General features: G+C 58.0%; 54 protein-coding genes, 2 tRNA genes and 1 riboswitch (2 of these 57 running past the window's edge). Of the genes, 23 read left to right on the top strand and 33 right to left on the bottom strand.

The window, feature by feature from the left end:
* The 3 genes from B9Q17_RS10120 to B9Q17_RS10110 form a co-directional block, all read left to right on the top strand.
* Positions 1–908, top strand: partial view of a flavin-containing monooxygenase gene (locus tag B9Q17_RS10120; RefSeq protein ID WP_094625124.1) — the 3' portion only. The gene continues 589 nt to the left of window position 1, outside the view; the window shows 908 of its 1,497 coding nt (coding positions 590–1,497); its start codon lies beyond the left edge, outside the window; it ends in the stop codon at positions 906–908.
* 87 nt (positions 909–995) lie between these two features.
* The gene (locus B9Q17_RS10115) at positions 996–1,670 is read left to right on the top strand and encodes a FadR/GntR family transcriptional regulator (RefSeq protein WP_094625123.1); all 675 of its coding nucleotides are present in this window, start codon (positions 996–998) and stop codon (positions 1,668–1,670) included.
* 3 nt (positions 1,671–1,673) lie between these two features.
* On the top strand, positions 1,674–2,675 hold the full coding sequence (locus B9Q17_RS10110; RefSeq protein WP_094625122.1) for a bile acid:sodium symporter family protein: 1,002 nt from the start codon (positions 1,674–1,676) through the stop codon (positions 2,673–2,675).
* Here B9Q17_RS10110 and B9Q17_RS10105 read toward each other — a convergent pair.
* On the bottom strand, positions 2,649–3,314 hold the full coding sequence (locus B9Q17_RS10105) for a J domain-containing protein (protein WP_094625121.1): 666 nt from the start codon (positions 3,312–3,314) through the stop codon (positions 2,649–2,651). The genes B9Q17_RS10110 and B9Q17_RS10105 overlap by 27 nt on opposite strands.
* A 123-nt stretch (positions 3,315–3,437) precedes the next feature.
* Between B9Q17_RS10105 and B9Q17_RS10100 the strand changes: the two genes are divergently transcribed.
* Genes B9Q17_RS10100 through B9Q17_RS10090 form a run of 3 tightly spaced genes read left to right on the top strand, consistent with a single transcriptional unit; the run spans position 3,438 to position 8,170 of the window.
* Entirely contained in the window at positions 3,438–5,657 is a 2,220-nt protein-coding gene (locus tag B9Q17_RS10100; protein ID WP_094625120.1) for a TonB-dependent receptor plug domain-containing protein, read from the top strand.
* An 18-nt stretch (positions 5,658–5,675) separates the two neighbouring features.
* Entirely contained in the window at positions 5,676–6,659 is a 984-nt protein-coding gene (locus tag B9Q17_RS10095) for an ABC transporter substrate-binding protein (RefSeq protein ID WP_244177362.1), read from the top strand.
* Entirely contained in the window at positions 6,656–8,170 is a 1,515-nt protein-coding gene (locus tag B9Q17_RS10090; protein ID WP_094625119.1) for a sensor histidine kinase, read from the top strand. Before B9Q17_RS10095 ends, B9Q17_RS10090 begins: the two co-directional genes overlap by 4 nt.
* Here B9Q17_RS10090 and gorA read toward each other — a convergent pair.
* Genes gorA through gspE form a run of 10 tightly spaced genes read right to left on the bottom strand, consistent with a single transcriptional unit; the run spans position 8,167 to position 17,315 of the window.
* Positions 8,167–9,528, bottom strand: a complete 1,362-nt coding sequence (gene gorA, locus B9Q17_RS10085; RefSeq protein WP_094625118.1) for a glutathione-disulfide reductase — start codon at positions 9,526–9,528, stop codon at positions 8,167–8,169. The two genes, B9Q17_RS10090 and gorA, sit on opposite strands and share 4 nt — an antisense overlap.
* A 56-nt stretch (positions 9,529–9,584) precedes the next feature.
* Positions 9,585–10,118 (bottom strand): type II secretion system protein M, encoded by a 534-nt coding sequence (gspM, locus tag B9Q17_RS10080; protein ID WP_094625117.1) that lies wholly within the window; start codon positions 10,116–10,118, stop codon positions 9,585–9,587.
* 4 nt (positions 10,119–10,122) lie between these two features.
* Positions 10,123–11,430, bottom strand: a complete 1,308-nt coding sequence (gspL, locus tag B9Q17_RS10075) for a type II secretion system protein GspL (RefSeq protein ID WP_094625116.1) — start codon at positions 11,428–11,430, stop codon at positions 10,123–10,125.
* A gap of 2 nt (positions 11,431–11,432) precedes the next feature.
* Complete coding sequence (gene gspK / locus B9Q17_RS10070; RefSeq protein ID WP_094625115.1) at positions 11,433–12,422, bottom strand: type II secretion system minor pseudopilin GspK; 990 nt, start codon at positions 12,420–12,422, stop codon at positions 11,433–11,435.
* Positions 12,422–13,177, bottom strand: coding sequence for a type II secretion system minor pseudopilin GspJ (gspJ, locus tag B9Q17_RS10065; protein ID WP_094625114.1), 756 nt, complete (start codon positions 13,175–13,177; stop codon positions 12,422–12,424). Before gspJ ends, gspK begins: the two co-directional genes overlap by 1 nt.
* Positions 13,174–13,551, bottom strand: coding sequence for a type II secretion system minor pseudopilin GspI (gene gspI, locus B9Q17_RS10060; RefSeq protein WP_058340963.1), 378 nt, complete (start codon positions 13,549–13,551; stop codon positions 13,174–13,176). The genes gspJ and gspI overlap by 4 nt, the downstream gene beginning before the upstream one ends.
* Complete coding sequence (gene gspH / locus B9Q17_RS10055; RefSeq protein WP_094625113.1) at positions 13,545–14,075, bottom strand: type II secretion system minor pseudopilin GspH; 531 nt, start codon at positions 14,073–14,075, stop codon at positions 13,545–13,547. The genes gspI and gspH overlap by 7 nt, the downstream gene beginning before the upstream one ends.
* A gap of 6 nt (positions 14,076–14,081) precedes the next feature.
* Complete coding sequence (gspG, locus tag B9Q17_RS10050; RefSeq protein WP_058340998.1) at positions 14,082–14,534, bottom strand: type II secretion system major pseudopilin GspG; 453 nt, start codon at positions 14,532–14,534, stop codon at positions 14,082–14,084.
* Between the two features lie 57 nt (positions 14,535–14,591).
* Entirely contained in the window at positions 14,592–15,803 is a 1,212-nt protein-coding gene (gene gspF, locus B9Q17_RS10045; protein WP_022988988.1) for a type II secretion system inner membrane protein GspF, read from the bottom strand.
* A gap of 3 nt (positions 15,804–15,806) precedes the next feature.
* On the bottom strand, positions 15,807–17,315 hold the full coding sequence (gene gspE / locus B9Q17_RS10040; protein WP_022988987.1) for a type II secretion system ATPase GspE: 1,509 nt from the start codon (positions 17,313–17,315) through the stop codon (positions 15,807–15,809).
* A gap of 200 nt (positions 17,316–17,515) precedes the next feature.
* Between gspE and B9Q17_RS10035 the strand changes: the two genes are divergently transcribed.
* Entirely contained in the window at positions 17,516–18,169 is a 654-nt protein-coding gene (locus tag B9Q17_RS10035) for a type II secretion system protein N (RefSeq protein ID WP_094625112.1), read from the top strand.
* Positions 18,170–18,177: 8 nt separating this feature from the next.
* Complete coding sequence (locus tag B9Q17_RS10030; RefSeq protein WP_094625111.1) at positions 18,178–18,849, top strand: transglutaminase-like cysteine peptidase; 672 nt, start codon at positions 18,178–18,180, stop codon at positions 18,847–18,849.
* Here B9Q17_RS10030 and B9Q17_RS10025 read toward each other — a convergent pair.
* The 4 genes from B9Q17_RS10025 to B9Q17_RS10010 all read right to left on the bottom strand — a co-directional run bounded on the left by B9Q17_RS10025 (position 18,839) and on the right by B9Q17_RS10010 (position 25,757).
* Positions 18,839–20,230: an efflux transporter outer membrane subunit gene (locus B9Q17_RS10025; RefSeq protein WP_094625144.1), complete on the bottom strand. Its 1,392-nt coding sequence runs from the start codon at positions 20,228–20,230 to the stop codon at positions 18,839–18,841. The genes B9Q17_RS10030 and B9Q17_RS10025 overlap by 11 nt on opposite strands.
* A 4-nt stretch (positions 20,231–20,234) precedes the next feature.
* The gene (locus B9Q17_RS10020) at positions 20,235–22,175 is read right to left on the bottom strand and encodes a MacB family efflux pump subunit (RefSeq protein ID WP_094625110.1); all 1,941 of its coding nucleotides are present in this window, start codon (positions 22,173–22,175) and stop codon (positions 20,235–20,237) included.
* On the bottom strand, positions 22,172–23,317 hold the full coding sequence (locus tag B9Q17_RS10015; RefSeq protein WP_094625109.1) for an efflux RND transporter periplasmic adaptor subunit: 1,146 nt from the start codon (positions 23,315–23,317) through the stop codon (positions 22,172–22,174). Before B9Q17_RS10015 ends, B9Q17_RS10020 begins: the two co-directional genes overlap by 4 nt.
* A gap of 88 nt (positions 23,318–23,405) precedes the next feature.
* A complete protein-coding gene (locus tag B9Q17_RS10010; protein WP_094625108.1) occupies positions 23,406–25,757 on the bottom strand; it encodes a sensor domain-containing phosphodiesterase in 2,352 nt (783 codons plus the stop codon).
* A gap of 324 nt (positions 25,758–26,081) precedes the next feature.
* On the opposite strand from B9Q17_RS10010, the gene B9Q17_RS10005 reads away from it, so the two are divergent.
* The 3 genes from B9Q17_RS10005 (at position 26,082) to B9Q17_RS09995 (ending at position 30,797) form a co-directional block, all read left to right on the top strand.
* Entirely contained in the window at positions 26,082–26,288 is a 207-nt protein-coding gene (locus tag B9Q17_RS10005; RefSeq protein WP_022988980.1) for a cold-shock protein, read from the top strand.
* Between the two features lie 127 nt (positions 26,289–26,415).
* On the top strand, positions 26,416–29,907 hold the full coding sequence (locus B9Q17_RS10000) for an EAL domain-containing protein (RefSeq protein ID WP_094625107.1): 3,492 nt from the start codon (positions 26,416–26,418) through the stop codon (positions 29,905–29,907).
* A gap of 143 nt (positions 29,908–30,050) precedes the next feature.
* Positions 30,051–30,797: a DUF3581 family protein gene (locus B9Q17_RS09995; RefSeq protein ID WP_094625106.1), complete on the top strand. Its 747-nt coding sequence runs from the start codon at positions 30,051–30,053 to the stop codon at positions 30,795–30,797.
* Here the strand turns inward: B9Q17_RS09995 and B9Q17_RS09990 are convergent.
* The gene (locus B9Q17_RS09990; RefSeq protein WP_022988977.1) at positions 30,779–31,633 is read right to left on the bottom strand and encodes a putative RNA methyltransferase; all 855 of its coding nucleotides are present in this window, start codon (positions 31,631–31,633) and stop codon (positions 30,779–30,781) included. The genes B9Q17_RS09995 and B9Q17_RS09990 overlap by 19 nt on opposite strands.
* Positions 31,634–31,835: 202 nt before the next feature.
* Here B9Q17_RS09990 and B9Q17_RS09985 point away from each other — a divergent pair, with 202 nt between their 5' ends.
* Both B9Q17_RS09985 and B9Q17_RS09980 read left to right on the top strand, forming a co-directional pair.
* Entirely contained in the window at positions 31,836–34,106 is a 2,271-nt protein-coding gene (locus tag B9Q17_RS09985) for a putative bifunctional diguanylate cyclase/phosphodiesterase (protein ID WP_244177361.1), read from the top strand.
* 53 nt (positions 34,107–34,159) lie between these two features.
* On the top strand, positions 34,160–36,088 hold the full coding sequence (locus tag B9Q17_RS09980) for a sensor domain-containing diguanylate cyclase (RefSeq protein ID WP_244177360.1): 1,929 nt from the start codon (positions 34,160–34,162) through the stop codon (positions 36,086–36,088).
* Here B9Q17_RS09980 and B9Q17_RS09975 read toward each other — a convergent pair.
* The 4 genes from B9Q17_RS09975 to B9Q17_RS09965 form a co-directional block, all read right to left on the bottom strand.
* Complete coding sequence (locus tag B9Q17_RS09975) at positions 36,030–37,463, bottom strand: molybdopterin oxidoreductase family protein (RefSeq protein ID WP_244177359.1); 1,434 nt, start codon at positions 37,461–37,463, stop codon at positions 36,030–36,032. The genes B9Q17_RS09980 and B9Q17_RS09975 overlap by 59 nt on opposite strands.
* The gene (locus B9Q17_RS18380; RefSeq protein WP_244177358.1) at positions 37,409–37,945 is read right to left on the bottom strand and encodes a 4Fe-4S dicluster domain-containing protein; all 537 of its coding nucleotides are present in this window, start codon (positions 37,943–37,945) and stop codon (positions 37,409–37,411) included. The genes B9Q17_RS09975 and B9Q17_RS18380 overlap by 55 nt, the downstream gene beginning before the upstream one ends.
* Entirely contained in the window at positions 37,942–38,430 is a 489-nt protein-coding gene (locus tag B9Q17_RS09970; protein WP_244177357.1) for an NADH-quinone oxidoreductase subunit NuoE family protein, read from the bottom strand. The genes B9Q17_RS18380 and B9Q17_RS09970 overlap by 4 nt, the downstream gene beginning before the upstream one ends.
* Before the next feature lie 249 nt (positions 38,431–38,679).
* Complete coding sequence (locus B9Q17_RS09965; RefSeq protein WP_094625103.1) at positions 38,680–39,294, bottom strand: TetR/AcrR family transcriptional regulator; 615 nt, start codon at positions 39,292–39,294, stop codon at positions 38,680–38,682.
* Between the two features lie 3 nt (positions 39,295–39,297).
* Here B9Q17_RS09965 and B9Q17_RS18030 point away from each other — a divergent pair, with 3 nt between their 5' ends.
* The gene (locus tag B9Q17_RS18030; protein ID WP_154707627.1) at positions 39,298–39,552 is read left to right on the top strand and encodes a hypothetical protein; all 255 of its coding nucleotides are present in this window, start codon (positions 39,298–39,300) and stop codon (positions 39,550–39,552) included.
* Positions 39,553–39,570: 18 nt separating this feature from the next.
* Positions 39,571–40,428, top strand: a complete 858-nt coding sequence (locus B9Q17_RS09960) for an alpha/beta hydrolase family protein (RefSeq protein ID WP_094625102.1) — start codon at positions 39,571–39,573, stop codon at positions 40,426–40,428.
* Positions 40,429–40,545: 117 nt separating this feature from the next.
* On the opposite strand, the gene B9Q17_RS09955 is transcribed toward B9Q17_RS09960, so the two are convergent.
* From B9Q17_RS09955 to B9Q17_RS09925, 6 genes are all read right to left on the bottom strand, one after another.
* A complete protein-coding gene (locus tag B9Q17_RS09955; RefSeq protein ID WP_094625101.1) occupies positions 40,546–41,646 on the bottom strand; it encodes an ADP-ribosylglycohydrolase family protein in 1,101 nt (366 codons plus the stop codon).
* 56 nt (positions 41,647–41,702) lie between these two features.
* Positions 41,703–42,233 carry a GNAT family N-acetyltransferase gene (locus B9Q17_RS09950; protein WP_022988973.1) on the bottom strand — a complete coding sequence of 177 codons (531 nt, stop codon included), beginning with the start codon at positions 42,231–42,233 and terminating at the stop codon, positions 41,703–41,705.
* A complete protein-coding gene (locus B9Q17_RS09945) occupies positions 42,205–42,504 on the bottom strand; it encodes a type II toxin-antitoxin system TacA family antitoxin (protein WP_094625100.1) in 300 nt (99 codons plus the stop codon). Before B9Q17_RS09945 ends, B9Q17_RS09950 begins: the two co-directional genes overlap by 29 nt.
* Before the next feature lie 295 nt (positions 42,505–42,799).
* On the bottom strand, positions 42,800–43,132 hold the full coding sequence (locus B9Q17_RS09940; RefSeq protein ID WP_094625099.1) for a YnfA family protein: 333 nt from the start codon (positions 43,130–43,132) through the stop codon (positions 42,800–42,802).
* An 89-nt stretch (positions 43,133–43,221) separates the two neighbouring features.
* The gene (locus B9Q17_RS09935) at positions 43,222–43,572 is read right to left on the bottom strand and encodes a DUF3147 family protein (protein WP_094625098.1); all 351 of its coding nucleotides are present in this window, start codon (positions 43,570–43,572) and stop codon (positions 43,222–43,224) included.
* A gap of 582 nt (positions 43,573–44,154) precedes the next feature.
* Positions 44,155–44,904 carry a CLCA_X family protein gene (locus tag B9Q17_RS09925; RefSeq protein WP_094625097.1) on the bottom strand — a complete coding sequence of 250 codons (750 nt, stop codon included), beginning with the start codon at positions 44,902–44,904 and terminating at the stop codon, positions 44,155–44,157.
* A gap of 207 nt (positions 44,905–45,111) precedes the next feature.
* On the opposite strand from B9Q17_RS09925, the gene B9Q17_RS18025 reads away from it, so the two are divergent.
* Complete coding sequence (locus B9Q17_RS18025; RefSeq protein ID WP_022988967.1) at positions 45,112–45,261, top strand: hypothetical protein; 150 nt, start codon at positions 45,112–45,114, stop codon at positions 45,259–45,261.
* 36 nt (positions 45,262–45,297) lie between these two features.
* Here the strand turns inward: B9Q17_RS18025 and B9Q17_RS09920 are convergent.
* From B9Q17_RS09920 to B9Q17_RS09910, 3 genes are all read right to left on the bottom strand, one after another.
* Positions 45,298–45,371, bottom strand: a tRNA-Cys gene (locus tag B9Q17_RS09920).
* Positions 45,372–45,425: 54 nt separating this feature from the next.
* Positions 45,426–45,501, bottom strand: a tRNA-Gly gene (locus B9Q17_RS09915).
* 124 nt (positions 45,502–45,625) lie between these two features.
* Positions 45,626–46,369 (bottom strand): murein L,D-transpeptidase catalytic domain family protein, encoded by a 744-nt coding sequence (locus B9Q17_RS09910; RefSeq protein WP_058340578.1) that lies wholly within the window; start codon positions 46,367–46,369, stop codon positions 45,626–45,628.
* Positions 46,370–46,528: 159 nt separating this feature from the next.
* A riboswitch (TPP riboswitch) is annotated at positions 46,529–46,620 on the top strand.
* Between the two features lie 48 nt (positions 46,621–46,668).
* Between B9Q17_RS09910 and thiB the strand changes: the two genes are divergently transcribed.
* The 7 genes from thiB to B9Q17_RS09875 all read left to right on the top strand — a co-directional run bounded on the left by thiB (position 46,669) and on the right by B9Q17_RS09875 (position 53,517).
* Positions 46,669–47,670 (top strand): thiamine ABC transporter substrate binding subunit, encoded by a 1,002-nt coding sequence (thiB, locus tag B9Q17_RS09905; protein ID WP_094625096.1) that lies wholly within the window; start codon positions 46,669–46,671, stop codon positions 47,668–47,670.
* Between the two features lie 5 nt (positions 47,671–47,675).
* Positions 47,676–49,358, top strand: a complete 1,683-nt coding sequence (gene thiP / locus B9Q17_RS09900) for a thiamine/thiamine pyrophosphate ABC transporter permease (RefSeq protein ID WP_094625095.1) — start codon at positions 47,676–47,678, stop codon at positions 49,356–49,358.
* The gene (locus B9Q17_RS09895; protein ID WP_094625094.1) at positions 49,351–49,965 is read left to right on the top strand and encodes a thiamine ABC transporter ATP-binding protein; all 615 of its coding nucleotides are present in this window, start codon (positions 49,351–49,353) and stop codon (positions 49,963–49,965) included. Before thiP ends, B9Q17_RS09895 begins: the two co-directional genes overlap by 8 nt.
* Before the next feature lie 96 nt (positions 49,966–50,061).
* Positions 50,062–51,150 carry an MlaE family ABC transporter permease gene (locus B9Q17_RS09890; protein ID WP_244177365.1) on the top strand — a complete coding sequence of 363 codons (1,089 nt, stop codon included), beginning with the start codon at positions 50,062–50,064 and terminating at the stop codon, positions 51,148–51,150.
* A gap of 3 nt (positions 51,151–51,153) precedes the next feature.
* Entirely contained in the window at positions 51,154–51,975 is an 822-nt protein-coding gene (locus B9Q17_RS09885) for an ABC transporter ATP-binding protein (RefSeq protein WP_094625092.1), read from the top strand.
* On the top strand, positions 51,975–52,916 hold the full coding sequence (locus tag B9Q17_RS09880) for an MlaD family protein (protein ID WP_022988960.1): 942 nt from the start codon (positions 51,975–51,977) through the stop codon (positions 52,914–52,916). Before B9Q17_RS09885 ends, B9Q17_RS09880 begins: the two co-directional genes overlap by 1 nt.
* Positions 52,909–53,517, top strand: coding sequence for an ABC-type transport auxiliary lipoprotein family protein (locus tag B9Q17_RS09875; RefSeq protein ID WP_094625091.1), 609 nt, complete (start codon positions 52,909–52,911; stop codon positions 53,515–53,517). Before B9Q17_RS09880 ends, B9Q17_RS09875 begins: the two co-directional genes overlap by 8 nt.
* A gap of 5 nt (positions 53,518–53,522) precedes the next feature.
* Here the strand turns inward: B9Q17_RS09875 and pgsA are convergent, their stop codons facing one another.
* The 4 genes from pgsA to B9Q17_RS09855 all read right to left on the bottom strand — a co-directional run.
* Complete coding sequence (gene pgsA, locus B9Q17_RS09870) at positions 53,523–54,071, bottom strand: CDP-diacylglycerol--glycerol-3-phosphate 3-phosphatidyltransferase (RefSeq protein ID WP_094625090.1); 549 nt, start codon at positions 54,069–54,071, stop codon at positions 53,523–53,525.
* A 7-nt stretch (positions 54,072–54,078) separates the two neighbouring features.
* Positions 54,079–55,938 carry an excinuclease ABC subunit UvrC gene (gene uvrC, locus B9Q17_RS09865; protein ID WP_094625089.1) on the bottom strand — a complete coding sequence of 620 codons (1,860 nt, stop codon included), beginning with the start codon at positions 55,936–55,938 and terminating at the stop codon, positions 54,079–54,081.
* A complete protein-coding gene (gene uvrY / locus B9Q17_RS09860; protein WP_094625088.1) occupies positions 55,922–56,581 on the bottom strand; it encodes a UvrY/SirA/GacA family response regulator transcription factor in 660 nt (219 codons plus the stop codon). The genes uvrC and uvrY overlap by 17 nt, the downstream gene beginning before the upstream one ends.
* Before the next feature lie 92 nt (positions 56,582–56,673).
* On the bottom strand, positions 56,674–56,921 hold the 3' portion of the coding sequence (locus B9Q17_RS09855; protein ID WP_022988955.1) for a YheU family protein. The gene runs 4 nt beyond the window's last position; the window shows 248 of its 252 coding nt (coding positions 5–252); its start codon lies beyond the right edge, outside the window; its stop codon occupies positions 56,674–56,676.

Raw genomic sequence — 56,921 nt, 5'->3', positions numbered from 1 at the left:
CCGCGAAGGCGGCCCATCTGGACCTTTACCAGCGCTCTGCCGCGTGGGTGCTGCCCAAACCGGACAAAACCTTCACCCCGCTGGAACAAACACTGTTCGCCAAGTTGCCTCTGTGGGACCGGCTGTATCGCGGGATGATCTACCTGAAGAACGAAGTGCGCGCCCTGGCGTTCACCCGGTTCTCGGGATTACTCGAGTTCTTTGCCAATCGCGCCCGCAACGAAGCGCGCCGCTGGGTAACTGACCCGGATAAACTCGCCGAATTGATTCCGGAATACCGGATTGGCTGCAAGCGCATCCTGATTTCCAACGACTGGTACCGGGCCGTAAACGAGCCCCACGTGAACCTGATCACCGGTGGCATCACCCGGTTTGACGAAACGGGCGTGGTGTCGGAAACCGGTGAACACCGGCCTGCGGATGTGATCATTTTCGGCACCGGCTTCCGGGCCACCGAATTCCTTTCGCCCATCCACATCACCGGTCGCAACGGCGTGTCCCTGAACGAGGCCTGGGCCAATGGCAGCAAGGCATTCAAAGGCATCACCGTAAGCGGATTTCCGAACCTGTTCATGTTGTATGGCCCCAATACTAACCTGGCCCATAACTCTATTCTGTACATGCTGGAATCCCAGTTCCGCTACGTGCTGAGCGCGCTCAGGGCGCTGTCCCGTTATCCGGGGCAGGCAATGGATGTGCGGGAGGACCGCCAGAGCCGTTACAGCCAGGTGGTACAAAGAGGGCTGGACGGCAGCGTGTGGGAGGCCGGCTGTACCTCCTGGTATCTGGATGAGCACGGTCGCAACACTGTGAACTGGCCAGGCTTTACCTTCAGTTACCGCTTTGCCACGCGGTTTGTCGATACAGCCGACTATCAGTTCCTGAAACCCCGTTCCGAAAACGTCTGATCCCCACTCAAGCCGATGCCCTGCACGGCTTGAACTTATCACTAATTCATAGGATGATTGGTTCATCATATGGAGGGATGATCCACAATGCTCAAACCGATCCGAAAAGGCTCCCTGGTGGAAACGGCCATTGAAAGCCTTCGTCAGAATATTGAAAGCGGTGAATGGCCAGTGGGTACTCGCTTACCTGTAGAGGCAGAGCTTTCGGAGGCTCTGGGCATCAGCCGTAATACCATCCGGGAAGCGGTCCGGGTGCTTGTTCACGTTGGCATGCTGGAAACCCGTCAGGGCGACGGTACCTACGTAAGGGCCAATCGGGATGCCGGAGAGACTCTCCGGCGCATTGCCCGCAGCAAACTGGCGGAGCAGATAGAGGTTCGGATCATGCTGGAAACCGAAGCGGCCAGGCTCGCCGCCGGGCGGAGAACCGAGCAGGACCTGAAGGCCATGACCAGCGCCCTGGACGCACGGGCTGCCGCCGGAGAGCGGGTTCCCGAGCGCATACAGCACGACGAGCACTTTCACCACGCGCTGGTACGGGCGTCAGGCAATTCGGCACTGATCGAGCTCTACGACTACTTTTCCCACGCCGTCAGTCAGACTATTGAACAGACAGAAACCGACTCGGACCTTCCGGAACCCTCCCAGGAAGACCATGAACTGCTGCTGGCGGCTATCCGCCGTAAAGATGCAGCCAAGGCCGAAGCGCTGTCCCGCGCCCTGCTCACTCCAAGCCTGAAAGCCCTGACCGGGGAGGATTAAGCGGTGAAGTTCCGGATCGATACCTTCACATTGTTGTTGCTGGGCGCCATTGTCCTGGCATCTTTCCTGCCGGTAACCGGAAGCGCGGCCGATGCCCTGGCCACCACCGGCACCATTGCGGTTGCGCTGCTGTTCTTTTTTCACGGTGCGGCACTGTCACGACAACAGATTATTGACGGCGCCACCCACTGGCGGCTGCACATCCTGATCACCTCCCTCACCTTTGTGTTCTTTCCGCTGGCAGTACTTCCGGTCAACGCACTTAGCGGCATAGCACCGGACTGGATGCCGAAAGACCTGGGGCTGGGATTCCTCTATCTGGGGGTACTGCCTTCAGCGGTGTCCTCTTCCATTGCCTACACCGCTATGGCCCGGGGCAATGTGCCGGCAGCCATCTGCAGTGCGGCCGCCTCCAATGTGTTTGGCATGATGCTGACACCGTTTCTGTTGCTGTTGCTGGTTTCCACGTCTGGCACCGGCGAATTTGCGGTGCTTGAAGCACTCAAGGACATTATCCTTCAGTTGCTCTTGCCGTTTGCGGTGGGCCACGCCCTGCGGCCCTGGCTGGGCGGGTTCCTGGGCAGGAACGAGAAGCTGATGGCACGCTACGATCAGTGCGTTATCTGGATTATCGTCTATTCCGCCTTCTCTCACTCTGTGGTCAGCGGGCTCTGGCAGAACCTGCCGGTTCAGGCCATTGTACTGGCGATTGTCCTCTGCTTCGGGTTGCTGGCGCTGTTTATGCTGATTGCACGGCTGATGGTGAGAAAACTGGGCTTCAGCCTGGAAGACGAAGCCGCGGTGGTGTTCTGTGGCTCCAAGAAGAGCCTGGCGTCAGGACTGCCGATGGCCAACGTGCTGTTCTCCGGCCACCCCGGGTTTGGCATGATCGTGCTGCCCATTATGTGCTACAACCAGATTCAGGTGATTGTAGGGGCCATCCTGGCCCAGAGGTACCGGGTAAAGATCGAGCAGGCCTCAGCTGCCGCCCATACCACCGAATAACGCGGCCAGAATTGCCAGCCCGACAATCCAGCCGATCACCGCCGGCCAGAAATTCATCATCTGAGGCGGCTGTTCGGCCTGGTTATCAAAACCCTGGTCATCGGCCATTCCGGATTCCGGATAGTTTCTCTCATCCGGTTCCGGATTGGCCTCCTGCACGCTGAACCATTCAAACCAGTCCCCCAGAAAGCGGGCAACCGGTGCCGGGAAACTGCCGTTCTCTGCCATGGGCCGTACCTGGTGCTCCAGCTGGCTGGCAATCTCGCGCCGTAACGGCATCTGATCTGCTGGCGGTTCACACAGTATCGCCTTCCAGATATTTACATCCTGCTGTCGGTAGTTGTCGTTCAGCAGTGCACGAACCTGGATAATCACCTCACGGACGATCTGGGCGTCGTTACCATCCATTGGGGCTGTCGATTCCGGGGCATCTGCAGCAGCAACCCGAGGCTCAGGCCGTGATTCAGGCTCAGACGGTGCCTTTGCCGCCGACGGGGCATGGCCCGTTGCTTCCTGGTAGGCCTGCCTGAGGGCTTCGGCTTCGTGGTCAGAGGCGAACTTCATCTGTTGTTCGTAAGCCTGCCGTATCCGCTCCCGGTTATCGGTTGGCTCGATACCCAGAATGTCCCAACAATTCATAAATTCGCAACTCCGGTCATGGAAGATTTGTAATGTTTCTCGAGACAAATCGCCCGATCTACCCTACGATTAGGCAATAAACGCAACTAATCTGCCTGCTCGGCAAATTATAGAACGACACCCATGCCCATTACGAATTACCTGGCAGCAACCCTGCCCCGAAAACCGGCACTTTCAGCCCGATTTAAGCTCGGCTTGTTAGCTGTTTCCATAACCGCTGCTGTTGCGCCACAGGCCCTTGCCCAAAGCGAGCAGGAATTCAGCAATGGTTTCTATGCCGGGTTCAATGAAGACATCCCGGAAGTTCTCACCACTACCCGGTTACGCCAGCCCAAAACCCGGGTGCCCGGCAGCACCACCGTGATCGATGGCGACCTGATTCGCAACCTGGGCATTGTTAACCTGTACGAAGTGTTCCGCCTGGTGCCCGGCATGGTGGTCAATTTTGTTGGCAGCCACACACCGGTAACCACCTACCACGGTACCGTTCACTACGAGCAGCGCCGCATGCAGGTTCTGGTGGATGGCCGCACCGCTCACCGGGCTACCCTGTCGGATATGGACTGGAAAACCATGCCGGTGCCGCTGGAGATGATTGAGCGTATCGAAGTGGCCAGGGGTCCAAACTCGGCCGCCTACGGCATTAATGCGTTTCTCGGTACCATCAATATCATTACCCGGGACCCGGCTGACACCGGTGGCGCCGAGTTCAAGGTTACCCGGGGCTCGCGGGGGCACCTGAGAACCTTCGGGTCTGTCGGTCATACGGGGTCTGACTATGACTGGCGCCTGACTTACGAAAAGCGCAAGTTTGACGGCTTCGACTATCAGATCGAAGAGGGCGAAAAGGAACCGTTTGACGACGGCCACGACATCAACTCGTTTACCTACGACTCCCGCCTGCAATTGAACAGCCAGGCAAACCTGGAGCTTCGCGGTGGTGTGGTCGATGGCACCAATTACCAGGATCGCTTCAAAAGCGGCGATCTGGAGCCGCTGGAAAACCCGGATATCGAGGTCAGGGATTTCTACCTGCAAACCCGGTTTAACTATGCCACGTCAGACCGGCACTTTTTCCACATCCAGGCAGCCGTCGAGAATTTTGATCGCCGGCAGGCCTACGCCGTTTCCTTCCCTGACAATACGGCCCAGTGCCTGCGCGACGGAACTCCGCTTTACCAATATACCTACTTCGACAATGGAGATGACCGTGAACGACTGTGCTTTACCAGCAGCGGCGGAGAAATGGCCTTCGCTACGGTAAACGCCAACTCCGAAGACACCCGCCTGGAATTTGAGTTTCAGGACACCCTGCTGTTCAGCGACAACCTGAAGCTTGTTTCTGGCGCTGGCTTCCGCAAAGACACCTATCGCTCGGAAACCTACTTCAACGGCCGTGGCAACAGCTATCAGTCCCGCTACTTCGGTAACCTGGAATACACGCCGATCTCCTTTATGACCCTGAACGCCGGCGGCAACTGGGAACACACCAGCACCACCGACGAAGGTTATTTCTCACCTCGCGTTGCCGCCAACTTCACGCTGAGCAACCGCCATGCGCTGCGACTGGTCTATTCCGAAGCCGTGCGTACACCGGATGAATTCGAACAGAACCCCGACTGGGGTTACACGCTCTCGAATGTGCGGCCGGCGATCTATTCAGACCTCGAGGGCTTTCGGGTTGATACCTATGCAGCTGCGGAAGACGTAGATGTTTTAACTCTTGACAAAGACTTGCAGGAAGAGCGCATAACCTCTCGTGAAATAAGTTATTTTGGCCAGTTCCCGATGGATTCCGCATTGTTTTCACTTGAGGTCCGCGGCTTCAAGGACGAGCTCAGGGATATGATCAGCGGCGTACTGCAACTCAAAGAATGGACCATCGACAATAACGTGGCGGTCGACCAAAAGGGCTTCGAGGTAGAGGCGTCCCTGGACTTCCCCGGCACCACCCTCCGGGCCAGCTACGGCTACCTGGACCAGGACACATGGTACTCGGGCACTCCGATCATCGGGGCGGACGGCAATGTCGACACCGATACCCAGGACAAGGCAGCCGCCCTGCTCACCCGCATGTCTGTGCGCCATTCAGGCAGCCTTGCCGCCATCCAGGATTTGCCACTGGGGTTCCGGTTTGCCTCGGCGTTTTACTGGGCAGACGAGTTCAATACCCAGTTTGAACGTATAGACACCCGGGTCAGCAAGAGCTTTTTCGGCCCGCGATACAGCGCCGAGCTGGCTTTCACCGTGCAGCACTACCTGAACCGGGATCCGGAGCTGAGTTCGGACAATAATATCGAAGACCATAACCAGTTCTTTGTCGAAGCCGGTCTCCGGTTCTGATGGAAACAGAACGCACCCATGATGTATGTCGACACCAGCCAGGAAGGTATGACAATAACCGTGCATAAATCTTTGCGACATTCACTTGGCATGGCCTTCTGGCTATTGCTTTGTTTTTTATGGATGGCCTCGAAAGTTCAGGCGGCCGCAATCACACACCCGGTGGCCTACATTGAAGGCTCAGGCAATGCCGCGCTGGACCAGCATATGACCAACCTGGTCAGCAAGGAGCTGGATGGCCGGGTGGACCTGGTGCCCCTTGAAGCAAAGCATTTGCCCGTAGCTTCGGGCAGACCGGTTATAGCCATAGGGCCCGCAGCCTTTTCGGGGCTCCTGGATAAGGGAATCACGGCACCGATTATCGCCTTACTGGTGGAAAAGCGGGCGATATCGAAGTATCTGGACAAGACCGGGGAGCAGCTGACCGCGGTGTTCTACGACGTCCCGCTACTGCGTCAGGCGCTGACAGGCAAGGCTATCCTCCCCCAGGCTACCCGCGTCAGCGTGCTGGCCACCCTTGATTCAGCAGACATGTATGAGCCTTTGATCGAACAGTTGCCGGCTTACGGGCTGGAAGGCCGAATGTTTATCGTCAGCAGTGACGACCAGCTGATTCCAAGCCTTAACCGTGCCCTGACCTACGGTGACTTTGTACTGGCGGGGCTGGATGACAAGATCTACAACCCCCGGAACATCAAACATATCCTGCTGACCGCCTACCGCCGTAACCGAATCCTGATCGGCCCCAGCCAGGCCTACGTCAAGGCCGGCGCCCTGGCATCCAGCTACGCACCTTTTACGACCATGGCAAAACAGACCGCGGAGTATTTGCTGGCATTCTTTGAAACCGGAAAGCTGCCGGCACCTGCCTATCCGGATGAATATCGCGTAGAGGTCAACCAGCAGGTCGCACGCTCCCTGAACATTCCACTGCCCGACCGGGAATGGATTGCACAGGCGGTTGACCGCTTCATCCAGGAACAGCAGGAGGCTGGAGAATGAGTCGCCCGGAGCATAAGTCCGGCATGTCGCTGTCCCGCCGGTTATTGATCGGAGTCTTGCCCGCTGCCGTGATGTTTGTGGTGCTGATGGCGTTCTTTACCTCCGCCCGGCTGGAAGATTCACGCCGTGACCTGGCTGAAAGCAGCCAGCTGTTCGCGGACAGCCTGGCACCGGCCCTGGAATACGCCGTGGTTTCCGGTAACCGCGGGGCCCTGGAACAGGTTCTGCGGCAGTCGCTCAGGCGCAGCAAGGCGGAATGGCTCCAGGTAACGGATGTGGTTGGCGAAGAAATCGGGTTTGTGGGCAATAGCACCGAATCTGGTGATCGCACCGCGGGCTCACCAATGATCTATTCCGCAGAGATATTGCAGGAACCGGTCGAGCTTTCCTCAGGCGCGGACTGGCTGGCGGGCCAGTGGAACTTCAGCACCGGCTCACTGCGTGTGGGCACCCTTGAGGTGGCTGTCAGCCCCCGGATCCTGGAAGAAAGACAGCAGGAAGTGCTGTGGTCGTCGTTGTCGGTGGGCATTGCCATGCTGTTATTCACCATGCTGTTGGTGAATCATTTCCTCAGCGCCATTTTCCGTGCCATCAACCAGTTATCCGGCCGGGTGAACCTGTTGATGCAGGGGGATTACGAAGAACAGCCCATCGAAACTCACGGCGGAGGCCGCGAAATTGCCAGTATCCAGCAGCAGCTGAACCAACTGGCCCTGCATCTGGGGCAAGCCCGGGAATCCCGGGAAAAGACCCTCGCCCTCTCGGAAACGGCCAGGGAAAAGGCTGAATATGCCAGCCAGGCCAAGTCCGAGTTCCTGGCCGGCATGAGCCAGGAACTGCGAACACCCCTGAAAGGTGTGCTGGGTATGATTGACCTGGTGCACGAGGAACCGTTGAGCAAACAGCAGATGGATTATCTGGAAACTGCCCGCAAGTCTACCCAGGATTTGATGACGGTTATTTCCGACATGCTGGACTTCGCGCAGATGGAAAACGGTCACTTTGAACTGGCGCACCAGGAGTTCGACCTGCGCAACCTGATCAGTAACTGTGCGGCTTCGTACCGCCTTGCGGCCGAGCAACAAGGGCTGATGCTGGAGCTGCACTTTCAGGGAAGCTGGCCGGAAAAGGCCCTGGTTCTTGGGGATTCTGCCCGGGTTCGGCAGGTTCTGGCGGGCTTGCTGGGGAACTCACTCAAATACACCACAGACGGCTATATCAGCGTCCGGGCCAGCTGGTCATCCGCTGATGGCAAGCAAGCGGTGCTCAACTGTACAGTCAGTGATTCCGGCTCGAACAGTGCGGGCCAGAGGCTCGACAACCTGTTGCCGCACTATGAACAGTCGCTGGCAGGAACCGCAACCCGCATGCAGGCCAGCAGCGGGCTGGGTTTATCCATGGTGCAGCGGCTGGTAGAGCTGATGGGAGGCCACGTCCAGGTCGATACCGACCTTGGACAGGGAGCCTATTTCCGCTTTGACCTGCCCTTCCAGCTATCCGGTGAGGATTAAGCCACCGGCTCCCGCATGGTGACAAACTCCTCCGCCGAGGTGGGGTGAATGCCGATGGTGGAATCGAACTGGGCCTTGGTGGCTCCGGCCTTGATGGCCACCGCCAGGCCCTGGGTGATTTCACCGGCATCCGGGCCGACCATGTGGGCGCCCAGCACCTTATCAGTCTCTTTATCGACCACGAGCTTCATCAGGCAGCGCTCTTCACGGCCACTCAGGGTGTATTTCATAGGCCGGAATTCTGACCGGAAAACACTCACCTGATGGCCGGCTTCCCTCGCCTCTTCTTCAGTCAGGCCCACGGTACCAATATTCGGCTGGCAGAACACTGCCGTCGGGATAGCGCTGTAATCCATGTCGCCCTGACCATCGCCAAACAAACGGCGTGACAGCACCATGGCCTGCGCCAGGGCGACCGGGGTCAGCTGCGGCGTTCCGATCACATCACCCAGCGCATACACGGACGGTACAGCAGTCTGGAAGTGGTCATCGACCTTCACATGGCCCGACGCCGTCAGCTCCACACCGAGATCGGTCAGACCCAGCCCGTCCACCAGCGCACGACGGCCCGTTGCCGCCATAACCAGTCCGGTTTCGAGGGTGTCGCCATTACTGAGGTTGACCTGGTAGTGGTCGTCTCTGGATTCCACCGAGTTGATGGTTACGCCAAAGCGCAGATCCACGCCTTTCTTGCGCATTTCCGTTTCGGTAAAGCGGCGAACGTCGCCATCGAAACCGCGCAGGAACAGGTCACCCCGGTACAGCAAGGTGGTTTCCACACCCAGGCCCGCCAGAATGCCGGCGAATTCAACGGCAATGTAGCCGCCACCCCAGATCACCGCGTGACGTGGCAACTGAGGCAGGTAGAACATGTCATTGGAGGTGAGCAGGCATTCCTTGCCGGGGATATCCGGCACTACCGGCCAGCTACCGGTGGCTACGGTAATGTGTTTTGCGCTGTAGGTCTTGTCACCGACGGCAACGGTGTTGGGGCCCTGAAGGCTGGCCGTGCCGTTGATAATTTCAACACCGGCGTTTTCCAGCAGTCGGCCATAGATGCCGTTCAGGCGATCGATTTCGGCATTCTTGTTGGCCACCAGCGTGGGCCAGTCGAAGCTTACGTCGTCTGTGGGGATGTTCCAGCCATAGCCGGCGGCGTCTTCCAGCTCTTCCCTGACGTGCGCCCCGTAAACAAACAGTTTTTTCGGAACACAACCAATATTCACACAGGTACCGCCCAGGTGGCGGGATTCCACAACCGCTACCCGCGCGCCCCGCTGGGCAGACATTCTTGCCAGCCGCACTCCACCGGAGCCGGCGCCAATCACTATCAGGTCAAAATCGTGGCTGTCAGACACTGTATCTCCCGCTCTACATGATGAACCTGTATCGGATACTATCAGTTACCAGCCAATCATATCGCAAGAGTCAGTCGTACGGACACCGTTCCCGGTTCATTACCACGATCCATGGAAGCCTGGTCAATAATCACGCCATGATTTCCGTTCATTCTCTCGAGCCAGGCAGCGACTTCGGCAAACGGTACGCCTTCCAGCCACACTCGGATTGCACTATCGCCACTGGGCTCAAAGCGCTGAAGCGCCAGCCCTGCTTCACCGGCAGACCGGGTAACCAGGGCCATCAGCTCACGGCCGCTTTCAGGCTTGTCTGCGTTAGCCGAGCCACTCGCCGGTGCCCCGGTGGAGCCCAGCCGTTTGATTGTGGCTTCATTCGCCTGCATCCAGGCCAACAATTCGCCGGCATTCTCACGGCTTGCCTGGGCTTTTTCGTTGAACGCAGACGCCGGAGCCCAAACTGCGAAATACAGCACGGCCAGCAGCAAAGCCACCACTAGCACGACCAGTGCCTGCCGGTCCCGGGAAGGCAGCTGGTCATACTTTGCAATCAGTTTGCCGACCGCCGGCTGATCCTTGATTCTTGCCCACATGTTCTTAACCTCCGGAAACAGTCAGCCGGCCACGGGCGCCTGTTGCTTCATTCACCACCGAGCCAATCTGGGCCTGCAGCCCCTGATTGGCCAGGCCGTTACGCAAACGGCTCAGGCGGTCGTAGTTGTCGGCCCGCACATCCACCACCAACTCGCCACGGGTTCGGCTGTAGTTGATGGAGTTAAAGGTGATGGCGCTGGCATTCGGTACACGGCTGTACTGGTCACCGGTAAATTTCATCAGCGTGATGAAATCAACATCCTGGCTACCCGACCCCGCAACCCGCAACTGGCCTTCAATCACCCGGCGCACATTGCCGGCATGGGTTCGCCGGTCGCCAGGAAAGGCTTCCCGGTAGACCGCCATGGCCTGACCCTGCAGTTCCTCAGCCTTTTGCTGGTGATAGAAGCCCATACCCACCTCCAGTGCGACCTGAACCACAAACCAGACGGCGGCAACCGCAATCAGCGGCTTCCAGGGCTTGAGCGGGCTGGCACCGGAGGTCTTTACAGAAAACGCACCCTGGCAAAGGTTGACCGGCTGGGACAGGTGTTGATGGTGAGCCCAGGCCAGCAGTTCCAGCACCGAGAATTCCAATGGTTTGGTTTGTACCTGCAACCGGCCACTGCTGCCGGAGAATTCACTGATTGCGCCCTGCCAGCTGTCCAGGTCTGTTTCAGTGCCAAACACCTGTACCGGAATTTCCGCCACTACCTCGTCTTCCGACGGCGTCGCCATGGTCATGGCAAACAGTGGAAGGTTGTCGGCCTGCATGCGCAGCCATTCGCCACGCTGGCTCAGCAGCATCACAGACTCGCCATCCAGGCACAGGCTCCAGCCTCCCTCGGTGGCTGGCAGCAGTGCCGCATCCGGATAGATGGCATCCAGGCGGACGTGTTGCCAACCGCTGAACAGTTGCTGCCAGCGCGCCATTTGCAGATTGTCGATAGCCGCTACCTGGTAGCCGTCCGGCGTGTGGCGGCCGAGGGCCAGGTGCACCGTTTCGATGTCCTGCGCCACCTGTTCTTCTACCGCAAACGGCAGAGCCTGCTGTATAAAACGGCTCTGCCTGGCGGGGATATCCGCCACACAGAAGGTGGTCTCATCACCGGGAATCAGCCCGATGAGAATGACTTTTTCCAGCGCGTTCTGCGCCAGGGTCTGCTCGATGTGTGCGCGGGTGCTGGCCTCGCCATGGGCCTGGGTATCACCACTGGCATCCTGCAGAACCCAGTCAAACAGCTGGGCGTCCGGATTCTGCTCCGGATCCGCAAACGGCGGCAACGGCCGTGCATACAGGCGGTAAGACATGGTTATCCTTCTGAGAACGTAAAGGGTTCTTTTGTGATCCGGTTTTTCTGTCCGGTATCCCTGTGAACTGTCCGGACTTCACCCTCGGGATTGCGAAACACCGTACTGACCATATTAACGACACGATTATCGTAGGTAATCCGTGATACAACTTCAAAAAACCGCGTTTGCAGCGTAAGGCCGGCGGGCTTCAGGCCGAGGCCGGAAAACTCGGATAGTGCGAGAAAATCCTGGACATCCTCGAATCGCTCCTCTTCGCGCTGGGCCACGATAGACTGCGCTTGGGCCTCGTTCAGCTCATTATGCAGCGACATCAGCACCGGCACCGTAGCCGAGTTTACATTGATACCAATTCCACTGACCGGAACCGCTGTCACATGGGGCCTTAATGCCACATAGATTTCTTCGGTCATGCCCTCGATCAGCCGCAATTCGGTGATAGAGACAAAGGGCTGGTTTGCGGTTCGGAACGGTTGATCGGCCATCAGGTACTGGCCATCTTCGGCACCGTAGGCGCTCACGGTCTGGTCGTCCGAATCAATCCAGTCAATCAGCGCATCAACGTTCAGCCCGGTAATCCCCAGGGCTACGAACAGCCGGGTCAGGCGGTCTTTGGTGAGTGTATCCACCTGCCCGTTGGTGGTCACCAGGTCGTTCAGGTTTATGCGCCCACCCAGGTCGTCAATCTGAACTTCAGCCACACCGTTTTCATCCAGCGGCAGTATGGCAGCGTTCATGGCCCAGAACTCGTCGGGGCTGTCGACCATCAGGCTGTTTTCCCGGTCTTCCTCGAAATCCCTCACCAGGATCCGGCGGGCGAATTCCTCGGCGCCGAGGGCAATGTTGTAACCTTGCTGCTGGGCCAGGTAGTGGCCGGCCTTGAAGACCCGAAGGCTTTGCTGACGGGTCATACCGGAGGCCAGCATGACCACCAGGGCCATGGCCAGCAGCACCATGATCAGCGCCACGCCTTTCTGGTTCCGGGCCGACATCAACTACCTACTCCTGGTTGGGCAGTGGCCTGCTCTTCCGCTTCCTCTTCATCCGTGTCGGACTCTGCGGCTTCAAGTTGCTGGTTGATCACGCCCTGGGCTTGCTGGGGATCAAAATCCGGCAGGGTAAAAGTTCTCACCAGTTCACCAAAGCGCTCGTGCTCCAGGGTAACTTCCATGCCCCGGGGCAAGGCAATATCGGGCCGGGCACCCGGAGACAAACCCGCCAGGGCTTCGTCATCCGGCCATTGTTCATGGCGGTTACCGTCGGCATCGATAAAACGGATTTCGAATTCGGTCACGTTCTCAAGCAGCAGCAGGTCCCGGCTGGAATCCTCCTGGCCTTCATCCACCACCGGCCAGTAACGCCGGCGCAGTTCGCTACCGGTAAACTCCCAGGCAGACCGCTGCAGACCACTGCGCCGCAGCCCCAGGGGATTGCGCCAGCCCTGCCGGGTAATCATCAGGGCAAAGGCGTCGTCCCGGGTGGTGAGAGCGGGTGAAAAGTCGCCGTACACATCCCGTACCGGCCGGTTAACAACCTGGGTGATATCCCGTTCCAGCAGCAACATGGCCTTCTGCAAGCCATCGAACTGCTCGGCAAGCTCGTTCACCCGGTCCCGGGAATTGACTACGCCGTTCACCACCTGCCACACGCCAAGGCCAATGACCGCCGTAATGGTGACGGCAATCAGCACTTCCATCAGGGTGAAGCCCTGCTGGTGCGGCAGCACCGGTTCTTTAAGCGGCGTCATTTCTCCCCCAGAAAGGCAGAGAGTGTATGCACAGAAAACGGCTCGCTCTGGCCATCCGGGTACTTGGCCACGGTCACTTCCACCCGGCGCATGGTCGGCTCGGCGGTACCCAGCACCACGGTAGTTACCCGCCAGCGGTAGTTGCCGTAGTCGGTATCCTCAGAGTTATCCGAGATATCCGGTAGCTGTTCCTGCAGGCGCAGTTCATTCACGCGGTTCTCGGCCAGCCAGCCGGCCAGGGTTTTGTCCCGCACCCGCTCGAAGCTGGAAATATAATTGCTACCCACCTCCGCTGCGGCCGTGGCAATCAGGCCGAACACCAGCAGCGCCACCAGCACTTCCAGCAAGGTAAAGCCACGATTCCGGTTTACCATTCGTCTTCCCCGGCACCCGGCTGTCGCCATTCCATAGGCGAAATGCCGTCAGAGGCAAGCACATGCATGCTGTCGGTCTCACGGCCCATGGTAAATTCGATTTCGAACGGCGTGGTTTCGCCACTGGAGAAGAACACAAGGTCTGGCCGGAGTTCATCTTCGGCACTGGTCAGGCGCGGGGCGTCGTTCTCGACGTATTGGGTAACCGTCAGCCATTCCGGCAGGGTTCGTTTGCGGTACATGCGCTCGGCAGGTGGTTTCCATTCCCCGGATTCGTCCTGGAAGGCGACAAAGCGGTAGCCGTCTTCCTCAAACAACAAGCCCAGCTCCAGATTGTTCAGAACCGCCTGCTCCGAGGCGGTCTGCATCAACAGGTAAAGGTCCCTTACCTGGCTTTCCAGTTCGCGCTGCTGGGAGCTGCCGGCCATATTGAACACGGCAAGGGCTGCCAGCAGCCCGACAATAATCAGGACAACCAGTATTTCGATCAGCGTAAAGCCGGCTTGGTTCGCCCTGTTGCGCACAATCGCTTACTTCCCGGTGTTCCAGGCGCTGATATCGGCCGCATCGCCCTCACCGCCTTCGTTGCCGTCAGAACCGTAGGAGTACAGATCATAGGGGCCTTCCCGGCCCGGGCTCACGTACTGGTACTGGTTGCCCCAGGGATCTTCCGGCACGCCCTTCAGGTAACCGTCGGCATTCCAGTTCTTCGGTTCCGGGCTGCCACTGGGCTTGCTCACCAGTGCTTCCAGGCCCTGCTGGGTAGACGGGTAATGGCTGTTATCCAGACGGTACAGGTCGAGTGCATTGGCAATGTTGCTCAACTGGGTTTCGGCAACGGTTACCTTGGCCTGGTCACTGCGGCCCATGATGTTCGGCGCCACGATGGCCACCAGCAAGCCCAGGATGACCATAACCACCATGATTTCAATCAGGGTGAAGCCCCGGCTGCGTGCAATGTTGGCGTTGTCGATGTTTTTCATAGTTTCACTCATGTCAGACCTGTGTTTTCCCTGTTTTACTTCTGTGCGGTGGGGCTGTCAGCCCACCAGGTTACTCATGTTAAGAATCGGCAGCATGATGGCCAGTACGATAATCAGTACCACCACGCCCATCACCAGCAGCATCAGTGGCTCGAATAACCCGACAATCGCGGCAATCTTGGACTGCAGCGTGTTCTCCTGCATCCGCGCGGTGCGCTCGAGCATGCTGTCGAGCTCACCACTGGCCTCGCCACTGGCAATCATGTGCAACATCATGGGCGGGAAATAGCCGGTCTGGTCCAGCGAGCGGTGTAGCGAGCCACCTTCACTGACCTTTCGTGCTGCTTCCCGCAGTTCCCGGCGCAGGTAATCGTTGGATAACACCTCGCCGGCGATTTTCATGGCTTCGACCAGGGGCACGCCACTGGTCGTCAGAATGCTGAGTGTGCTGGCATAGCGCGCCGTATTAACGCCCCGAACCATGCCGGCAAACAGCGGCAAGTGCAGCAGCTGCTTGTGGAATTTCATCCGGAATGCCGGCTTGGTGAGCGCCACCCGGAAGCCGATGATGGCAATCACCAGCAGTATCAGAAGATAGACACCGTAAGAGCCGAGAAATTCCGAAACCGACAGCATCGCTACCGTCAGCCCCGGCAGGTCCTGGCCCTGCTTGAGGAATACTTCGATGATATCCGGCACCACGTAGGTGAGCAGAAACACCACAATGGCGATGGCCACCACACTCAGAATGATCGGATAGATGGCTGCCAGCTGGATTTTCTGTCGCGCTTCCTGGCGGCTTTCGGTGTAGTCCGCAAGCCGGTTCAGTACCAGGTCCAGGTGCCCGGCATGTTCACCGGCAGCTACTGTTGAACGGTACAAACGGGGAAAGGCTTTGGGGAACTCCCCGAAACTGTCCGCCAGTGTGTAGCCTTCCATGACCTTGGCCCGGATGGCGATGAGCATACTGCGAATGCGAGGCTTGTTGGACTGCTGGGCGGCAGCACTCAAGGCCTGTTCGATGGGGATACCCGACTGAATCAGCGTTGCCAGCTGCCGGGTTACCAGGGCAAGGTCTGCCGCGCTCAGGGAACCACGACTGCTCAGCGGGTTGTTGCGGGCCTGTTTTTCGACCGCCGGCGTTACCGCCAGTGGCGTAAAGCCTTTTTCGCGAAGTTGCTGGCGTACCGCCCGGGGCGCGTCCGCTTCCAATACCCCTTGCTTCTGCTTGCCCCGAGGGTCCAGTGCCTTGTATTCGTACGCTGGCATGGATTACTGGCTCCGGTGGGTTACGCGCAGAACTTCTTCCACGGTGGTTACGCCATTCAGGATTTTCTGAACGCCGTCGGAATGAATGCTGGGGCTGTGCAGCCGGGCTTCCCGCTCCAGGTCGAGCTCCCCTGCCCGTTTGTGGATCAGGCTGCTGATCTCTTCCGTTATTTCCACCACTTCATAGATACCGATACGCCCCCGGTAGCCCAGTTGGTTGCAATGCTCGCAACCCTTGGCGCGGAAAATCGTTGGCGGATTGGCGGGGTCCTGCTGCAGGAACTGGCAATGCTCTTCAGTCGGGATATAGGGCTCCCGGCAGTGGGTACACAGCACTCGCACCAGCCGCTGGGCGACAATGCCCACCAGGCTGGAGGAAATCAGGAACGGCTCGATGCCCATGTCCATCAAACGGGTGATGGCGCCTACAGCGGTGTTGGTGTGCAGGGTGGACAGCACCAGGTGGCCGGTCAAACTCGCCTGCACGGCGATCTCGGCGGTTTCCAGGTCCCGGATTTCACCAATCATCACCACATCCGGATCTTGCCGGAGAATGGCACGCAGGCCACGGGCAAAGGTCATATCAACCTTGGGGTTTACCTGGGTCTGGCCAATGCCCGGCAAATTGTATTCGATGGGGTCTTCAACGGTCAGAATATTGCGGGTGCGGTCGTTAATTTCCTGCAGCGAGGCGTACAGCGTAGTGGATTTACCGGAACCCGTCGGGCCGGTGACCAGCATGATGCCGTAAGGCCGGTGAATCAGCTTGCGCAGAACCTTGAGATCCTGCCCGGCCATGCCGAGGGATTCAAGGCGAATGGTGCCTGCCTGCTTGTCGAGCAGACGCAGCACAACCCGCTCGCCACTGGACGACGGCATGGTAGATACCCGGATATCCACTTCCCGGCCCGCTACCCGAAGGGCAATACGGCCATCCTGGGGCACCCGCTTTTCGGCAATATCCAGCTTCGCCATAACCTTGATACGAGACACCAGCAACGGCGCCAGGGCCCGCTTGGGCTGCACCACTTCCCGTAACACGCCATCGATACGGAACCGCACAACCAGCTGCTTTTCGTAGGTTTCGATGTGCACGTCCGAGGCATTGGTTTTCACCGCCTCGGTGAGGATCGCGTTGATCAGCCGGATAATCGGCGCGTCGTCTTCCTGCTCCAGCAGGTCTTCGGTTTCCGGCACGGAATCGGCCAGCGAGGCCAGGTCCATATCATCGCCGATGCCTTCGACCATCTGCATGGCTTCGGCGGAATCATTCTGGTAGGCCGCGTTCAGCGCTTGGTCAAAGCGGTCAGCTTCAATAGTGGTAAAGCGGGCCCGGCCACCACTGATCCGGTTGGCCTCGGCCAGCGCAGTGTGGGAAGCCCCCGGTTTTACCAGAATGACCGCCTCGCCATCGTCGTTGCGGGTAAGGATCACCCCGTTGCGCTTGGCAAAGGTAAAGGGAAGTCGGCCCAGCGGAGCATCCTGCGGCTGAATTTCGGTCTCGGTGGTCAAGCTCTTCCTCGTTTAAATCCGTCAGGTCACGATTGTTGTTATAGGCCAGGTTCCTGGCGCTGGCAGCAATGCCCGAAAAGGTACCACAGGAATGGGAACCACTGAACAACTCTGTACACTATACTGCCACTAATTCATTGCAGTCTGATAACCTGTGGGCTTTTTAGGATTTTCGACTTTTATCGCAATCAGGAACGCCGATGTTTGCACTTGACCGAAGGATTCCACTGTTACTTGCGCTGGCAGCCGCACTGGCCATGGTCGCCCTCACCGGCTGGCAAGGCTACCGGTTCTGGCAGTCTGAAACCCGCCAGGCTGCGCCGGTAGCAACGGCCGCAAATGGCCCCGAAAGCAGTGGTCCGGAAGTGCCAGCCGTTGACCTGGCAAGCCTTTCGCTGTTTGGCACCCGCACCAGTGGCGATGGCCCGGCGGTAACCGATACTGAAAACCTGCCGGAAACCAACCTGCGGCTGTCTCTGCGCGGTGTGCTGGCCGCAGACGGTGATTTCCCGGGCAGCGCCCTGATTGAAGACGACAAAAACGACACCGAAGCCTACCTGGTGGGTGACGAATTACCCGGCAACGCCAGGCTCCGTACCGTATTCGCCAACCGGGTTGTTATCGAACGGGCCGGCAAGCTGGAAAACCTCTACTTCCCGGAAAACGAAGACCGCACCCGCTTTGAAGTCGCCAGTTCCAACCAACCGGAGCCCGCCATGGAGACCCAGCCGGTTCGCCAGGCAGCTCCCCGCCCCGCCGCCAATAACAGCAGCTCCGCCAGTGACCAGCAGCGCCGTGAGGAAATCCGCCAGCGGCTGGAGCAATTACGACAACGCCTGCAGAACAACAACTGAGGCCGGCCATGGCAGCGGTCATCGTTCAACGTGTTCGCCGCTCCTTTCTGGTCCCATTACTGTTGCCGGTGATTCTCGGCATTTCCCTCGCAAGCGCCATTAATCTGAGCGATCGCTTGATGGACTACGTGCTTCAGGAATTTGGCCTGGAAGCGCAGCAACGGTTACAAAACTGGCAACGGCTGCATGGCCTGGCTATCAACGCCCCCATCGATCGCAAGCTGCACCTGGTCAACTCCTTTTTCAACCGGGCGGAGTTTGTCAGTGACCAAAGCCACTGGGGCGAGGAAGACTACTGGGCGACCCCGGTGGAACTGCTGACCACCAACGGCGGCGACTGCGAGGATTTCTCCATCGCCAAGTACCTGACCCTGCGTGCCATGGGGGTGCCCGACGAACAGCTGCGCATTGTCTATGTTAAAGCCCTGGAACTTAACCAGGCCCACATGGTGCTGGCCTGGTACAAGACGCCTGATGCCGAGCCGCTGGTTCTCGACAACCTGATAAATCACATTAAGCCTGCGTCGCAACGCCCTGATCTGGAACCGGTTTACAGTTTTAACGGTGAAGGCTTATGGCTGAACCAGCAGTCCGGGGTGCGCAAACGGGTCGGTGATGCGGAAAAGCTTGAACACTGGCGCAAACTGAACGAAAGGCTCGAGCAGCAACTCAGGCCTTAGGGCCGGATGCCTCAGGCTCCCAACCGCCACCCAGCGCCTTGTACAGATCCACTGCGGCAATCAGCCGGTTCAGCCGAACCTGGCTCAGTTGCTGGCGGGCATCGAATACGCTGCGCTGGCTCTCGAGCAGGGTGAGCAAGTCATCCGCTCCTTCCCGGTAGCGGATTTCCGTTAACCGCAACGTTTCTTCCGCCTGCTCCAGAATGCTTTGCAGCCGGGTTTCCTGCCCTTTGTACAGTGCTTCCCGATCCAGGGCATCGCCCACTTCCTGGAAAGCCGTCAATAAACTGGCCCGGTAGGTTTCCAGCAAGGCAACCCGGCGGGATTCGGAAATCTCCACGGTATTGCGGCGCTGTCCGCCATCAAACAGGGTCTGGCTTAACCCCAGCACGGCGCTTGCCGTTCGCAGCGGGTCCGACAGGCTGAAAAAGCTGTCGGTCGACGCACGCACTGCACCACTCAGGGATAGGGAGGGCAGCAGTGCGGCCCTGGCCTGCTCGATGTTGGCGCTGGCGGCGGCTAAACGCGCTTCCCCGGCAGCCAGGTCCGGCCGGCGGGTAACGATACTGGCGGGGGTTTGAGGGTCGATCGCCGGCACAGACACATCCAGAAGTGCGGCCCGAGGCCCAGCCTCGGTGAACGGATAGTCACCGGTCAACAGGCGAAGTGCCGCCAGGCGCTGCCGGGCCTGGTATTCCAGCGGAGGCACGGCATTTTTGAGGTTCAGCACGGCCGTTTGCTGCCGTGACAGCTCGGAACGGTCCGCCACACCGTTTCGGTAGCGTGCCTCAACCAGTTTCAGCGTCCGCTCGCCCAGTTCCAGGTTCTTTCGGGCTACCTCAACCCGCTGCTGTAACTCCTGCCATTCGAACCAGGTGCTGGCCACAGACGCGGCGAGGGTTATCCTGGCAGCATCGTAGTCGTAACGGGTAGCCTCAAAATCGGCCAGGGCCGCGGATTGTGCGGCCGACAAGCGGCCCCAAAGATCCACTTCATAATCTACAGACACACCCAGGCTGGTTGAGCCCCCGGTTACCCTGTCCTGCCCCGACGCCTGACTGGCCTGCTTGCCGGCGCTGCCGGATGCGCCGACTGTTGGCAACAGTGCTGCCCCGGCATTACGCAGCTGAAGGTCCGCCTGGATAACGGCCTGTGCCGTTGCGGCAAGGCCCGGATTGTTGGCATAGGCACGGTTGACCAACCGGTTCAGCTGTTCGTCACCAAAGGCCTGCCACCAGTCAGCATTCACCGTTTCTCCCGCATTTTTTTCCTGGTGCCATTGAGCGGGTGGCGTTAGCGGCTGCTCAACAGGCTGGGGCTGGAAACCGGCGCAGCCTGCCAGCAATAAAACGGACCACAAGGGACTAGTGCGAAAGATCATGGCATTACTCCGAAGCCAGCGCATGAACAGGGTCGAGCCGTGCAGCCTTTCTGGCTGGCAGAAAACCGAAAATCAGGCCGGTGGCGAAGGCACAACTGAACGCCAGCACCATGGGCAGAACCGTCATATGCACCGGCGTACCGAATGAGGCGATCAGCTGGGTAGCGGCAATGCCCAGCCCCACGCCGATCAGCCCGCCAATGGCTGACACCAGCCAGGCTTCCGTCAGAAACTGCTGCAGGATGTTCCAGGCCCGGGCACCGGTTGCCATGCGGATCCCGATTTCCCGGGTGCGTTCGGTCACGCTCACCAGCATGATGTTCATCACGCCAATGCCGCCCACCAGCAGCGAGATGGCGGCAATAGAACCCAACAGCCAGGTCAGCGTGTTCTGGGTTTCAGAAATGGTGTCAATCAGCGACGCCATGTTGCGGATGGTGAAGTCTTCAACACCGCCATGGCGGGCCAGCAAGGTATCGTGGATGATGGCCTCAATCTCCGCCATGCGGTCGATATCCGCCACCGCTACGGTAATATTCCGGAGATGGGTTTGCCCGAAAATCCGCAAGCTCCCGGTGGTATAGGGCACAAACACCACTTCGTCCTGGTCCTGGCCCATGGGGGATGCTCCTTTCTCCTCCATCACGCCAATCACCTGGAACAACACGTTGTTCACCATCAGGTGCTTGCCCAACGGACTTTCATCCGGAAACAACACCTGTGCGGTGGATGTCCCCAGCACCGCAACGGCGGCATAGTTGGCTTCATCCTGTGCGCTGAAGAAGGTGCCTTCCGCCACCGGCCACTGCCGTGCCACCGGGAACTGGAACGAGGTGGCGTTGATTTCCGCCTGGTGATCCCGGTTTGAGTAGCGTAAGGTCTGGCCGCCCGTCAGTTCAGGTATTGCGGCAAGAACACCTTCTATCTCGTTGATTGCACGATAGTCATCTGCCACCAGCGTGGTAACAGACCAGCGCCCTCCCCGCTGGTCCGGGCCGCCGGGGCGAACCAGCAACAGATCGCTGCCCATGGTACTGATTCGATCGACCACATCTTTCTTGGCACCTTCACCGATGGCCAGCATGGTGATGACCGACGCCACGCCAATAACAATGCCAAGCAAGGTGAGCGCAGTACGGAACAGGTTGCTGCGAAGCGACCGCAGGGCGCTTTTCAGGGCTTCCTGCCAATCGCTCAGTACAGCGCCGTTGCGAATATTAGCGGCCATAACCGGCGCCGTTCTGGTCGTGGTTTCCACGCCGGTATCCCGCACCACCTCGCCGTCGGCAATGTGGATCTGGCGCCGGGCCACATCCGCTACGTCCTGGTCATGGGTAATCAGGATAACCGTGTGCCCCTGGGCGGACAGGTCAGTCAGCAACCGGATCACTTCCTGGCTGCTTTTGCTGTCCAGGGCGCCGGTGGGTTCATCGGCAAAGATTATCTGGCCGCCGTTCATCAACGCCCGGGCAATGGATACCCGCTGTTGCTGGCCCCCGGACAACTCAGACGGCCGATGGGTCAGCCGTTCGCCCAGCCCCAACCCGGTCAGCAGTTCATCCGCCCGCTGGTGGCGCCTGGCGGGAGCCATGCCCGCGTAGATGGCCGGAATTTCCACGTTTTCCCGGGCCGTTATACCCGGCAACAGGTTGTAACTCTGGAACACAAAGCCAAAGGCTTCCCGTCGCAGCAACGCCAGTTCATCCCGGCTGAGGGCCGAAACATCCCGGCCGTCAAACCAGTATTCACCAGAACTGGGCTGGTCTAGGCATCCGAGAATGTTCATCAGGGTCGACTTGCCGGAACCGGACGGGCCCATGATGGCCACGAATTCGCCCGGCCAGATCTTCAGGTCGATCCCCTTCAGCACAGGCACCGCCAGATCCCCTTGCCCGAACGAGCGGGTGATGCCTTTCAGTTCGATCAGCGGGGTATTGCCGGTCATCTCAGCATGCCCCGGAAAGACGGATTACCGCCGGCACCGCTGCGGGGATCGCGGGATACCAGAACCACTTCCTGGCCCTCTTCCAGCCCGCTCAGAATTTCCGTTTGCACCCGGTTAGAGATGCCGGTGGTGACTGTCTGTGCTTGCGGATTGCCGGCAGCATCAAGAACCTGCACCGTGTTGCCCTGCACCGCACTGGCAGGCACCCGCAATACATTCAGGGCCTCTTTCTGGATAAAGAACACCTGGGCAGTCATGTTGGGCAATAACTTGCCCTGCGGGTTCTCTGCCTCAAACAGGGCGTTGTAAAGCACCACGTTATTGGTGACTTCCGGTGTCGGTTCGATGTAGTCGAGTTCGCCGTATAACCTGGAATCCGGGTCTCCCAGGGTGGTGAAGTACACCCGCATGCCCGGTTCCAGTTTGCCAATATCCGCTTCCGAAACCTGGGCCCGCACCCGCATGGTGGCCAGGTTGGCGATGCGCATGAGTACAGGCGCGGTCTGGCTGGCGTTCAGGGTCTGGCCCTGGCGGGCTTCGATGGATACCACGGTGCCGTCCATGGGGGCATAGATTCGGGCGTAGCCAAGATTGGCTTCTTCGGCACGCAGGGTTGAGGAGGTCTGTTCAATCTGGGCTTCCAGCATTGCCAGCTGGGCCTTTGCAGAGGCCAGGGTTGCCTCGGCGGTTTGCAGGGATTCCCGGGTAGTTGCTTCCTCCCGGTAGAGGTTCTGCTGGCGCTGGAACTGGATTTCGGCAAGCCGTAACTGGGCCTTGCGGTCGGCAATCTGGGCCTGCTGATTCTTCAGCTGTGCCCGGGTGGCGTCTACCTTCGCGGTGTAGACCGTAGGGTCAATCTCCGCCAGCAAGTCCCCTTCCTTGACGTTCTGGCCGACACGAACATGGATGGTTTCCAGCTGGCCCGAGACCTGTGCACCCACATCCACATAGTTACTGGGCTCCAGCACCCCGGTGGCGCTGACCAGCAGCTGGATGTCACCGCGGGTGACTTCAACCGTATTCAGGGGCTCGGGGGCTTTACGGGCATCGCCGGTAAACCACCAGGCAGCAAACCCGGCAGCGGCAACCACCAGCAATACTGCAAACCATTTGACTCCGCGCTTAGGGGAACCAGACGCCATTGACCTTCTCCGTGGATGAACAACCAGAGGCAACCATAGAGAAGCCGCGCATCGAAAAAAAGAGCGAAGTCAGGCTTTTGCCAAACCTTTACATTGCCGGCCAGCTGAAATTCCGGGCCCATTCCAACGCGTTGTCAAAAGGCATAGGCTCGGCATAGAAATAGCCCTGCCCGAGATCGCAGCCGAGCCGCACCAGCCGTTCGTGAACTTCGCGGGTTTCCACCCCTTCAGCGATCACCCGGCGGCCAAAGCTTTTCGACAGGCCCAGAATGGCTTTAACCACCATTTCATCTTCCCGGTCGCTCACCATATCGCCAACGAACGTGCGGTCGATCTTGATTTCCTGCACCGGCAACCGGCGGAAATAATCGAGCGACGAATACCCGGTGCCGAAATCATCCATGGAAACCTCAACGCCCATGGCCTGGCAGACTTTCAGGATATCGATCACTTTGCGGGTATCATCCAGCGCCGTGGTTTCCAGCACTTCCAGTATGAGCCGGTGCCGGATGCCGTCCGGCAATTGCCCCAGCCCCGCTTTCAGGTCAGGCAGGAAGGCTTGCCCCAGAAAATAGGACGGGCTCAGGTTTACGCTGATTGAATACGGCAAACCCTGCTCATCAAAATACAACAACCGCTTGATGGCCTCTCCGAGTACAAACCGACCAACCTGGCTGGCGTATTCCGTGTACTCGATGTGGTCCAGAAAACGACAAGGCAGCAGCAGGCCGTCGTCCGGATGGTTCCAGCGGATCAGTGCCTCGAACCCCTCAACCGTGCAGCGATTGAAGTCCACCTTGGGCTGGAAATAGAGCTCCAGCTCGTCCCGGGCCAGCGCTGGCCCGATCTGTTCGAGCACCCTCACCCGCTCCTTGCGGGTAAAGTGTGACTCAAGGTCAAACATCTTGAAGGCATTCTTACCGGCCTCCTTGGCAGCATACATAGCCTGGTCTGCGTGGCGGAGCAGCATGTCCGGTTCCACATCGTCATCCGGGTATACGGTAATGCCCATACTGCAGGACAACTGCAGCACGTAATGGCGGTAATTCACCGGCTGGCGGATGGCTTCCAGAATCCGGGAATAGACGCGGCTGTCATTCACATCCCGCAAAATGGCCACAAACTCGTCGCCACCGAGCCGGGCAATCACATCGTGGCTGCGAACAATGGTTTTCAGGCGTTCGGCTACCGCCCGCAGCACGGCATCGCCCACGGAGTGACCGTGCTCGTCGTTGATTTCCTTGAACCCGTCCAGGTCCAGGAAACAAACCGACACCGTGCCTTTACGCTGGTCCGCCTCGTACAGTTCCTGGGTAAACAGCTCTGTCAGCCTGCGGCGGTTCGGCAGCCCGGTCAGTGCGTCGTAGTTGGCGGCTTTCTCAAGGCTGGTCTGATGTTCCTGGCGCTCGCGGTACAGGCGCTTGCGCTCCAGCAAGGTGCCCACGGTCTGCAACAAGGGTGCAAGCCGGTCAGACATTTCTTCGGTATAACCGGCATCGCGGTTGGCCAGGCCCACCAGGCCAATCATCTCACTCTTGGAATACACCGGCATGCCAATGTAGCAACGGATCGGGGGGTGCCCCGGAGGCAGGCCGCCTTTGCGGGGATCGCTGCTGTAATCGTGAGCCACCACCACGGCACCGGACACCATGGGCGCACCCAACAGGTTGTCGAGCCGCTCAAACAACATGCCCCTGCGCTCCACCTGCTGGAATAGCCCCTGGGTTTCCGGGCTCCAGGCAATATTGGTGATGGCTTCAACCTTCAGGTAGGGCGTGTCGTCTTCCTTTCGCAACACCTCACCAATAAAGCCGAACTGGCTGCCGGTGATGGCCAGCAAATCCGACAGCATCAATTCAAAGGCAGCCCGGTCGCTGTCATTGGTCAGGAAGGCATTCTGCGCCCGCTGGATAGCCCGGGTAATGTGGGTAAAACGCACCTCGTCGTCACCACTAACTGCCGCATAGGCCCGTTCCAGTTCATCTTCAATCAGGCTGGCCAGTGTTCGAAGCACATCCAGGTCAACTTCCCGGATGTCCCTGGGTTTGTCGTCAATAATGCAGACAGTGCCAAGCTTGTAGCCCCCGGGCTCCCTGACCGGAATACCGGCATAGAAGCGGATTTGCGGCCCTCCTGTTACCAGCGGGTTATTGCGAAAACGCGGATCTTTGCTGGCATCTTCAACAATAAAGGGCTTTTCCTGCCTGATGGCGTGGTCACAAAAGGCAAAAGAACGGTGGGTTTCCCGGGGTTCCAGCCCGTCTTTCGCCTTAAACCACTGGCGCTCCTCGTCCACAATCGAGAACAGGGCAATTTTTACGTTGTATACCTTCCGGGCAATACGCACCAGGCGGTCAAACCGCTCCTCGGGTGGCGTATCCAGGATGCCCAGCCTGGTCAGGGCGGCAAGGCGGCGTTCTTCGTTTGGGTCCATCGGCATCAGCGTTGGGCTCCGGATTGAAAGGCTTACAGTATTGTACGTGTTCCTGGCCTTGGCGATGAGTACAATTCCCGAAACCGTTACTTTTTCTAATGAGTGCTATTGCTTATAAAAAATAGCTTTGCATTCCGGGCTGGCAAGAGTAAAGTGGCGGGCGTTGGAAAGATTTAGCAAAGCATTCATCAATAAGACGTACCGCTGTTGTAGCAAGTAGTTCTCGTCCTGTTTTTGATCACGCCAGTTTTTTGTTTCCGCACACCGCTGATCCCGCCTCACAACGATGTTGGACAGCACATAAAATGATTGAATTCAGGATAGTAAAATATGTCTACTGTTACCGGTACTGTTAAGTTCTTCAACGAAGCTAAAGGTTTTGGTTTTATCACTCGTGAAGGCGGCCCGGACGTTTTTGTTCACTACAGCTCCATTCAGGGCGGCGGCTTCAAGACTCTGGCAGAAGGCCAGCAGGTTGAATTTACCGTATCTCAGGGCCAGAAAGGTCCTCAGGCGGAAAACGTAGTTGGTCTGTAAATAACAGCCCATTACGATATGAAAAAGGCAGCTTCGGCTGCCTTTTTTGCGTTCTGGCCCCTACTCACAAAGCATTCAGGCAGGCTATGATTACCGGTTGCATCGACAACCAATAGCAGGAACCTGAATGCCCTCACCGCGCCTTCTATCCAGGATACCGGCCACTGGTTGGGTTATTCTGGTTATCACGCTCGCCGCCACGACTCTCAGCGGGCTCTGGATGCGGGATTTCCTGATCCAGCGCGACCAGCAACAGCTGGAATTTGCCGCCTCCCAGCTCACCGAAAAAATCAATGAACGGCTGAAAGCCTATGCCCTGGTGCTGCGTGCCGGTGCAGGCCTGTTCGCCGGTACAAACCGAGTCAACCGGGAAGACTGGTACAGCTTTGTCGACAAACTCGGTGTTGCGGAGTCGGTAAGCGGAGTACGAGGATTCGGTTTCGCGGTTATTGTTCCGCCAGAATCACTTCGCGAGCACGAACAACGCCTCAAAGAAGAGGGCCTTCCTGATTACCGGATCTATCCTTCCGGCCCCCGCGACCTCTATACCGGCATTGTTTTCCTTGAGCCCATGGATCCACAGAACCGACTGGTACTGGGCTACGATATGTTTTCCGAACCGACCAGGCAGGCCGCTATGGTACAGGCCAGGGATAGCGGACAGGCCACGCTCACCGGAAAACTGATCCTGGTTCAGGAAACCGGAAATCAGGGGGCACCCGGCATTATTGTCTATGTGCCGGTATACAAGAATGATATGCACATTGATTCCGTGGAGCAGCGACGCGAGGCGATTGCAGGCTGGGTTTACGGAGCATTCCGGGTAACCGAGCTGCTTGAAGGCATCCTGGAAGACTGGGCAGCGCCGGCCGGCGTACGGCGAGCCATCGGCGTGAGCATCTACGACGAACAGAGCAGCCCGGACAACCTGCTGTTCAGCAACCTCCCAGCCGCGATTGAAACCAACAAATCCTTACAACACGAGATCAGATTCAACGACAGAACCTGGGTTTTGCAGTTTGCGCCGATCGATTACCTGGCTGCACCCTACCTTCTGACCGTCATACTCGTAGCTTTGGGCGTACTTGCCCTGGGCCTTCTGGTGTTCTTCCTGTATCTCAGCCTGGTTCGTACCCAGCATAAAGCCAACACTATTGCCGAACGGCTGACCAAAGACCTCCGGGAGCTGGCAAACCAGTTCGATACCATTGCCGGCCGGGTGCCGGGGATGGTGTACACCTATCAGCTGTTTCCGGATGGCCGCTCCTGCTTCCCCTACGCCAGCCGCGCCATGCAGGACGTTTACGGGCTGGATCCGGCAACAGTCAAGCACGATGGTGAGCCGGTTTTAAGAACCCTGCACCCGGACGATGCAGAAAGCGTGCGTGACAGCATCATGGAGTCGGCAACCAATCTGACCGTATGGCAAGACGAATACCGGGTTATCCACCCCGATGGATCCGTGCACTGGGTACTGGGTAACGCCCTGCCTCATAAAGCCGAGGACGGCTCGGTGATCTGGTACGGCAGCCTGACCCGCATCACTGAAAGAAAGGAAGCCGAGCTGAGGCTCAGGCAAGCGCTCACTGAAGCCAGCCGCTTCCGGGATGCGCTGGACCGGATGAACACCCTTGTATTCATGAAGGATATGGACCTTCGCTACACCTACGCCAACAGCGCAACTTTAACGCGCTTCGGGTTGTCCCGTAACGAGCTTTTGGGCACCCACGGCGAGCCAGTGTTCGACAACATGAGCATCGAACGCATCAGGGCACTCGATGAAAGGGTGTTAAGAGGCGCCAAGGTTACCGAAGAAGTTGAAATCAACATCCGGGGAGAGCGCGCTGTACTCCTGCAGATCAAAACCCCGATCTACGAAGACGGCGGCAGCGAACACATTGTCGGCCTGATGGGCATCAGCACCGATATCACCAAGGCCAAGCAGCAGGCGCAGGAAATCGAACGCCTTGCCCATTACGATGCGCTGACCGGGTTGCCCAACCGCACCCTGCTGGCCGACCGGCTAAACCAGGCTATGGCCATGGTGGATAGACGGCAAAGCTCCCTGGCAGTGGTGTACCTCGACCTGGACGGCTTCAAGGCCGTGAATGACAGCCATGGCCACTCCGCCGGCGACCAGGTGCTGATCACCGTGGCCAGCCGGATGCGTCACGAACTCCGGGAGGAAGACACTCTGTCACGGCTGGGTGGCGACGAGTTCGTGGCCGTGTTGATGGACATGTCTGCGGATTCAGACTTCGAAACCCACCTGGAACGACTCCTGAAAGCCGTTTCCAGGCCAATCCTGCTTAAAGACAAGGCGGTTACGGTCGGCGCCAGCCTGGGGGTCACGTTCTATCCCCAACCCGATATCTCCGGTGGCGACCAGCTGATCCGCCAGGCTGACCAGGCCATGTACCAGGCCAAGTTGTCCGGCAAAAGCCGGTTCCACCTGTTCGATACCGAGCAGGACCGGAGCCTGCGCAGCCAGCACGAAACCATCGAGCGCATGCACCAGGCCCTCAAAAACAATGAGCTATGCCTGTATTACCAGCCCAAGGTAAACATGCGTACCAGCGAAGTGATTGGTGCTGAAGCACTGCTTCGCTGGCAACATCCGGAGCGCGGGTTACTGGCACCGGGAGCCTTTATCGGGCTGGTCGAAAACACCCCGCTGATGCTCGACATCGGCCGCTGGGTAATGGACAGCGCCCTGGCGAAAATGAACGAATGGCTTGAGCAAGGGGTGCGGGTACCCCTGAGCATTAACATCAGCGCCATCGAACTGCGTGACCCGAACTTCCCGGAGCACCTCGCTGCTGCGCTGAAATCATGGCCGGACCTGGACCCGGCCATGCTGGAGCTGGAGGTTCTGGAAACGGCAGCACTGGGTGACCTGGGCCAGATTGCCCGGGTTCTGGACAGCTGCCGCCAACTGGGTGTGAGTATCGCCATCGATGATTTCGGCACCGGCTACTCTTCCCTGACCTACTTCAAACGCTTGCCCGCCAAAGTGGTCAAGATCGACCAGAGCTTTGTCATGGGCATACTGCGCGACCCTGCAGACCTGGCCATTCTGGACGGCATCGTGCGCCTGGCCGACGCCCTGGACCGCCAGTTGATTGCCGAAGGCGTGGAAACCTTCGAACACGCAGAGATGCTGCTTCGCATAGGCTGTGACCTGGCCCAGGGTTACGGCGTGGCCCGCCCAATGCCTGCAGATGACTTCCTGCCCTGGCGCGCGCAATGGCGTGCACCAGCCAACTGGCGTAACCTGCGCACGGTTTCACGCCGGGCCTTGCCGAGCCTGTATGCCGGGGTCGACCATCGGGCCTGGGTCGAGCGTTTCCGCAGCTATCTTGAAGGCAACGACAAAAGTGTGGAGCTCGATCATAATCATTGCGGCTTTGCCGGCTGGCTGGACAAGCAGTCCGCCGAACTTCCCGGGCTGAAGGGCATCCGGAAACTGCATCAGGAAGTTCACGAGATTGCCGTGGAAATCGACAAACTGCACCGGGCCAACCAGCGCGACCAGATCCCTACCCTGATGAACGCACTGGATGTACTGAGCGACCAGCTGTCCCATGAAATGGAAACACTGATGGAGCACATTGCCTGACGCCGATTCCCGAGGTTCGTGCCCTCGGTTCCTGCGTAGTACCATGGTCGGGCTACCGGTCTGGCCATGCGAGGCATAGAATGGCCGCGGATTGTACTATCGGCCAGATTCCCCCGGCTGCTGCAAATCAGAAAAGGCAAAGCATGTTTTCAGAACAGTTCTTTTCCGTCCAGGACGGACGCATCGTTATTACCGCACCCCAGGCCAGTTTCTTTGCCAAGGAAGTGGCCGGCGACTTCAACCCCATCCACGATCCGGATGCCCGGCGTTTCTGTGTGCCCGGAGACCTCCTGTTCGCGCTTGTGGTGTCCCGCTTCGGGCTGTCTGAAAACATGACCTTCCGGTTTCGCAACCTCCTGGGCGCCGAGGTTCCACTGGAATTCCGCGAGAGCGACAACGGCGGCACCATCGAAGTGGTCGATGAGGGTGGCAAGGTGTACCTGGAGGTAACCCGCAGCGGCGACATTACCCGCGATGAACGGGTCATCGAGGAATTTACCCGCTGCTACGTGGCGGCTTCCGGCAAAAACTTTCCTCACACCCTCAAGCCGTTGATGGAATCCCACGGGGTGATGTTTAACCCGGATCGCCCGATGGTGATGTACGAAAGCATGAGCCTGGCCCTGAACCAGCTGGAACTCCAGCAACCGGACCTGGAAGTAAGCAAGGCCGACCTGGAAGTGGCGGGCAAACGGGGCAACGTAACCCTGGACTATCAGCTGATATCATCCGGCAAAACCGCCGGCGAAGTATCCAAGCGCCTGATGCTGGGCGGCCTGCGGGAATACTGCCCGGAAGCCATGGCCGGCATTGTTGAAGAGTTTTACCGGCTGAAAGCCCGTGGCACCCGTGTGGGAATGGACGGCGCCAATCAGCCTGCCGGGGCGTAACGCTCGAAGGTTTGCAGGCACACATCGACCGTCAGGGAGATGCTGTCCAGTTGTGCCGCCCGCGCCCTGCCCTCGGCACTGGCGCGGTACAGGTGGGGAGTCATGGCCAGCAGGTCAGCAATCGGCTCCGCACCTTCCAGATGAAGGGTGAAGCGCAAATCCTGCGTTTCCACTCGACGGAAACCTTCCGGCACTTCATCCACCTTTTTCGACTCTGCACGCACCTGCGGATAAATTATCTCCCGCAGCTCCCGCAAATGATCCTGCCCGGCATCCACCTGAATCAGCTTGCCGCCCGGTTTCAGCACCCGCGCAAACTCGGAATACACCGGAAAGCCGAACGTGCAAAGCACCCGGTCCAGGGACGCAGGCTGCACCGGCAGATTGGCATTGCTGCCAACCACCCAGCTCGGCGCGCGATCCTTCCTGGCCGCAGCCAGAACCGCCCACTTGGAAATATCCAGCCCAAGCACCGCCAGTGACACCCGGCCACCCGCTGCAGACGCCAGCTGGCGCAGGTAATAACCTTCACCGCAGCCAGCATCCAGGCAATCAAGGTGACTGCCTTCCGATACATCCTTCAAAACCGCTGCTGAAACCGCCTCGGCTATCGGCTGGTAATAACCGGCCCCAAGAAAACGCTGGCGGGCCGCAACCATCTCCTTGCTGTCACCGGGGTCTTTCGAGCGCTTCTTCTGTACCGGTAACAAATGCACATACCCCTGCCGTGCCACATCAAAGTTATGGCCATTGGCGCAACGCCAGGAAGAAGATTCTCGATATAGCGGCTCGCCGTCTAACGGGCAGGCCAGGGCTTCGAAGGCTTTGGTTGTCATGGGGTTACACTCTGATGATGCGGTTCCGGTGGCGCCAATACTAACAGTTAGAGGCCTGGATTGCCTTGTTGGAACCTGCCTCTCTATCCTGATTACAAATCGATATATCCCTTTTGCAAGTTTTCACAAGAACGACACACGACACCTATTGATGAAAACCATGATCGTCTACAGAATGTGAGTCACATCACACCCCGAGCTTGTGGTGGCGACACTGCCCTTTCTAGTTCCCAGAGTAACCCTCGGTATGCAGTCTCACGATTTTTCTCTGCTGGAAATGCAGCAAAACATCCATGAATTGATCGCTCAGCAGCACCCGCTTGAGGAAACACTGGCAGCGATCACAGACTGGGTCTCGCTGATGATGCCCGGCGCCCTGGTTTCTATTATGCGGTGTGACCCCGACACGCAAACCCTGAGCATGGTGCCGAGTAATCAGTTCTCTCCGGACTACGTGGATCAAATGCAGAACATCCCAATTGGGCCAGATCAGGGAACCTGTGGTTCGGCGGCTTATTTACGGGATCCCGTGGTTACGGATAATATCCAGAATGATCCGAAATGGGATGGGTACCACCATCTTGCAGAAGCTGAAGGGCTCCGCGCCTGCTGGTCCGTGCCCATTCTGACTGCCGACGGCGCGCTGTTGGGCACCTTTGCATCCTACTATCGCTCGGCGGTCTCCCCCACTAACGGTGCACAAAGGAACCTGAGCCGTGGTGCAGCACTGGCAGCGCTGACTATTCTCCGGCACCGGGATCTCACGGCTCGCAAAGCACAAGAAGCAGAACTGCACCAGTTGCAGCGAGGCATTGAAGCCAGTCCCCACGGGATTTTGATGGCGGATGCCCAACAACCAGATCATCCCGTGGTTTACGTGAATCCAGCGTTCTGTGAGATCACCGGTTACCCCCGAGAAGAGGTTTTAGGCCAGAACTCCCGTTTTCTTCAAGGCTCAGACACGGATCCGAAGGCCATCAAGGCTGTTCGTCTCGGCCTGGAGCAGAAGACGGATGTTGATGTCACCCTGCTCAACTATCGGAAAGATGGAACTCCATTCTGGAACCACCTGATCATCCGGCCTGTCCTGGATACGACTGGAGAATGCACACATTTTATAGGCATCCAGCAGGACATCTCGCAGCAAAAAGAGCAGGAAGCCAAGATACGGTTCCAGGCCACCCACGACCTCCTGACCGGCCTGCCCAATCAGGCGGCTTTTACCGAAACCCTTGAAGAACTTCTCGGGCATACATCCGGGACAGACATGCTCGCTATGTTCTATCTGGACCTGGATGGATTCAAACCAATCAATGAGGGGCTGGGACACCGGATCGGCAACCGGATTTTGCAGGCTGTAGCCCAACGCCTTAAGGCCGTGATGCCCGAACGGGCCACGATTGCCCGATTGGTTGGGGACGAATTTGGTATTGTTCTTCCTGACTGCCCTGGCCGCAACGCTATCATTCAACTGGCAGAGAAGGTTTTGCAATCCCTTGGCGAACCTATTGAAGTGGATCAGCAAATGATTCACATCAGTGCCAGTATCGGCATTGCAAGCAACAGTGATAAGGCCGTACAGCCCCACCAACTGCTGCAGTTTGCCGACCTGGCACTGGACCGGGCCAAGCGACAGGGCCGCAATACCTGGCAATGGTATGGCGCGGATAAAGCCGAACACTCCCGACACAGCGTCACCCTGCGACATGAACTACACACAGCTTTGAAAGAAAACCAGTTCGAGCTGTATTACCAACCCTTAGTAGATGCTGTGACCGGCCGCATGCGAAGTGTCGAAGCCCTGGTGCGCTGGCACCATCCAGTCCGGGGCATGGTGTCGCCTGCCGAATTTATCCCGCTGGCAGAGCAGACCGGGCAGATTGTACCGCTAGGGCTCTGGGTTCTTCGGCAAGCCTGTCAGGAAATGGCCGAGTTCAATGGGCGGCGGGAGCGCAGCCTGCGTGTGGCCGTCAACATTTCATCGTTGCAGTTTATTCGCGATGGATTTCTGGACGACGTCTTCCGGATTCTGGAAGAGACCGGCCTTTCGCCCCAGTTACTGGAACTGGAAGTCACTGAAAGTGTATTGATCGACGGTGTCGAGCACGTCATCAAGTTGATGGAAGCTCTTAAAGACCGGGGCATCCGCGTGGCTTTGGATGACTTCGGAACCGGGTTTTCCAGCCTGAGCTATTTGCGGGACCTGCCGACACACAAAGTGAAACTGGATCGAAGCTTCGTACAGAATACGGCTACAGACCGACGCATTGCTGCGATTGTTCAAGGGGTGATCACTATGGCTCACCACATGGATATGATGGTTGTGGCTGAAGGCATCGAAACGCGGGAGCAGCAAGAAGACCTGGCCCGACGGCACTGTGACATTCTGCAGGGTTACCTGTTTGCCCGACCAATGCCCCTTGCCGAATTATGCTTACTACCTGAAATTTTGCCGGCCAACTCCAACGAATGAGGATACCTAGATCCCTCACCCACCGCCTTGTAATAGCAAGTGTTCTAGCCATTGTGCTGGTCACCCTTGTGCTCATCCCGATTACCTGGTCGAACACCACAACCCGGTTTGAGAGCTCGCGCCTCACGGCTAAGACACTGCTTGAAGCCGAATACGATGCATTGCTTCAAGGCATGAATGAAAGCCTCAACCATGCCCTTGCGATTGCAGAGTTCCCCAGTGTCCGGCAGCACCTCGATCGGATACGGCAGACACAGAACCCTTATCAGGATGTTTGGTCTGACCAGAACGAAGACCAGATACGGGGCATGCTCAGTACCCTGCTGACTCACTTTGGCCGCTACACCCGTCTGGTGGTCATTGATACGGACGGGCGCCAACGGCTGTCTACCGAAGACCCTCCGGAATCTGAGATCCTGCATCGGAATCACTTGTATTTCCGTGAGGCCATGGCGATGAACCCACGCAGCCTCTATCTCTCGGCGCCCTATCCGGATCCTTCCCGGAGCGGGCAGGAGGTTTACGTTATAGATATTTCGACGCCGATTGTAAGCTCAGAGGGCGAGCAGCTGGGTGTCTTGTTGCTGACCCTGAACTGGAACTACCTGTTGCGCACCCTTCCCCATGGGATGGGTGCCAACGCCCAGGCGTCTGCCGTGCTTGTTGATGGACAAGGGAATTCCCTGCTGCCGGTCAGCCATGGCCCAGTCGCCTTCGGTGACTCCATGAAGGATCATAAGCGCGTGATCTGGCTCGAAATGGAGACCCGTAACCGGGGTGAGTTACTACTGGATGACGAACTTGTGGTTTTCCAGACCCATGACCTTCGTACCCATCATTTCCGTACTGCGGCCATGCAGGTTCTCAGTGTACCGGGCAGCCAGCCCTGGCGCATCGCGATTAGCGTACCCCGCCCGGACGTGGCGTTCCTGATAGCAGAAAGTCCATGGAAAACGAGCCTGGTGGTTCTGACCTACGGATTAGCCATCGGGTTCAGTGTGTTCTGGGTACTGAGCAACCACCACCAGCGCTCTTTGAAAGAAAAGGCGCAGAACCTGTCTCAAAACGCGAGATCCTACGCCCGTGAACTGACGGACCTCTACGAGAACGCACCCTGTGGCTACCACTCCCTGGATGAACAGGGCGTCATACAGAAGATCAACCGCAAGGAACTTCAGTGGCTGGGTTATTCCCGGGACGAGTTGGTTGGAAAGCGCTACTACCGGGACCTGGTCAGCCCGGAAACCCGGGACGCTTTCGACGAGGCCTTCAAGGCGGTGCTGGCTGACGGCCATGAAGGCTCCGCCGAGATTGAACTGATGTGCAAAAACGGCGAGAAACTCCCCGTCGCCATCGAAGCCACGGCTCAGACAAACGCCAGCGGTTTCCAGTACAGCCGGGCCATGGTGTTCGATCTTACCGATCGTAAACAACTGGAAGACCTGCTCACCACGCAGGCCATGACAGATCCCCTGACAGGTCTGGGGAACCGGAGATTCCTGGAAACCCAGGCGGAACTGGAAATACCCCGGTCCCGCCGGAGCGGCGAGCCTCTTACCCTGATTGCCGCAGACCTGGACCGGTTCAAGCGAATCAACGATGACTACGGCCACGATGTGGGTGACCGGGTACTCCAGGAGTTCGCAAAGACGGCTCAGACCGAATTACGTGATGGCGATATCCTTTGCCGTATGGGCGGTGAGGAATTCACCGTTCTACTGCCCAACACCAGTAAAGAACATGCCTTGATGGTGGCAGAGCGGCTTCGGGCAGCCGTCGAGACGAACCCGGCAGAGGTTGGCATTGACACGACGGAGGATGGCTATCTGTCCTATACGGCATCGTTGGGGGTGACCCTGGTGCTGCAAGATGAAGACTCACTGAAACCGGCCATCAAGCGCGCGGATGAGGCGCTTTATGCCGCTAAAGAGGCTGGCCGGAATCGGGTGCAATGGCGCTCAGCCGACATGCAGCATACTTGAACTCCGGAATCTTACCATCCGGGTCCAGGGCCGGGTTGGTGAGCAGGTTGGCGGCTGCCTCAACAAACGCGAAGGGCACGAACACCATGCCCTCGGGCATAGCCTGATCGGCCCGCGCCGTCAGGGTGATGCTGCCACGCCGGGTGGCAATCTTGATTGCATCACCCGGTGTTACGCCCAAGCGATCCAACTCTGCTGATGCCAGAAAAGCAGCTGCTTCGGGCTCCCGCTCATCTAGTACCCGGCTGCGACGGGTCATGGCACCGGTGTGCCAGTGTTCAAGCAATCGCCCGGTAGTCAACACAATGGGATAGGCTTCATCCACCGGCTCGTCCGGCGGCAGTGGCCAGGCCGGCGAAAACCTGCCCCGGCCCCCGGCCCGCGGGAAGGCATCCGAGAAGACAACGTCCTGCCCTGGCGCATCATCGGCGGAACAGGGATAGGTCACAGAACCTTCGCGTTCCAGTCGGGACCAGGAGATGTGATCCAATGAATGCATGCCCTGCTTCATCTCAGCGAACACCTGCTCAGGGCCGTGATAGTCCCAATCCAGCCCGAATCGCCGGGCCATTTCCTGAATAATCCACCAGTCAGGTTTCGCCTCCCCTGGCGGCGACAGCGCGGCACGGCCCATTTGCACCTGCCGGTTGGTGTTGGTAACGGTACCTGATTTTTCCGACCAGGCGGCCGCAGGCAGAATAACGTCGGCGAACTGGGCGGTCTCGGTGACGAACAGATCCTGTACCACCAGATGCTCAAGCGCAGCCAGTGCGGCCCTGGCGTGGGTCAGATCCGGATCTGACATGGCGGGGTTCTCGCCGAGGATGTACATGCCCTTTATGGTGCCTGCCGTGATGGCATCCATAATCTCTACCACCGTGAGCCCGGGCTCCGGGTCAAGTTCAGTGTCCCAGAGTTCTTCGAAAGCGGCCCGTAGCTGGGCATCTCCTACCGGTTGGTAGTCGGGCAATACCATGGGGATCAGCCCGGCATCGGAGGCACCCTGCACGTTGTTCTGGCCACGCAACGGATGCAGGCCCGTACCCGGCCGGCCCGTATGGCCGCAAGCCAGGGCCATTGAGATCAGGCAGCGAGCGTTATCAGTGCCATGCACGTGCTGGGAAATGCCCATGCCCCAGAAGATCATCGCTCTGTCGGCCCCCGCGTAGGCGCGGGCCACTTCGCGAATAACCTCTGGTTCAACACCGCAGAGCGGGCTCATCACCTCCGGTGTCATATCGGCAACACTTGACGCCAGTGCCCCGAAGCCCTCGGTGTGGGCATCAATGTAGGCCTGGTCAAAGAGTGCCTCGTGGATGATCACGTGGAGCATGGCGTTGAACAACGCCACGTCGCCTCCGGGTGAAAACCGCACGCTGCGCCAGGCATAGGCATCCAGGGCCTGCCCTCGGGGATCGATGATGAGCCGAAACGCCCCTTAACACAGAGCCGGCCCTGGTTTGACGGCCCATCTTTGCCTTCCACAAAAAGGATGCGGGCACGATGCTCGCATATTTCTGTTTCGGCAGGCGCAGATTCGTCCTTCACGTGATAGGTCAGTTGGCAGCCCACACCGCAATAGGGGCAAACGGAATCCACAGTGCGGTCGGCGGTGGCAGAGTCTCCGCGGCCCTCGGCATCAATCAGGGTGGCGGGCATCAGGGCCCCGGTCGGACAGGCCTGCACACATTCGCCGCAGGCAACGCAGGTGCTGTCGCCCATGGGGTCATCAAAATCAAACACCACTTTGGACGCAGCACCACGGTGCGCCAGGCCTATGACGTCGTTGCCCTGCACTTCGCGGCAGGCACGCTCGCACAAGCCGCAGGTGATGCAGGCGTCCAGATTGACGTTCATGGCAGAATGAGTGGTGTCATGGCCCCGGGCGTGGGCCAGCGACGCCGGGCGCGGCGCCCCATGCAGGGCGCTCGCTGTACCCTCACCGTGGCGGGATCAGCTCCATCAGATAGCGCTCGATGCAATGCCTCCGCTCCTGCCAAACGACAGGAAAGCGAGTCACACACCCGCAGAGTTATCTCGGGCGGTGGTGTTTGTTCGTCGTGAATGACATCAAAATGGGCATAGAAAGTGGCCGTTTCATAAATGGCGGCCATGGGCAGATTCATGAAGGTCGCAAGGGCCCGGAGACGGGGCATGGACAGGTAACCGTAGGTGTCCTGCAGTGCATGAAGGTGCTCGATCAGGCGATCGCGGTGTCGCAATGACGGATCGACACCTTCGTCACCGAGCAGGTCCCGCAGCTCCGACAATACGGCCGGTTCCAGTTGACGGCCACGAGGGGCTGAGCGCCGGCGCTTGAGCTTTTGTTCGTTTGAACTCATTGTTGTTTTACCAGGCCCGGGGTATAGAAAGTGGCTTCTTGGATCTGCGGTGTTCGCCTTTGAATAGATTACGCTTATCGAGGCAAACTTCTCAAGGATCCAGCCATCGCTGCGGAAGGGTTCTGACTTCCGGTGAGTCGGTTTCGTTGTAACGTTCGCACTTCAGAACCCGGAGCGTTTAACCATATCGCTTGAGTATCAGAATAAAACGATACCGCACTAACGCTTGGTTAGATATGACCAGGCCGATCACCTCTTTAGCGAGCGCCATGCGGATTCCGCAAATTCTTTTCGGTACTCCTGAGGCGATGTCTTTACCCGGCCAGACAGCCAAGCTCTGCAATAGTTTTCCGACGGACCTATGATGAGAGAGAAGAGCATCTCGAAGGGCTGGACAATTTTGATATCGCCCTTGCCCAAACCAATTAACTGCTCTTTCAGCTTCTGGTAATTCTGGATATTTCGATCCTTCAGTTCCTGCTGAAATGGTCCCTTAGCCAATGGGGAACGTGCCTGATAAAGGAATCTGGCCCATTCGCGGTTGGCCGCCACCCAGTCCAGATAGCTCTCGATAATGCAAAACACCGCCTCGCGCAGATTGTTTGCCCCGGCCAACTCTCGCTCCAGTTGCTGTCGTTGATCATCCATGGCCGCAAAAAAGAGCGCACTCAGGATGCCCTCTTTGTTCCCGAAGTGATGGTAAATCGCCCCCACACTGGTGTCGCATCGGGCTTTGATGGCATCGATAGTTGTCGCTTCCACCCCCAGATCGTTAAAGCAAAGCAGCGCCTGTTCCAGAATCTCTCTTTTCAGCGCAGCTCTGCGGCCCGGAAACCGATTCTCTAAAATATTGGATTGGTTCATTAAATGGATATTCGCCTGATTGAACTCGCCATGGCCTGCATTCTACCGTTTGACAGCTTTGTCCGAAACAGAATATCCTTCTTTTTAAGAATATTGTTCTGTTGTTTTTTGCGCCACACCTTCACGAAAAGAAATCACCATGAACGTGAAACTGAACGGATACCTCAGGATTCCGGGCTGAGGGTTAATCCAGATGCCCGGCATCTTGGCCAATACGGCCTGTTTGCCGCAATTTCTGCGCTATCTATTTTTAGCTGATGATTAAATGGATCGACAATGGAAAAAACCCTAATAACCTGTGAAGACGGCTATAGGCTCACCGGGCACTTTTTCAGGCCAGCCACAGAGTCACCTCGCGGTGCCGTCCTGCTCTCCCCGGCCACTGGGTTTCGGCACCAGGTCTATTTCAATTTTGCCACCAGTTTGAGCGAACAGGGCTTTGCCGTGCTGGCGTTTTCCAACAGGGGCATCGGGGACTCCCGCAACAATACCCCCCTCGCGGAACTCTCTGCCGACCTGGTGGACTGGGGGACCCTGGATTTGCCGGCAGCGCTGGACCTGCTGATCGCCCTGGCTCCGAACCTGCCGGTGACCCTGGTGGGCCACAGTGCCGGTGCGCAGTTGATCGGTTTGATGCCCAATTTCGCCCAAATTGACCGCTATGTTCTGATTGCCGCATCGTCGGGGCATTTCAACAACCTGAAACCCAAAACCAGGCTGGCAGCCAAGCTGCTGTTCCATGGCTGGCAACCCGTTTCCGTTGCGGTGAAAGGCTACTGGCCCACCAAACTCATCGGTTTTGGCGAAGACCTGCCCGCTGGCGTCGCCAGGCAGTGGCGACGGTGGTGCAGCTCACCCGGATATGTAGAAAACAGTTTTGGAAGGGAAATACAGCGGCATCACTATTCGGATATAAAAGCGCCCGTGCTGTCACTAACCGCGACAGATGACCACATCGCCGTGCCTGCAAACGTGGAAGATTTTCTGCGCCTTCTGCCCAACGCCAGGATAGACAAACAGTTTCTGGAACCATCCAGTTTTGGACTGAAAGAAATTGGCCACAGTGACCTGCTGCGCAGCCGCTGCAAGGCTTGTTGGCCGCAGGTTCTAAAAGGCCTGGCGTCTACAGACTGAACCTGAATGTCATCCTGATATCTAAGTTAAGATGTTCTCGGATATAAATATCTTGCGCTTCGGCGGCGATATTGGTGCTGCGATGAGACTGATGACTCCACTTGCTAAGTGGCTGGCTCAATACCCCGGATACCGCTCCCAAAGCCCATCGTCATCCATAAAAGAATGCCACTCCTGGCACGTCCACAAATCGGACGCGACGGCCCCAATCACGTCCCGAAGCTCCAACGGCTTCAGCCACCGCTGCGGAATCACCCCGGTGCCAAGCATGGCGCCAAGAATGTTTCCGGTAATGGCTCCGGTAGAGTCTGAATCCCCATCATGATTCACTGCCAGCACAATACCCTGCTCGAAACTTTCAGCCACCAGGGCGCAATAAACAGAAATCGCCAGTGCTTCCTCTGCGACCCAGCCTTCGCCGAGTTCCTGGATAGCGATATGGTGGGGCTTGCCGGACTGGCTCAGTTCTACCGCCTTATCCAGGGCCGCCAACGTCTCCTCGTGACCGCGCTCTGCAACCAGTAATATCTTGGCGGCACCCAGGGCATCCAGCAGAGTTTTGTCGTTCAATAACTCAAAGATCAAAACGGCCAGTACGCCACCGGTCAGATAACCGCTGGGATGGCCGTGGGTGAGGCCGGCGCACATACACCCATCTTCAAATACCCTTTCCAGGCCGGAGTTACCGTTGAAGGTACGCCAGTAAAGCCCTACCGGAGCCACCCGCATTACCCCGCCACAACCCTTACTGTCATTGCCGGCGGTCTCTGGAACGCCCGGGTAATCCCGCAGAGCACTCAAACACGTCATGCCCGGTGCTCGCTGGCTGTGCAACTCTGGCTGCTGAAACAACCAGCCGTCTTTCTCTGCGGTTACCGCACGACACTCGTGGCCCTGTGTTGCCAGCCAGCGCAGATAAGCATTGGCAACTGTGTGGTCGAAACCTGCAATGCCTTTACTGACTCCCCGCATTCGCCCCCGCAACAGGCCTTCGGCGGTGAACAGGGTCATTTGGGTGTCGTCGGTTATCTTGCCTTTGCCACCGTAGGCCGGGGCGTAGTCGGTTATGCCGGCAGGGCCAAAGCGGCTCAGGATTTCAGCGCGGGACATGAACTCCACGGCGGCACCGAGGGCATCGCCTATGGCTCCGCCGAGGAGGCAGGCGGTGTATCGCTCCTGGATATCGTTTTCCGGCCGAGACTCATGTGGTTGATCCATTATCATTTCCCTATGCTAGTTTTTAGAAAGATCCGTAGTAACTCGGCGGAACCCGACTACCGTCCACTTGCCTCTGACAGTTCGACTGCTTCCAGACATTGTTCAAAAGGCAGCCAAAGAGCTAAAGCGTCACCCTCGACGCCATCAATAGCAACAAACCCAAACCTTTCGTAGAATCTTTTTGAGTCGTCGTCTTTGGCATCTACCGCACAGCCGATACCGCCAACTGAAATCGACGCATCAACAACCCGCCTCAGGCACTCGATCAGCAGGTACGCTCCTAATCCATACCCTTTCAGAGAGTTATCAACCGCAAGCCGTGCCAGCCGGTAAACCGGCGGATCCGACGGAAACCGCTTTTGTAGGGGGTGTCCCTGGGGGAAGACAATGGTGCTGGGAAGAAGAGTGTAATAGCCGAGGATCTCCGTCGGGTCGACCTCATCTTCAACCAGTACATAAGTCCGTGTCGCCATCTTCTGGCTGCTTTGCCGGGCAATTTTCTTCAAGAACTCGTTGAGCGCAGGCTTACCGCAGTCAAATTTTCGCCGATTGTGTTTTTTACTGATTTCTTCGGTTCTTAAAGTCACCAGCCAACTTCCTGTGGTTGAGTGCAGCTTCCCGAAGCTTTGGATTAATCGGCTCAGGGTTATCCAGCAGCTCCAGCATACGGTCAGCACTCTGCCGGGAAACCTGGATTTGTAGCGCCTGACGCTCGGCCTCTTGTGCTTCTTTCATTGCAGCGTAGATCAGGAACTGACTCAAGCTGCGGCCCGTTAACTCTGCTGCATGAGCAATAAGTCTCTGCGTTTCTTCATCGACACGGGCCACCAGGCGAGTGTCTTTACCTTGTGTGTTCATAATATTCTTCACCGATGGCGGGATAAGCTCGACTGAAACCTGAGAAAACCCTCTTCCTTGATAGAAAGTGATTCATGGGCTCAATCTATGTATGCCATGCTGGCACACATAATGACCCCAATCAACTTAGTGTGCCAATTTGGCACATGTGATTTATAAGACTCCCAGCTGCACAAGGTCGCAAAGCGGTCATTCGGGTAGGACGATTAGCACTGGTATAGTGGCGCCCACGTACCGCAGCGAAATGGGCATCAGGGCGCAGGACCGGACGCCCGGAACGAACTACAACAGTTGGTTATGTGGCGCGAGGCGCAAACATGATGATCGCCATTCCCACCAACGCAACAGCTGAACCAACTAAATCCCAAACTGTTGGTCGAACCCCATCGACCGCCCAAAGCCACACAATTGCCATAAAAATATACACACCACCATACGCGGCATAGACCCTGCCAGCAGCGGTGGGGTGCAGTGAAAGCAACCACGCAAATGCTGCGAGGCTCAACGCACCTGGCACCAGGAGCCAGATGGTTTTACCCTCTCGAAGCCAGAGATAAGGCAAATAACAACCCACGATCTCTGCCAAAGCGGTGACGATAAAAAGACCAACCGTTTTCAATTCAGACAATGAAATTGACCTCTTGGCAGTTACCTGACTTTGCGGCGTGCCAGCGCCAGCGTAGATGCGTCCAACAACAGCCCCTTGTTCTACGATATTTAAAGCCCCACGCAATAGTACCGAAGGACAACCACCATTACCCAGTAGCAGATTGCTGTAATGCCGATTGACGCTGTCAGGCTAAGGTAGAAATTGAGCCCCTGTGCCAACAGAACCGGTAACGCAATAAACAAAGCAAGTGATGGCAAAACCAGCCAAAACACACTACTTGCAAGTTCGCTAACCTTTTCTGCATCCCTGGTATCTAAATAAAGCCAAAGCATTGCCAAGACTGACGTCAGCGGCACCGACGCAAGCACAGCGCCTATGAACGAGCTGCGCTTCGACACTTCCGATATGAGGACAACCAGAATAGCGGTCACTGCGACTTTGACAATGTAATAAGTCAACTGGATCTACCTCCTGGCGGCAACCGTATCACGGCTTATTAGTTTGCATTCTTATTAAACCCCAACGCCATCTCCCCCGTCCAAATCTGATTCCAAGCCCTGATAACAATGATTTTTCATGGTTTTATCTGTAGTTCCGCAGCCGCCATTACGCTGCCGGCTCTGTGAAAAGTTTACACTCAAATTATCAGTGCACGCTTGTACCAGTTAAATCCAGAGAACGGGGAATGTCCGCTTTTGTTTAGGGTTTCGCGTGGGCTGTGGAACGGTCACCCGCTGGCTATACTCACCGTTATTAACCTGCCCTAGTGTTTCAGTCGCCGGACCAGGTAATAACCGGCAGCAATTGAGAACAGAGCTGCTGCCAATACTTCCAGAGCGGCAATCATCAGGCTTCTGCGCTTGACCTGCTCAATGCTCCGCAGCTGTTCCCTCAGGTCCAGGCCTATTTCCACCGTGCCGTAATTCAGTCCTGCCTTCCCTTTCTTCCGCCCGCCAGAACTTTGTTTACACTAATTTCACTTTATTTACACTTATGTTGATCATACTAAGATTTTTTACAGACAAGGATGGAGCCCCCTTTTATCCGGCCTTAGCCTGTTCCCGGTAAAGCGCAGCGCCCAGAGCGGCAAAGTAGCGCTGGTATGCGTCATTGATCCGCTGGCGATGATCGCCCTGCGGATACAGACCCGCCTTGGCTTCATCAGAGTGAACGGTTCCGTTTACCAGAAATCGGTTACGCGGCTGGCTGTCTTCAATGAAGGCTTCAAAGGCGCGAGCGCACAGCTCCTCCGGTTTGGCGTAATAAACCGTTTTCAAGTGCTGATCAGCCACCTGGGAGGCCCGGAACAAAGTGCTGGGTGCTGTGCCGTCCTCCGTCAGCATGATGGCCTGGAAGCAAGCGCCTAGCCGTTCATTCAGTGGATGCGGTTTACTGCTTACGCTGTTCAGCCAGGCACTTGAAGCGAAGCCGCACGGTCCGGCATTCCGGTAAGCTTTGCCTCCCATGTAGTGATCAAAGGCGTGAAACCATTCATGCGCCAGGCTACCCGCACCAGCGTTCTTGGCCAGCGCCAGTTGCCGGGTGGCGGGAATGTAGTGCGCGGCCACGCCCAGCCGGCCGCCGATGCCATACTGCAGGCCCAGCGTGCTCCTCAGGGAGATCAATGGCTCCGGTCCTCGCAGGATCGTCATCAAATCACACAGCGCCTGATCGAACCGGCCGGCTGCCCGGTCCCGCTCCTGGGGCGTCACCCAGCGTCCGACTTCAATGCTGCGAAAATCAAACCGTCGTCTCACCGTTACAAAGGATGCTGCAGATTCAGACGTCACTCCCAGCCTCCCATCTCCAGAAACATCAGGATGCTCAGGCTTGAGACGGATTCGTAGTTACCAAGCAGAATGCAGGACATGCTTTACACCTAGTACTGTTTACATATACAGTATTTTGACGAGGCTACACGGGTGGGTCAACCACAGTCAGGCACAATCTCCTATACTCGGACCAATGCAGTTGCCAGGAAGGCAGGAGGAGTCTGTATGAAAAGCGTGGTACTGATGTTTGTTGGTGGACTGGTAGGCGGCTTCATCGGGCCGGTTTCAGCACTGGTCGGCGTGGCAGCAGGGTATGTAGTTGGCCGCATGCTAACGCAGTCAGACGTACCTGAGCGAAAGGCAGTCAGCCAATAAAGCTCGGATAAACCGATGATTTTCGTAAGGAAAAAATGGAGGCGCGGGTCGGAATCGAACCGGCGTACACGGAGTTGCAGTCCGCTGCATAACCACTCTGCCACCGCGCCGGGTAAGCCTGGAATCTGGCTTTTGCTCTCAGGGGGCGTGAGAGACTTGGAAAATGGAGCGGGAAACGAGATTCGAACTCGCGACCCCAACCTTGGCAAGGTTGTGCTCTACCAACTGAGCTATTCCCGCTCTTCGTTCAGAGGCGTTGCCTCCTCAACGGCTGCGTATTCTACGGATTACGCTTCGCGCGTCAACACCTTTTTTTCAAGTTTCTGTTTTTATTGCTAATGTGCACAAAATTCAGCCAAACCGGTCAGGACCGGCTGGCGTCATCCGCGTTCGCCTGAAGGGAGCCGGCAAGCTGGTTGCCGCTGTCGCAGTTCAGGTAGCTGGAAGCCTGCAGCCATTCTTCATCCGGGTAGTATTTGAAAACCAGCTGGCCGCCTTTCAGGTTGTCTACTACCTTTGCGATCACATCCCGGTCTACCGCCGGGCAGCCGTGGCTGCGGCCAATGCGACCGTATTTGTTCACCCAGCTCTTCTCTACGTAGTCTGCCCCGTGAATGACAATAGCGCGCTGGCGGGCCAGGTCATTGAAGCCCGGCTCCAGTCCGTCCAGCCGCAAGGAGTAGCCGTGGGCACCGCTGTAGGATTCCGCCGCCTTGAACAGTCCAATGCTGGACTGGTGGCTGCCCTCAATGTTGGAGAAAGCACTGGCTTCGCGGTCGCCGGAGTTTTTACCATGGGCAACCAGCTCCCTAAGAACCAGGCTGCCATCGGCCAGGTCAAACAGCCAGAGGCGTTCTTCGCTGGATGGCAGGGAAAAATCAATAACAGCAAGCCTCTCTGGCATCGCGGTGCCATTGCTGATGGCGCACTGGGTTGCCTTGAAAGCCGCTTCAAGAACCGATGGGTTCAGTTTTGGGGCTGCACTGGAAAGGCGATCAAAAAGCTGGTTATTCAGGGACTGGGCCTGGGTGCTGGTGGCGAAAAGCACTGAAAAAAGAAGGCCGGACATTGCTGTACAAAATTTGAGCAGATTGCGATGCTTGGGCATGCACCTTACCTCTATAGGTGAAGAATACGGTCTATCCGATTGAAATTTGCACTATTCTAACAGCAAATAATGAGAACCCGGACACCTTTGTACGGTTTTTAAACAGACCGTAATCAAAGTTACAAATTACAGACCGTCACGCAGGCGTGGTAGAATCGCCAAGACTCAACGGGGTGCCCGACAGGGCTGAGACCATACCCGCGGAACCTGACCCGGCTAATACCGGCGTAGGGATTGAGCCGCCACTTTTCCAGTGGTTACCGCGGCATGGCCCCCTCCATAGCCAAGGTGTAATCACTATGCGTTTCCGCTTGCCTCTACTCTTCGCTGCCCTGCTCCCGGCTTTTGCTACTGCCGAACCTGCGCAGGTTTTGAACGTTTATACTCACCCGTCGTTTGCGGCGGAATGGGGCCCCGGGCCCGCGGTCAAGCAGGCTTTTGAAGAGCAGTGTGAATGCGAACTGAACTATACAGTGCTGGAAAGCGGCGGCGATATACTTCAGCGACTGCGCCTGGAGGGCAGTTCAACCAGTGCCGATGTGGTGTTGGGGCTGGATACCGCCACCATGGAAGCCGCCCGGCAAACCGGATTACTGGCTCCGCACACGCTGACACTGAACAACCTGGCGCTGCCTGTCGACTGGCAGGACGACACCTTCGTGCCCTACGACTGGGGCTACTTCGCCTTTGTATACGATACCGAGCTGCTGCCGGAACCTCCGGCAAGCCTGGAAGAGCTGGTCAATGCACCGGATGACCTGAAAATCATCATTCAGGACCCCCGCACCAGCACTCCCGGCCTCGGCCTGCTGCTCTGGATGCACGCGGTTTATGGCGATGACGCCCACGCCAAATGGCAGCAACTCAGTGGCAAGGTACTGGCGACGACCCAGAGCTGGAGTGACGGGTATTTTTCACTGTTCATGAACGGCGAAGCCCCGATGATTCTTTCCTACAGTACCTCTCCGGCCTATCACATGGCGGTCGATAACACAGACCGTTACCAGGCAGCTCGTTTTGAAGAAGGCCATTACCTTCAGGTGGAGGTTGCCGCACTGGTGAATAGCTCCAAAAATCAGGCCCTCGGCCGGGAATTCATGGAGTTCATGTTATCGCCGGCCTTCCAGCGCCATATTCCGTTGAAGAATGTGATGTATCCGGCTATCGACCTTGGTGACGAGTTGCCGGAGGTATTTGACCGGCTGATCCGCCCGTCCAAAGCCCTCTTCCTGGAACCGGCAGAGGTCGCCCGTGAACGCCGCTCACTGGTGAATGCCTGGCTGGACGCCATGACCCGCTGAACCCAATGGCCGCTAACCAATCACAACCCCTGCGCCCTGCTCCATTCAGCGCCCCTGCGTGGCAACTGGCTCCGGGCCTGATCATTGCGCTGGCCTTGATCGGGCTGGTGCTGTTGGGCCTGGGGGCACTGCTTCACACAGCTGGCACGCTGGAATTCGAAGAGCTGTGGCAAAGCCGCTATTTAAGAGGCGTTGTCTGGTTTACGGTTTGGCAGGCTGTGTTATCGGTCATTCTAAGCCTGCTCATTGCGCTGCCGGTGGCCATGACACTGGCACGGCTCAGCCATTTTCCCGGCCGTAGCCTGCTGCTACGGTTGATGGAGCTGAGCCTGGTGCTTCCCACCATAGTGGCGGTTTCAGGCATCATCGGGGTGTACGGTCGCCAGGGCTGGCTGACCAGTCTTCTGAACGATTGGCTGCCTGATCATGGCTGGAGCCTTTACGGCCTGAATGGAATCTTACTGGCCCACGTGTTTTTTAATGCACCGCTGGCCGCACGAATTCTTCTGCAAGCACTGGAATCGGTTCCGGCACCGAGATTGCGGGTTGCTTCCCAGCTCGGGTTGAGCGGCTGGTGGCTCTGGCGTGCGGTTCGATGGCCCGCATTGCGGCCGGTCCTGCCAGGGGTGTCAGCATTGGTCTTTACCCTGTGTTTTACCAGCTTCGCCATCATCATGACCCTGGGTGGCGGGCCTCGCGCCACAACCCTTGAAGTGGCTATTTACCAGGCGTTGCGGTTCGAATTCGATTTTGGCCAGGCTGCCATCCTGGCCACTATTCAGCTGGTTATTTGCGGCAGCCTGTGGTGGCTGGTGTTCCGGAACCGGCTGGAGTCCTCACTGCTTCCGGATCGGCGGTTTGCTGAAACTGTCTCTTTAAAAGACAGCCCCGGGCAGGGTCTGGGGCGCGTGTTGCTGCTGGGCATCTTTTCCGTTTTCCTGACGCTGCCCCTGCTGGCCATCGCGTTACGCGGTTTGCCGGCACTCTGGCCGGCCTCACCCATGCCATCTATCTACGGACAACTGCTCCCCGCTACAGGGCGAAGTTTGTTGATTGCTGTTCCTGCCGGGCTGGGGGCGGTTGTCGCCAGCCTGTTCACACTGGCGGCCGCCAACAAACCCGGAAACCGGATACTGGCAGCCATTCCGGTTACCACGGGCTACCTGCCGCTGATTGTACCGCCCCTGGTGCTAGGTACCGGCCTGTTCCTGTTGTTGCGGCCCCAGCTCGGGAATAGCGCCCAAGGCTGGGTGCTGGTGTCTTTGATTAACGGATTGATGGCCATTCCATTTGTGCTGCAGGTGCTGCGTGGGCCACTGAATGCCATCGACAAGAACACCCTGAACCAGGCGAGTCAGCTCGGTATCCTGGGCTGGTATCGCTGGCGCTGGTTGCACTGGCCAAGGCTGCGCCGGCCAATCGCCCTGGGCCTGGCCTATGGCATTGCCCTGTCGCTGGGAGATTTCGGGGTAATTGCCCTGTTCGGCAGCCCCGGGCAGCCCACGTTGCCGGTTCTGCTTTACCAGCAGCTGGGCAGTTACCGAATCAGCGAAGCGGCTGGCACCGGGCTGTGGCTGCTTTTGTTACTCGTGACTCTCTTCGCCCTGCTGTCCCGGGTTGCCCGGCGGGCCCCGGGCACAAACACAGAGCCTGCCCCCGCCGCTGCTCCGGAGCCTCGCCATGCTTGAGCTAAGAAACCTGTGTTTCCAGTACCCGGATCAGTCGGAGGAGTGGCGCTTCCACTTCTCGGTCGCCGCCGGGCATTGCCTCGCGGTACGCGGTGCCAGTGGAACCGGTAAATCCACCTTGCTGAACCTGGTTGCCGGCTTTCTGGCACCCAAAAGCGGAGAAATTCTCTGGAACAACCAAGCTATCCATAACCTGCCCGCCTGGGAGCGGCCGGTAACAAGCGTGTTCCAGGAGCACAACCTGTTCGAGCACCTGGATGTCTTCACCAATATCGGTCTTGGCCTTCACCCCGGCATGAAGCTGTCCTGCGAACAGAAACTGGCCATTGAGCAGGGTCTTGAACAAACCGGGCTCGGCGGTTTTGGTGCGCGCCTGCCCGGCGAACTATCCGGTGGCCAGCGGCAGCGAGTTGCCCTGCTGCGCGCCATTCTGCGGCGCAAACCGGTACTGCTGCTGGACGAGCCCATGACCGGGCTGGACCCGGACGCCAGGGCCATCATCCGCGACTTGTTACTGCAGGAAAAGGCCAGCGGCATTACCCTGATCCTGGCAAGCCATGATGAAGAAGACCGAAAGATACTGGCAGACAGCAACTGGAATCTTTAAGCTTGCTAAGACTTCTGGCAGGGATTTTTTCATTCTGTGGCGATAACTTCGGGCCTTACTACAGCCAAAGCCGGCGAGCCTGCCGGCACCCTTGAGTTGTCCGGCAATACGGTGGCCTTTGCCGGAGACTGGACCCTTGCCCATTACCCGGCACTGAACCGGCAGGTATCGCAATTCAAGGCAGAGAACACTTCACTGAAGCCGGAATTTACCCGCCTTGGACGACTGGATACCGCGGGCGCGTCCCTGATGGTGAAAATGCTGGGTGCCGAACCGGTGCTTGCCGCGCTGGAGCAACCGTCCCTGCCCGAAGCCCAGCAAGCACTCCTTAAAGCCGTGGCGGAATCCATGTGTGAATCCGCACCGGCACCAGCCACGGTTAATCCACTGCTGAACATGCTGGCAATCACCGGAGAGAAGGTCACCCGGCTAACCCGCCTGTTATGGCTGCTGTCCGGTTTTATTGGCCAGACCCTGACCACCCTGTTCTACATACTCCCACGGCCAAAACGCTGGCGCTTTACGCCGTTCGTGGCCGCTGTGCACGACACCGGCCTGAACGCCCTTCCGATTGTTGCCTTGCTCACGTTTCTTGTGGGTGCTGTCGTCGCATTTCTGGGTGCTACGGTGCTGGAGGACTTTGGCGCGACCATTTATACCGTGGACCTGGTCGCTTTCTCATTCCTGCGGGAATTCGGCGTACTGTTAGCGGCCATTTTGCTGGCCGGCCGAACCGCCAGTGCCTTCACAGCCCAGATCGGGGCCATGAAGGTCAACGAAGAACTGGATGCCATTCGTACCCTCGGCCTCAACCCCGTGGAGCTGCTTGTAGTCCCCAGGGTACTGGCCATGATGGTGAGCCTGCCAGTGCTTACCTTTGTCGGCATGATGGCGGGCATGGTTGGTGGTGCTGTGGTGTGCGCACTGGCACTGGATATTCCGCCCAGCCAGTTTATGGCCATCGTGGAGCGGGATATTGCCCTTAAACATTTCCTGGTGGGCATCGGTAAAGCACCCGTGTTTGCCTTCCTGATTGCCGTGATCGGCTGCCTGGAAGGTTTCAAGGTGTCGGGCAGCGCACAGTCCGTGGGCGAGCACACCACCTCCAGCGTGGTGCAATCTATCTTTATGGTCATACTGCTGGATTCCGTAGCCGCGCTATTCTTTATGGAAATGGGTTGGTAAGGCATGGCCATGGGCACGCGGGATAACCACACGCACCAAACGCCGATCATTCAGGTTCGGGGCCTGAGCAACCGCTTTGGCAGCCATTCAGTACATGAAGACCTGGACCTGAACCTCTACCCGGGCGAAATCCTCGGCGTGGTTGGCGGATCCGGCACAGGAAAATCCGTGCTGCTTCGCAGCATTGTCGGCTTGAACACGCCGACGGCGGGCCACATCACGGTATTCGGGCAGGATCTAACAGAGCTGTCAGCACCGGAACGTTCGCTTTATGAGCAGCGGTTTGGCGTGCTGTTTCAGGGCGGCGCTCTATTTACCTCCCTGAATCTGGAACAGAATATTGCCCTGCCCCTGATCGAGCACGCGGGGCTGAAGCGGGCCGAAGCGGAAGAACTGGCCCGCATGAAGCTGGCCCTGACCGGCTTGCAGCCCGAGGCGGCCCGCAAATACCCGGCGGAGTTATCCGGCGGCATGGTGAAACGTGCGGCGCTGGCCCGGGCGCTGGCCCTGGACCCTGAAATATTGTTTCTGGACGAGCCCACAGCGGGGCTGGACCCGATCGGCGCTGCCGCGTTTGACGAACTGATTGTCACCCTGCGCAATGCCCTGGGGTTAACGGTATTCCTGGTCACCCACGATCTGGATACCCTGTACACCACCTGCGACCGGGTGGCAGTGTTGTCCCGGCGCAAGGTGCTGGTGGCAGATACCCTGGATAACGTATCCCGCACAGATGACAGCTGGATACAGGACTACTTCCACGGCCCCCGCGGGCGGGCCGCGATTGATGCACACAACAGGCTGACCGAACAGGAGCCCGGTTAATGGAGCCAAAAGCCCATCACGTCATTATCGGATTATTTACGCTGCTGGCTGTTACCGCCGCCTTGCTGTTCGCCCTGTGGTTAGGCAAGTCCTCGGCAGACCAGGAGTGGAGTTATTACCAGATCGGTTTCGACCACCCGGTAGGCGGCCTGTCCAAGGGTAATGCGGTGCTATACAGCGGCGTGCCGGTAGGTGATGTACTGGAGCTGACCCTGGCACCCGACAACCCGGCCCATGTTCGTGTGCTGGTTCGGGTTCGCAGTGACATTCCTGTGCGTGAAAACACCCGTGCCGAACTGGTGCTGGCCAATATCACCGGCAGTATGAGCGTGCAGTTTACCGGCGGCAGCCCGGACAGTCCGGTGCTTGAAGGTGGCCGTGAGAATCCACCGCTGATCAGTGCCGAGCCCTCTGCATTTTCCAACCTGCTCAATAACGGCGAAGCCATGTTGTCGAAGGCCGAACGCCTGCTGACCAGCATGAACCAGCTGTTGAACGAGGAAAACCTGGGCAACGTAGCCACCATTCTGGACAACACCCGGCTGGCAACCGAATCGCTGCTGGCAAGCCGGGATGACATGATGGCACTGATGGAGCAGTTCGATGCGGCAGCGATTCGGGCAGAAGAAGCTGCCGTAAAGGTATCCGCCACCTCTGACCATGCGCGCGTGGTGTTGGGCGAGCAGATTACGCCAGTATTGGAGTCGATGGATAAGGCCATCTCAACCCTGCAGCCCACCCTGGACCGGCTGAACCGTGTGACCGGTAATAACGAAGGTGCACTGGACTCCGGGCTTCAGGGCCTGGGCGAGCTCACACCGGCCTTACGGGAGCTGCGCAGCACCCTCCGCAACCTGAACTCGTTTACCCGCAGGCTTGAGCAAGACCCGAGAGGCACCATCTGGGGCGGCGGCCGAATCCAGGAGTACAGCAATGACTAAGCCAAGCAGAGGCATTTTCGCACTGGCCGGGGCCCTTGCCCTGTCTGCCTGCACCGTGTTCCCGATTCCTGAAGCACCGCGCCTGATGGAACTGGCACCCCCTGCTGACCGGAACGTGTTCGATACGCCCCGGTCTGCTGCGCTCCGGGTGGACACTCCGCTGGCATCCGATCCGCTGGACAGTACCCGGGTTCTGGTAAAGCCCACGCCCTACGAGTTCCAGGCACTGGCCGGCGCCCGCTGGCGCGACAGCATTCCCGTGGTTTTGAGGGATTACCTGATTCAGGAATTTCGCCAGAGCGGCGGCTTCACCAGCGTGATGACTGACACCAGTCCGGCTACGGCAGGGTTAACACTGGTCACCGAACTGACCGGCTTTCACGCCGAGACCCGCGCAGACGGCACCACGGTGGTCATGCACCTGCACACAGAACTGATGGAAAACCGCTCCCGGAAAAGCCTGTGCGTATTGGATCAGCGCGAGGAGGCACTGGCTGCCAGCGCAACGCTGGACGACCTGATGTCTGCCTTCTCTGTCGCAGCATCCGCGCTCTCGACAGACATAACCCGATGGAGCCGGGATTGCCTGGCAGACGCCTGAGCCTGTTATTTTGAAGGGAACAAATCCGGCCAGGCCGCTTTCAGGTACAGGAACATAGACCAGAGTGTGAGCCCGGCTGCGATGTAAAGCAGGCCGATCGCAACGTACGACAGGATTTGACCGGGAGGAAACGCCAGCAAACCGACAATGGCCGCCATCTGGGCCGTGGTCTTGATCTTACCGATGTACGACACCGCGACACTGGCGCGGCTACCCACCTCTGCCATCCATTCCCGCAAGGCGGAAATCACAATTTCCCGGCCGATAATCACTGTGGCGGGAATTGTCAGCAGCACTGCCGAGTATTCTTCAATCAGCACCGCCAGGGCCACGGCCACCATCAGTTTGTCCGCCACCGGGTCCAGGAACGCACCGAAAGGCGTACTCTGGTTCAGTTTGCGGGCCAGGTAGCCGTCCAGCCAGTCGGTCACACCAGCCAGGGCAAAGATGATGGCGCTGACCAGGTAACTCCACTGCACCGGCAGGTAGAAAATCACCACAAACACCGGGATCATCACGATGCGGGACATGGTCAGCAGGTTCGGTAAATTCATGGTGTTCCTATTCGTCGTGCAATGCTGCGTATATGGATTCTGCCAGTGACTTGCTGATGCCCTGAACCTTGGCCATCTCATCCACACTGGCTTTACGTAATTCCTGTATACCGCCGAAGTAGCGAATCAGCTCCCGGCGGCGCTTCGGCCCCACCCCTTCGATGCCTTCCAGGGTAGATTGCCGGCGTTTCTTGTCCCGGCGCGCCCGGTGGCCGGTAATGGCAAACCGGTGGGATTCGTCCCGAATATGCTGAATCAGGTGCAAGGCCGGTGAGTCTGCCGGCACCCGGAACACGGTGTCTGTCATGGCGTCAATCAGTTGTTCCATGCCGGCCCGGCGGGTGACACCCTTGGCCACACCAATCAGCGGAATATCGGAAATCCCAAGCTCTTCAAAGACTTCCCGGGCAATGTTCAACTGGCCTTTACCACCGTCGATGAAAACGAGGTCTGGCCGCTTGCCGTCGCCACTCACCAGCCGGCGGTAGCGGCGCGTCAGCACCTGGCGCATGGCGGCATAGTCGTCACCGGCCTTTACGCCTTCAATGTTATATAGCCGGTAATCGCTTTTCAGTGGCCCATTCTCGTCGAAAACCACACAGGATGCGACGGTATTTTCCCCATGGCTGTGGCTTATGTCGAAACATTCCATCCGGGACGGGGTTTCAGCCAGCTCCAGCAGGTCCCGCAGCGCCAGCAAACGGCGATACACGGTTTCCTTGCTGGCCAGGTGGGTAAGCAAGGTTTGCCGGGCGTTGGTCATGGCCAGTTCCAGCCAGCGCTTGCGTTCGCCGCGCACATTACCCCGAATGCGGGTTTCCCGGTTGGCAGCCTCGCTGAGGGCCTCTGCCAGCAGTTCCTGCCCTTCCACAGCCACCGGCACGAGGATGTCCCGGGGAATTTCCCGGCGGGTATCACCGCCAAAGTAGTACTGGCCCAGAAACGCCGAAAGCAGTTCCCCTTCGGACTGCTCGAGTGAAAACCTCGGGAAGTAGTCCTTGGTGCCCAGCACCCGACCACCACGAACGATGATCACCACAATGCACACCACGCCGGCATCCTGGGCAATGGCAATCACATCCGCATCGCCGCCCTCACCTTCAATGGATTGCTGCTCCTGAACATGGCGAAGATGGTTGACCTGGTCCCGGTAGGCGGCCGCCTTTTCGAACTCCAGGTTCTTAGCTGCCTGCTCCATGGCATTCATCAGGTCGTGGATGATGGCCGGGTTCTTGCCTTCCAGGAACATGGTGGCATGGCGGATATCCTGCTGGTACCCCTCCGGTGTTACATAACCCACACATGGCGCCGTGCACCGGTTAATCTGATACTGCAGGCAAGGCCGGTTACGGTTCCTGAAATAGTTTTCACTACAAGACCTTATACGAAAAACCTTCTGCAGGATATTAAGACTTTCCTTGACGGCACCAGAGCTTGGAAACGGCCCGAACCAGGTGCCGCCACCCTTTTTGGTGCGGCCACGGCGGAAGGTCAGCGAGGGATAGTCGCTGTGAGAAGACAGGTAGATATAGGGGTAGGATTTGTCATCCCGCAGCAGGATGTTGTAAGGCGGCCGCAGCGACTTGATCAGGTTTTGTTCCAGCAGCAAGGCTTCGGTTTCGCTGCCGGTAATCGTCACCTCGATGGACTCGATCTTGCCCACCAGTGCTTCGGTTTTCGGGGCCAGGCCGGTCTTGCGGAAATAACTGCTCACCCGCTTTTTCAGGTTGCGGGCTTTTCCCACGTACAGAATATTCCCGGCGCCATCGTACATACGATACACGCCGGGGCGTTCAGTAAGCTGTTTCAGGAAGTCTTTGCTGTCGAACTCCCCGGATCCTTGCTGGGGGTCAGACCTTGTCGGCATCCAGCAATCCAAGCCGTACGGCCATCAGCGCCAGCTCTACATCACTGGAAATCTCCAGCTTCTCGAAAATCCGGTAGCGGTAGCTGTTCACGGTTTTGGGGCTGAGGCAGAGTTTATCGGAGATGTCCTGCACCTTCTGGCAATCCACCACCATCATGGCAATCTGCATTTCCCGTTCAGACAAACGATCGAACTTTGCCAGTTCGCCATCGTCGTCCTTTTCACCCGCCAGCTGCTTCAGCGCCATCTTCTGGGCAATTTCAGGGCTGATGTAACGCTGTCCGGAATGGGCCTTGCGAATGGCACGCACCATTTCCTGGATGTCCGCACCCTTGGTGATGTACGCCTGGGCGCCACTTTGCATCACTCGGGAGGGGTAAGGATCATCCGCGCAGGCGGTTACCACAATCACTCGAATAGAGTCGTCCAGGCGCAGGATACGACGGGTGGCTTCCAGGCCACCGATTCCTGGCATGCGAATGTCCATCAGAACGATATCCGGTCGGTTCTCTCGCACAAACTCGATGGCGTCCTCTCCGGATGAAGCCTGGCCAATCACGTCGAGATCGGGATTGTCGGCTAACATGCGGGTTATACCGGAGCGCACCAGCTCGTGGTCATCTACAACCAGTACCCTGATCAAAGCTCACCTCGCAGTCAGGTAGACGAAAAATCACGGTGATTGTACCGTTTACACCGCCCATCGGGTAGGTAGGGGCCTGAAAACGATGGAAATCAGGCGGGAGCGCCCAGCCCCGCGGTGTTTTCCACCGGGTCAAACCACACGACCAGCTCTCCCCGTTTTACGGCAGCAAGTACCCGGCTTCGTTCCGCCAGCGGGTTCTCGGTATCGTTCAGGCCGTGGTAACGGGTGCAATATTCTTCCGCCAGCCCTTCCAGCTGGTCCTGGGTTAGCAGGTCTGCGTCTACTACGAACTTTTCCTGGCGCGGATCTTCATCGGGCACATAAGCGGTATCGTCGG

This window comes from Marinobacter vinifirmus, assembly GCF_002258215.1.
GTDB lineage: Bacteria > Pseudomonadota > Gammaproteobacteria > Pseudomonadales > Oleiphilaceae > Marinobacter > Marinobacter vinifirmus.
This window is presented reverse-complemented; position numbering and strand designations above follow the sequence as displayed.

What these genes read in the sequence shown, in the direction of transcription:
- B9Q17_RS10030 (WP_094625111.1), top strand. Translation starts at nt 18,178, where the DNA reads ATGGCAGCGGTCATCGTTCAACGTGTTCGCCGCTCCTTTCTGGTCCCA.
- gspM (WP_094625117.1), bottom strand. Translation starts at nt 10,118, where the DNA reads ATGTGGGCAAGAATCAAGGATCAGCCGGCGGTCGGCAAACTGATTGCA.
- B9Q17_RS09995 (WP_094625106.1), top strand. Translation starts at nt 30,051, where the DNA reads ATGTTTTCAGAACAGTTCTTTTCCGTCCAGGACGGACGCATCGTTATT.
- B9Q17_RS09960 (WP_094625102.1), top strand. Translation starts at nt 39,571, where the DNA reads ATGGAAAAAACCCTAATAACCTGTGAAGACGGCTATAGGCTCACCGGG.
- B9Q17_RS10115 (WP_094625123.1), top strand. Translation starts at nt 996, where the DNA reads ATGCTCAAACCGATCCGAAAAGGCTCCCTGGTGGAAACGGCCATTGAA.
- B9Q17_RS09965 (WP_094625103.1), bottom strand. Translation starts at nt 39,294, where the DNA reads ATGAACCAATCCAATATTTTAGAGAATCGGTTTCCGGGCCGCAGAGCT.
- B9Q17_RS09885 (WP_094625092.1), top strand. Translation starts at nt 51,154, where the DNA reads ATGGCCATGGGCACGCGGGATAACCACACGCACCAAACGCCGATCATT.
- gspJ (WP_094625114.1), bottom strand. Translation starts at nt 13,177, where the DNA reads ATGACGCCGCTTAAAGAACCGGTGCTGCCGCACCAGCAGGGCTTCACC.
- B9Q17_RS18380 (WP_244177358.1), bottom strand. Translation starts at nt 37,945, where the DNA reads ATGAACGTCAATCTGGACGCCTGCATCACCTGCGGCTTGTGCGAGCGT.
- gspL (WP_094625116.1), bottom strand. Translation starts at nt 11,430, where the DNA reads ATGTCTTACCGCCTGTATGCACGGCCGTTGCCGCCGTTTGCGGATCCG.
- B9Q17_RS18025 (WP_022988967.1), top strand. Translation starts at nt 45,112, where the DNA reads ATGAAAAGCGTGGTACTGATGTTTGTTGGTGGACTGGTAGGCGGCTTC.
- thiP (WP_094625095.1), top strand. Translation starts at nt 47,676, where the DNA reads ATGGCCGCTAACCAATCACAACCCCTGCGCCCTGCTCCATTCAGCGCC.
- gspF (WP_022988988.1), bottom strand. Translation starts at nt 15,803, where the DNA reads ATGCCAGCGTACGAATACAAGGCACTGGACCCTCGGGGCAAGCAGAAG.
- B9Q17_RS09955 (WP_094625101.1), bottom strand. Translation starts at nt 41,646, where the DNA reads ATGGATCAACCACATGAGTCTCGGCCGGAAAACGATATCCAGGAGCGA.
- B9Q17_RS09990 (WP_022988977.1), bottom strand. Translation starts at nt 31,633, where the DNA reads ATGACAACCAAAGCCTTCGAAGCCCTGGCCTGCCCGTTAGACGGCGAG.
- B9Q17_RS10000 (WP_094625107.1), top strand. Translation starts at nt 26,416, where the DNA reads ATGCCCTCACCGCGCCTTCTATCCAGGATACCGGCCACTGGTTGGGTT.
- B9Q17_RS10020 (WP_094625110.1), bottom strand. Translation starts at nt 22,175, where the DNA reads ATGACCGGCAATACCCCGCTGATCGAACTGAAAGGCATCACCCGCTCG.
- B9Q17_RS10090 (WP_094625119.1), top strand. Translation starts at nt 6,656, where the DNA reads ATGAGTCGCCCGGAGCATAAGTCCGGCATGTCGCTGTCCCGCCGGTTA.
- B9Q17_RS09880 (WP_022988960.1), top strand. Translation starts at nt 51,975, where the DNA reads ATGGAGCCAAAAGCCCATCACGTCATTATCGGATTATTTACGCTGCTG.
- B9Q17_RS10005 (WP_022988980.1), top strand. Translation starts at nt 26,082, where the DNA reads ATGTCTACTGTTACCGGTACTGTTAAGTTCTTCAACGAAGCTAAAGGT.
- B9Q17_RS10100 (WP_094625120.1), top strand. Translation starts at nt 3,438, where the DNA reads ATGCCCATTACGAATTACCTGGCAGCAACCCTGCCCCGAAAACCGGCA.
- B9Q17_RS09970 (WP_244177357.1), bottom strand. Translation starts at nt 38,430, where the DNA reads ATGAGTTCAAACGAACAAAAGCTCAAGCGCCGGCGCTCAGCCCCTCGT.
- gspK (WP_094625115.1), bottom strand. Translation starts at nt 12,422, where the DNA reads ATGTCGGCCCGGAACCAGAAAGGCGTGGCGCTGATCATGGTGCTGCTG.
- B9Q17_RS10035 (WP_094625112.1), top strand. Translation starts at nt 17,516, where the DNA reads ATGTTTGCACTTGACCGAAGGATTCCACTGTTACTTGCGCTGGCAGCC.
- B9Q17_RS09895 (WP_094625094.1), top strand. Translation starts at nt 49,351, where the DNA reads ATGCTTGAGCTAAGAAACCTGTGTTTCCAGTACCCGGATCAGTCGGAG.
- B9Q17_RS10010 (WP_094625108.1), bottom strand. Translation starts at nt 25,757, where the DNA reads ATGCCGATGGACCCAAACGAAGAACGCCGCCTTGCCGCCCTGACCAGG.
- thiB (WP_094625096.1), top strand. Translation starts at nt 46,669, where the DNA reads ATGCGTTTCCGCTTGCCTCTACTCTTCGCTGCCCTGCTCCCGGCTTTT.
- gspI (WP_058340963.1), bottom strand. Translation starts at nt 13,551, where the DNA reads ATGGTAAACCGGAATCGTGGCTTTACCTTGCTGGAAGTGCTGGTGGCG.
- B9Q17_RS09910 (WP_058340578.1), bottom strand. Translation starts at nt 46,369, where the DNA reads ATGCCCAAGCATCGCAATCTGCTCAAATTTTGTACAGCAATGTCCGGC.
- B9Q17_RS10025 (WP_094625144.1), bottom strand. Translation starts at nt 20,230, where the DNA reads ATGATCTTTCGCACTAGTCCCTTGTGGTCCGTTTTATTGCTGGCAGGC.
- pgsA (WP_094625090.1), bottom strand. Translation starts at nt 54,071, where the DNA reads ATGAATTTACCGAACCTGCTGACCATGTCCCGCATCGTGATGATCCCG.
- B9Q17_RS10015 (WP_094625109.1), bottom strand. Translation starts at nt 23,317, where the DNA reads ATGGCGTCTGGTTCCCCTAAGCGCGGAGTCAAATGGTTTGCAGTATTG.
- B9Q17_RS09945 (WP_094625100.1), bottom strand. Translation starts at nt 42,504, where the DNA reads ATGAACACACAAGGTAAAGACACTCGCCTGGTGGCCCGTGTCGATGAA.
- uvrC (WP_094625089.1), bottom strand. Translation starts at nt 55,938, where the DNA reads ATGCCGACAAGGTCTGACCCCCAGCAAGGATCCGGGGAGTTCGACAGC.
- B9Q17_RS10105 (WP_094625121.1), bottom strand. Translation starts at nt 3,314, where the DNA reads ATGAATTGTTGGGACATTCTGGGTATCGAGCCAACCGATAACCGGGAG.
- gspG (WP_058340998.1), bottom strand. Translation starts at nt 14,534, where the DNA reads ATGAAAAACATCGACAACGCCAACATTGCACGCAGCCGGGGCTTCACC.
- B9Q17_RS09875 (WP_094625091.1), top strand. Translation starts at nt 52,909, where the DNA reads ATGACTAAGCCAAGCAGAGGCATTTTCGCACTGGCCGGGGCCCTTGCC.
- B9Q17_RS18030 (WP_154707627.1), top strand. Translation starts at nt 39,298, where the DNA reads ATGGATATTCGCCTGATTGAACTCGCCATGGCCTGCATTCTACCGTTT.
- B9Q17_RS10095 (WP_244177362.1), top strand. Translation starts at nt 5,676, where the DNA reads ATGATGTATGTCGACACCAGCCAGGAAGGTATGACAATAACCGTGCAT.